Genomic DNA, 56194 nt, shown 5'->3' on the forward strand with positions numbered 1-56194 from the left:
CTGCTGCAGGTACAGCGACACGATGGTGGCACCGCCCAGGCTGGCGCGGTGCCGCGCCAGAAACAGGCAACCGGACCCCAGCAGCAGCCCGCCCAGCACCGCAGCGTAGGCCGGATGCAGCCGCTCAATGGCGAACAGGCGTGGGGACCACTCCGCCATGGCCGACAAAAAGCTGATGGCCACGAAGGTCTTGAGCGTGAACTCGCGCCCCATGCGCTTCCAGGCAAACCAGTAGAACGGAATATTGATGAGAAAGAACAGCTTGCCCAGGCTGACACCCGTGGCGTAGTGCAGCACAAACGCGGCGCCCGCCGTGCCGCCGGTCAGCAGGCCCACCTGGGCAAACAGGATCAGCGCCAGGCTGACAAACAGCGTGCCGGTGAAGATGGCCTGCGCGTCTTCAAACAGCGTGTGCGTGTGTACCGGGGTGGTGAGGGTGTTCATGTCAGGCATGGAGCAAGCATTGTGCCGCGCGCCATGCCCGCGTGCTTACCAGGCGGCGGGGTCGACCTTGAAATAGCCGCGCAGCTCGGCATACAGCGCCGGGTATTCGGCGGCCAGGGCGCGGCCCTGCTCAAAAAACACCTCGGTCACCACGGCAAAGAACTCGGCCGGGTCTTGCGCGCCATAGTGGTTCAGCAGGCCCTGCTCGTGCATGAAGGCCTGGCCCCGCAAGTGCTCATAGGCCTCGGAGAACACCTGCTTCCAGCGCCTCGCGTTGTGCTGGGCATCGCCCCAGGCGGGCAGTGGTGCACCAATGGCCTGGCCGTTTTCCTGGTCCAGCTGGTGGGCGAATTCGTGGATCACCACGTTGCGGCCATCGTCCGAGGTGGCCGCGCCTTCCAGCGTGTCCTGCCACGACAAAATCACTTGCCCCTGCGACCACGATTCACCGGCCAGTGCCTGGCGTTGCTCCTGCTGCACACCGGCCGCATCGGTGTGGCTGCGGTTCACCACAAAGGGGCCGGGGTACATAAGAATCTGTCGCACTTTAGGAAAGTAGCTGGCCGCGCCGGGGCGGTTGAGCAGTAGCAGGCAGGCCTGGGCGGCCACCACCACGCGCATGTCTTCGGTCACCTGCAGACCGGCGCAGCCAATGAAGGTCTTCTCGGCCACAAACACCTGCATGTGCTTTTTCAGCTGCAGCTGCAGGTCTGCCGGCAGGCGCGCCACCAGCGGCACGCGCCGGCGCAGCACCTTGCGCCAGTGCGGGGGAAATGGCTGCTGCTGCAGGCGGTAGCGGCGCCAGCGCTGCCAACGCGGGTAGCCCAGCAGGCCCGCCACCAACAAGAGTGCGGCAAGGCAAGTCACAAAAAAGGCCACAGGGCTCCGATCACAGGCGTTGGTCGAACACTGTAACTGGAGGCCCCCCCGGCCTTTTTCAAGCGCAGGCGGTTAGCGCGCCACCAGCACGGGCACCGGGCTTTGCGCCACCACCTTGGTGGCCACGCTGCCCAGCAGCAGGCGCGCCACGCCCGAGCGGCCGTGGGAGCCAATCACGATAAGGTCCGCCCCCTCAGTCTGGGCGGTTTCCACAATGCCATTCACGGCCGTGGCGTCTTCCACCAGGCGGGCATGCAGCGCCACCGGTGTGCCGCCGGTCTGGCACAGGGCATCCACCTGCGCGTGGGCTTGGGCGGCCAGTTGCTGGCCCGCCGCCGCGTACGCCTGCAGGCCCATGGGGTTGATCTCCCCCACACCCATATACGGGTAGGGGTCGGCCACATACAGCGCGGTCAGCCGGGCGCCATGGGTGCGGGCCAGGCCCACCGCCAGCGCAGCGGCATGGGCCGACGACGCCGATCCGTCCGTCGCCAAAAGAATGTGTTTGAACATAAGGGTCTCGCATGCTAGGGGTTGAAACAAGCCTCCATGCTGCAACCCGCCTGCGATACAGTCTTTGATCTGGGTCAGCGAAGCACGAGACACGTTGACCCTATCGACCCACTACTATTTGTATAGCGGCTAGCGCACATAGCGCGCGGGCCACAGCCCTTTTTTGTTACCAATCGTCCCATGAAAACCTCCACCCTGCGCGGCCTGCTGGCTGCTGGCCTGTTGGCCCACAGCGCATTGGCCCTAGCCGTGCAAGACTGCGAATTCAACGGCAAATCCGTCAACCCCAACAACGGCAACGAGACCAAGGGACTGAACGGCATGCTGCGCTGCAAGGACCGCGACACCGGCGAGATGGAGCGCGAGTACGAGCTGCGCAACGGCGACTCCGTAGGGCTGTCGCGCTACTACCGCAAGGGCCAGCTCTACAAGGAATTCACCATCACCGCCAACGGCCCGCACGAAGGGCTGGAGCGCGAATGGGCGCCCAACGGCCGGCTGGTGCTGGAGTTCACCAATGTGAACGGCAACGTGCGCGGCCTGCGCCGCGCCTGGTACGACGACGGCACGCCCAAGCGCGTGGAGTGGGTGGCCGAGAACGAACGCGAAGGCGCCTCGGTGCAGTACACGCCCAGCAAGCAGCTGGCCGCGCTGCGCTGCGGCCCCAAGCCGCTGCTGGCACCCCAGGTGGATGACGCCGCGCTGTGCGGCTTTGGCGGCAAGCCCAGCACCGTCTCCACCTACAGCACCGAGGGCGTGGTGCGCAGCACCCAGACCCTGCTGGCCGGCGTAGTGCAAAAGGCCACCAACTTCTATAGCAACGGCAAGCCGCAAGACGAAGAAGAACGCCAGGGCACGAACCGGCTGGAACGCTTTTACGACAACGACGGCAGCAAGCGCCGCGAGAAGCTGTGGACCGAGGCCGAAAAGCCCGCCGCACTGCTGCGCGAATCGGAGTACCACGCGAGCGGCACCCTGGTGCGCGAGCGCCTGTACACGCTGGTGGACGCAGGCGGGCGCAAGCGCAGCCGCCTGGCCAGCGAGGCACGCTTCTACCTGAACGGCCAGCCCCAGAGCAAAGACGTCTACACGCAGGACGGAACCACCGAGCTGCGCGACACCCAACGCTTCTCCGACAAAGGCATGCTGCGCGCCCAGGGCCGCTATGCGCTGGACGGCCGCTACGGTGAACGCGCCGTGGGCGTGCACAAGTCGTTCTTTGACAGCGGCAAGCTCGAACTGGAAGAGCACTACGACGACAAGGGCAACGTGAAACGCCAGCGCTTGTGGGACGAGGCCGGCAAGCAAGTGAGCGACGACGAGTTGTTTGAGGACGGGTCACGCAAGGCGTATTCCCGCTAGCACAGCCGCGTACTTTGGCGATTGCTGGCCTTTGGCTCTGATAAATTGCCACAAGAGACGATACTGGGCAGACCGGTCACGCGTCACACGAACGCCTACACGTCGTAACAGGAGGACACATGAAGTTCCTACATATGAAGATTTCCACCCTGCTGATGGCGGGATTTTCAGTGTTGATTTTGCTTATGGCTTTGATGGCAGTCTTTGGACTCACCCAGGTCAGAGCCATCAACCAATCCCTGAACAGCATGTATTACGGTCGTGTCGTACCACTGCGCCAACTCAACGACATTGCCGACGTTTATGCCATCAATGTTCTGGATGCTGCCAACAAAGTGTCCGTTGGCAATCAGGATGCAAAACAGGCGCTGGACGCGCTGGACCGCGGTCTAGCGCAAGTGGACGTGACGTGGAAGGAGTACACCGCAACCCAACTCACTGCGGAGGAACAGGCAGTCACGGCGCGCGTGCAAGCATTGATAGAGAAGTCAAAACCCGAATTGGCCAAACTCCGTGATGCACTGGGCAATAACCGCAATGACACGATCATGGAAAACATGAACACGCTGGACGCGGCCATCAGCCCCATTCGCCTGCAACTTCGTTCGCTAGTAGAGATGCAGCTCAAGGAGTCCAGGGCGGTCCACGAACAAGCGGCTGGCGATTACCAGCAAATGATCAGCTTGTTTGTGACGGCGGTGGTGTTGGCTGTTGCAGCAGGTGGCACGCTGGCGTGGTGGATTGTGCGTGGCATCACCAGTCCGCTCAGCCAAGCGGTAGCCATCGCGCGCAGAGTCGCCGCAGGGGACCTGACCCAAGAGATTGAACCACAAGGGCCAGAAGACACGGTGCGACTGCTGGAAGCTCTCAAAGAGATGCAATTGGGACTGGCTGGCGTGGTGTCAACCGTGCGCAGCGGAGCCGAGGGTGTGGCCAGCGCAAGTGGCGAAATTGCCCAGGGCAACCACGATCTTTCCGTGCGCACGGAGCAACAAGCCAATGTCCTGGAGGGCGCGACTGGCTCAATGGCGCAGCTGAGTGCCACCGTTACACAAAACGCCGAACGTGCGCACAACGCAAACCGGTTGGCCCAGAACGCATCCACAGTCGCTGCGCAGGGGGGTGATGTCGTTGGACGGGTGGTGCAAACCATGCGCGGCATCAATGATGCGTCACGCAAGATATCGGACATCATCGGCGTCATCGACGGCATCGCATTTCAGACCAATATTCTGGCGCTGAATGCTGCCGTGGAAGCTGCGCGGGCCGGAGAGCAGGGTCGTGGCTTTGCAGTGGTGGCCAGCGAGGTACGTAGTCTGGCAGGCCGTTCAGCCGCAGCGGCGAAAGAAATCAAGGAACTTATCGGAACCAGCGTGGACAGGGTGGAACAGGGCACGGCATTGGTAGATCGCGCAGGTGAAACCATGACCGCCGTGGTGGCCAGCATCGGTCAGGTAACGGCCATCATGGGGGAAATCAGTTCCGCCAGCACTGAGCAGTCTGTCGGGGTAGAGGAAATCAACAAAGTAGTCACGCAAATGGATTACACGACCCAGCAGAATGCCGCCCTGGTGGAACAAATGGCGGCAGCCGCATCCGGGCTCAAGGGCATGGCGGGCGAACAAGTGGAGGCGGTGTCCGTATTTAAGCTTCCCGCACAGGCGCTGGCTGGCGCACCCAGTTCGCGGTTCAGCACATTGCTGACAACCTAGGCAAGGGCTGCTCACTGCCGTTGAACAACCCGCAAACTAAGCAGACGAAGCCCCCATGGTGCCGTCGTTGAGACAACTTCTAGTCACGCTCATACTGGTCTGGCCTCTTTGTGGGCAAGCGCAGCCCATGCGCTATGTGTACCCGCCCCCCGAGAGCGGCGCCGATGTGCGCATGAACTACTACTGGGAACTGCTGCAGGCCGCACTCGATGAAACGGCGCGCAAGTGGGGCCCCTACACGCTGGTAGCGTCCAGCCGGCAAATGAATGCAGCGCGCGCGGAGATCCTGCTCAGCGGTGGCGGCGACATCACGGTGATGGCGCGCACCACCAGCGTGGCACGTGAGCAGGTGCTAAACCCCATCCGCATTCCGCTGGACAAAGGGCTCACCGGCTACCGCGTGTTCCTGATCAAGGCCAGCACCCAGCCCCGGCTGGACGCGGTGCGCACACAGGCGCAGCTGCAGACCTTCAGCATTGGCCAGGGCGCGGTGTGGGTGGACACTGACATCCTGCGCGCCCAGGGTTTCACGGTGGTCACCAGCCCCACCTACGAGCAGTTGCTGCCCATGCTGGATTCGAACCGGTTTGACCTGTTCTCGCGTGGCGTGAACGAAGTCGGCCCCGAGTTCAGCGCCGGCAGCAAGGCCTACCCGGGCCTGGCCATCGAGAACAAGATGCTGCTGTACTACCCGCTGCCGCGCTATTACTTCTTTGCCCGCAACCCCGAGGGCGACAAGCTGGCACGGCGTGTGGACGAAGGCCTGCACCTGCTGATGAAAAACGGCAAGTTCGAGCGACGCTACCAGGCCTTCAAAAAATCACTGCTGAGTGACCTGAACCTGGCCGGCCGGCGCGTGTTCAACATCACCAACCCCTACCTGCCCCCGGAGACGCCGCTGACCGAGCGCGAGCTGTGGGACACCCTGGATGCGGAGCTGAAACCCCGGCCCTGAGCCGCTCCCTAAGCCGCTATATGATCCCCCTGGAAAACAGAGGGCCACCACAGGCCCCATTCACATCCAAGGAGGACTCCCCATGACCCACGACAGCCTGGACGCGCCCAACGCCATCGACGCATCGGACGCCCAAGACACCCTGGTGGCCGCACCACCCTCCACCAACCTGCTGCGCCTGCGCTTCACCGGATCGGGCAGCGAATACTTCCGCATCTGGATCGTCAACCTGCTGCTCACCATCGTCACGCTCACGCTGTACCTGCCCTGGGCGCGTGCGCGCAAGCTGCGCTACTTCATGGGCAACACGCTGGTGGACGACCAGCCGCTGGGCTTTCACGGCAAACCGCTGAAGATGTTCAAGGGCTATCTGCTGGTGTGCGTGCTGTTTGCCGTGTATTCGGTGGCGGGCAAGTTCTCGGCTATGGCCGGTTTTGTCGCGCTGATCGTGATTGCCTTGCTATGGCCAGCGCTGTTCAAGTCGTCTATGCAGTTTCGCCTGGCCAACACCAGCTGGCGCGGGCTGCGTTTCAGCTTCCGTGGCTCGCTGGCGGGGGCCTACCGGGCCATGTTGCCCATCTTCGTGCCCGGCCTGGTGCTGGTGGGTGCACGCGTCTTTGGCGTGGACGAAATCAACAGCCCCCAGCGCTACCTGCTGGTGGCGGGCATTGTGGGCCTGAGCGCCCTGCTGGTCGCGCCCTGGCTGTTCTGGAACATCAAACAGTACCAGCACAACCATTACGCGCTGGGCAATCTGCAGACCACCTTCAAAGCCAGCGTGGGTTCGTTTTACGTGTTGGCGCTCAAAGTAGTGGGCGTTTTTCTGTTGGTCGTCGTGCTGCCCGCCACCGTCGTGGGCGTGGTGGGCTTTGGCTTGTCCTTCGCCGCCAAGGAGGCGGGAGTGGGCATGATGATCCTGGGCTTTGTATTGGGTTGGCTGCTTATGGTCGCAGCCATGGTCTGCATCCAGCCCTACGCTATCTCGCGCCTGCAAAACCTGGTGTGGACCCGCACCGGCAATGTGCAGCTGCGCTTTGTCAGCGCACTCGGCTTCAAGTCCCTGCTGTGGCTCACGCTGAAGAACACCTGCCTGATCGTGATCACGCTGGGCCTGTACTGGCCCTTCGCCATGGTGGCGTTGACCCGCCTGCGGCTGGAGGCGGTGACCGTCAAAACCCGCATCGACCCCGCGCTGCTGGTGGCCGATGCCCAGGCATCCAACGTGGAAGCCGTGGGCGATGCGGCCGGTGACTTCTTTGGCCTGGACGTAGGCCTGTAAAGCATGGAGCTGGAGGCCACCTACTTTGATGGCCACAGTGGCCGCGCCCACCCGGTGCGCATTCGCGTGGTGGCGGGCCAGCTGCACATCGACGGCCCGGGCATTGCGCTGAATGTGCCCGCGCAGTCGGTGGACTGGCCCGAGCGCACACGCCACGGGATGCGCGTAGCGCACCTGGCCAGCGGCGGCCTCGTGCAAACCGAAGACAGCGTCGCTTGGGACGCCTGGGCCCAAGCCCAGGGCCTGCACGAATCCCTGGTCGTGAAGATGCAGCAAAACTGGCGCTGGGTGGCGGGCAGTGTGGCGGTGTTGATGGTGCTGGTGGTGGGGCTGCAGCAATGGGGCTTGCCACTGGTGGCGCAGGCCGTGGTGGCGGTCACGCCGCAGAGCGTGGACGCGGCCATTGGCGATTCCACCCTGCAGGCACTGGACGGACTCATGTCACCTGCCAAGCTGCCACCGGCCGACCAGCAGCGCATACGCGAGGCCTTTACCCAAGCCGCGGCACGCCAACCTGCGGACAGCGTACCGGCCTGGAAGCTCGAGTTCCGCCATGGCGAACGCATTGGCGCCAACGCCCTGGCCCTGCCCGGCGGCACGATTTTGCTGACCGACGAGATGGTGACCCTGGTGGACGGCGATGCGGCCGTGCTGACCGCGGTGCTGGCGCACGAACTGGGCCATGTGCAGCACCGCCATGGCATGCGCATGGTGGTGCAGGCCGGGGTGCTGGGCAGCCTGGGTGCGCTGGTGTGGGGTGACTTCAGCTCGCTGCTGGCAGCCGTGCCCGTACTCATGGGCCAGGCCGCCTACTCGCGCCAGGCCGAACACGAGGCCGATGTGCACGCCGTACGCTTCCTGAAGGCAGCCCAGATGTCACCCGCGCTCATGGTCACGCTGTTTGACAAGCTGGAAGCCCAACGCCACCCCGATAAAGACGGTGACAAAGACAGCGAGAAAGACGCCGGCAAGCGCAGCACCGACGATTCGTGGTTGGGCATTGCGTTCTCCTCGCACCCCTCTGACGCCGCGCGTGTGGCATTCTTTCGGGCTGCAGCCCTGTAGGAATATGCGCAAGCAGCTCCTGTTTTAATAGCAAAGACACCCTCGCATGGCACACAGCACGCTCCAGGTTCACGGCACCGAGGTATGGGTAGAGGGCACGGGCACGCACACCATCGTGATGGTCCACGGCTGGCCCGACACCCGCCGCCTGTGGGACGGCATGGTGACCGCCCTGGCACCCCACTACCGCTGCGTGCGCTTCACGCTGCCCGGCTTTGAGACCCCGCAAACCGGCCCCACGCGCACGCTGGCGCAGATGACGGCACAGCTGCTGGCCATTGTGGATGCGGTGAGCCCAGGCCAGCCGGTGACGCTGATGCTGCACGACTGGGGCTGCATCTTTGGCTACGAGCTGGCGGCCAAGCACCCGCAGCGCGTGGCGCGCATCGTGGGCATCGACATTGGTGACCACAACAGCAAGGCCTTCCTGCGCTCGCTCACGGGTGGGCAGAAGTTTCAGATCCTCGGCTACCAGCTCTGGCTGGCCGGCGCCTGGGGCCTGGGCACGCTGGGCGCCACCGGCCTGGCCAATCGCATGACCCGCTGGATGGCCCGCGCCATGCGCTGCCCCACGCCGCAGGGCGACATTGGCTGGCAGATGAACACGCCCTACGCCATGGCCTGGCTGGGTGTTGCCGGCGGGCTGCGCCACACCGCGCCGGTGCGCCCGCAGTGCCCCGTGCTGTATGTGTATGGCACGCGCAAACCCTTCATGTTCCATTCCCCACAATGGCTACACACCCTGAACACCACGCCGGGCAGTGCGGTGCAGGAATACGCCTGCGGCCACTGGATCATGGTGGACCGCGCCCCCGCACTGCAGGCCCAGGTGTTGGCCTGGCTGGTGACCTCGCCGCCAGCAGCCCGCTAAGCCGGGGCGAAAGGCTTATTGCAGCGGAGCGATGTAACCTTGCACCGCCAAGGGCACCCTGCGCAGCAGCGCGCTGCGCGTGCGGTGCCAGAACGCAGACAGCAAGAGCAAGGCCGCGCCCAAGGCCAGCGCGGTGATGGCAAAGCCCAGACCCACATTGCCATACTGCTTGAGCAAGGCGCTGAAGGTGTAGAGCACATAGCCCAGGGCCGACACCATCAGCGCGCGCCGGTCGATCACCAGCGACACCACGGCAATGACCCCATAGGCCAGCAACACGACCAGGGCCTGCCACAGCGCAATGCTGTCCCCTGTCATGGACAGCATGGCAAACAGGGGATGGACCAACAGCGGCGCGGCCAGCAGATGCAGCCAAAACGCCACGTCCGCCCGGCGGGTCCTGCGCTGGGTGTCGCTGGCATCCCAGCGCAATGCCACGATAAACACCACAACACCGCCCAGCAAAATTACCAGTGTCACCCAGGATTTGAGAGCCGGAATGAAGTCAAAAAGTAGCACCCACGCTGCGCCCACCAGCGCTGCAGCACCCGCTGCTACCGTGATGGGCACATGAAACCTACGCCAATGAAACCAGGCACCCGTCGCTGCCAACAAGGCACCAAATACGGCCGCAAAACCTTCCCCCTGATTGCTATCGTTCAAGACCGAGACAAACAAGCTCCCCACAAACGCCACCAGCAACACGATGGCTGGCAAGGCCATGTGACGTTTGCGCACGAAGAATTCGGCCAGTCCCCAAGCGCAAGCGGACACCGCCAGACTGCCCACCCAATGGGCGACGGCATTGCCGATCCAGGCTACCGAGACCAGCATCAGCACACAGGCAATCACGACAAAAATGTCGTTGAACCCGGTCACCAGCCGAAAGTGTTCCTCGTCCACCACGGGGGTGGCGCGTCGGCTGGCGGCATGATTGCGCAAGGCATCGGCCGCGTCGGCAGTGAGTGCGCCCGCTTGCACGGCCGACAGCAAATCGTCTTCGGTATACATGGGCTAAACCGCGCCGCGGCCTTGTTGGCTGACGAAGTACACGGCCTTGCGCGCGCGCATCACATCGCCCAGCGGGCGGTGGGCGGCCATAGCCTGCCAGGGGTCGAACACCGCGGCCTCGGCCTCTTTGGCAAAGGCCTGGGCCTCGGCACTGCCCGTGTCCTGCGCAGGCAGCGTGAGCCGGGCCACCGTGGTGTAGGGCGTGGGCCAGTTGACCGAGGCGTCTTCAATCGGCGTCAGAGTCTCGTTCACATAGGGCTGCAGTTGCAGGTCCCACTGCAAGACGTGCTTCTTCAGGCGACCCGAGAACTCGCCACCCCAATCGTCTTGCGTGCCCTGCACGCCCTCACCGTTGGCCGCTGCGGGCACCAGGCGCACGCGCACCGCATAGGGCCCGCTGGCGATGGGTGCGGCGCTGAACATGGTCTGCGCCGCAAAGCCGCCAAACGGCTTGGCAAAGGTCTTGATGGTTTGCACCAGGCGCGCAGGCCCGCCCAGCAGGCCATAGCGGGCAAACAGGTGTTTGAGCAAAGCACCGCCGCCCTTGGAGGCCGCCACCACAAAGTCCACAAACTCGCCGCTTTTGGGGAAGGCAAACACCTCCTGGTTGATCAGCGCGAAGTCCTGGCTCTTGCAGGGGCCGCCCAAGGCGGAGTCGCCCTGCACGCCGAGCACGCGAAACGAGAAGCCGCGGATGTCGGGCTTGCGGTCGCTGGTGTGGTCCATGCCGCCGTTGGACAGGCGCACCCACAAGGGGTAGCTGGCGGCCTTGGCAAACAGGCCCTGCTGCGCAAATGCGGGCAGGCCGTCCAGCACCTCCAGCTGGCCCTGGGCCGCGGTGAGCTGCTTGCGGTGCAGCGCGCGCCCGTTACCGTACTTCTTTGACTTGCGCGCCTGCAGCTCGGCAAACTGCTGGCCGTACCCCGCATAGAGCTGGTCCTCATCGGGTGCGATCTGTTCTTTCCAATCGGTGCTGGGCGTGAGGGACTGGGACATGGAAGGCCTTTCCTAAAAAAGCGGCAGGGTTTGCGGTGGGGCGGGGTTGTCGGGGTTCAGCGGCGCGGGCGCAGCCGTTAGGTCGCTGGCAGGGGCCGCAAGCATCATCTCCAAGGCCTGCGCCGGGCTGGCATTCAGCCAGTCAGCGTAACGTTCGGGCGGCACGATCACGGGCATGCGTTTCTCTTCGTCGGGGCGGTGCATGCGGCCGGTGACCGCGTGGCCATCGGCGTTGACGGTGAGTACCGTGAAGCTGCCAGCCTGTGCGCCCGAGGCGGGGTCGGTCCAGCGGTCCCACAGGCCGGCCACGGCAAAGGGCTGGCCGTCGGCACTGCCTATGCGCCAGCGCGTGGGGCGGCCGCCGTTGGCGGGCGCGTCTTCCCAGCAGGGTTCAAAAAAACATTCCATGGGCACCAGCACCCACTGGCCCGCCGCCCAGGCGCTGCGAAAGCTGGGCTTGCTGGCGGCTGTCTCGCTGCGGGCGTTGTAGGTCTTGCGGCTGATGTCGCGCGCCTGTGCGGCGTCGGCACACCAGTGCGGCACCAGGCCAAACTGGGCCAGGCGCAGCGCGGCCGCACTGGCGCCCTGGTTGCGGCGGCGCACCGCCACGGGCGCCACGTAGCCGGGGTAAATGTCCTGCGGCCACTGCCCCACGGGCGGCTCCAGCGGGCCCAGGCGCTCGGCCATAAAGGCCGGGTTGGCCGCGGGCTGGAAGTTGATGCACATGGGCTTGCTACAAATTCAGGAGCTATTCGCGCATATTCTACGGGGGCTAGAGGCCTATTTAGCCTTCATCCTCGTCTGGAACATCGGGCGCACGCGGTGGCCGGGGAATCTTCTTGAAGCGGATCTGGCGGTCCAGTTCGATCGCGTCTTTCTTCAGCTGGCGCTCGGCGTCCAGCTTCTGGCCCGCGGCCAGCCATTGGGCGAATTCGTCGGGCGTTTCCAGGCTGATGCGGCCCAGCACCGCGGCACGGAAGTCGTGGATGACGATCTCGGCGGCCTTTTGCAGGTTGATCTTGCCGCCGCTTTGCAGGGCGCCACGCTTGCGGCCCACGGCCTCCAGCAGTTCCTCATCGGCAAGCTCGGCCACCCCTGTGATCTTGTAGCGCGCCTCCACCTCTTTGGCGTAGTGCTGGCGCAGGTAATCCAGCAATTCGAGGGCCACCTCTTCTTCGTCAAACGCGTTTTTGCCGATGGCGCCGCTGGCCGCCAGGTTGTAGCCGCTTTTGGCCACGATGATGCGCGGCCACAGCACACCGGGGGTGTCGTAGAGGTAGAAATCATCCGCAATGGTGATGCGCTGCTCCAGCTTGGTCACGCCGGCCTCGTCGCCGGTCTTGGCGGCGCGCTTGCCCTTCAGGGTGTTGATCAGGGTGGACTTGCCCACGTTGGGAATGCCGCAGATCAGCACGCGCATGGGTTTGACCATGCCGCCGCGGTTGGGCGCCAGTTCGTGGCAGGCGGCCACCAGCGCACGTGCGGGCGTGCTCATGCTCGCGTCCAAGGGGAGCGCGCGCACGCCGGGCATGGCGTTGTAGTGGGCCAGCCACAGGGTAGTGCAAGCCGGGTCGGCCAGGTCCTGCTTGTTGAGCACCTTGAGCGAGGGCTTGCCGGCCGTCATCTCCGCCAGCATGGGGTTGGCGCTGGAACCGGGCAGGCGGGCGTCCAGCAGCTCGATCACCACATCAATCGCCTTGATGCGCTCTTGGATCGCCTTGCGGGTCAGGTGCATATGCCCCGGGAACCACTGAATGGCCATGCGCTCGTTCTTTCTGTAGGTGAATAGTCAGGGCAGGATTGTCGGGCAGATTGGGGGCAAGCCCGCATTCCCGCGCCCGGGGGAGCAGGCTACACTTTGTCGAACAAGAAGAATCTGGGGCAGCCAGCGCGTCGCCAACGCTTTTTTTGACAGGGACTCTCGCACGTGAATTCACTTTTAAGCGCCAGCCTGCTGCTGGTGGAAGACATGGAAGAGATGCGCAACATCGTGCGCCGCTTGCTCGGCGCCATGGGGTTCACCAACATCACGCTGGCGCGCAATGGCGAAGAGGCCTGGCGGCTCATCCAGGCCCAGTCGTTTGACCTGGTGCTGTGCGACTGGAACATGCCCAAGATGTCGGGGCGCGAACTGCTGGAGCTGGTGCGCCAGGAACCCGCCTACGCCCTGCTGCCCTTCATCATGATCACTGGCGAGAACGCGCAGAGCTTTGTCAAAAGCGCGATCGACGGTGGCGTGACCGACTTCATCCTCAAGCCCTTTACCGCAGCGCTGCTGGAGCAGCGTGTGCACCATGCGCTGGGCCTGCCACCGGTACCCAACCCATGAGCCTGTCTGACACCCCCGATGGCGGCGCACCGCTGAACCCCGAGGCCCTGAGCGAAACCCTGCGCCAGGTGCAGGCGCGTGAGAGCCACCTGCAGGGCCTGCTGGGCTCGGCGCCTGATTCGATCTTGGGCATGGACACCGAGGGCTTTGTCACCGACTGGAACCCCGGGGCCGAGCGCGTGCTGGGCTGGACACGCGCAGAGGCTTTGGGCAAGCGCATGTCCGAGCTGATCATTCCGCACCGCTTTCGCGAGGCGCACGAAAACGGCATGCGCCGGTTCCTGAAGACCGGCCACGCCCAGGTGCTCAACCGCATCATCGAGATCGAGGCCCTGCACAAGGACGGCCACCTGTTTCCCATCGAGCTGTCGATCTGGAACATCAACAACGAGCGCGGCCAGGGCTTTGGTGCCTCCATCCGCGATGTGACCGAGCGCCACAAAGCCCAGGAGTCGCTGCGCAACTCCGAGGAGCGCTACCGCTCGGTGGTGGAGCACTTGGGCGAAGGCATGTTTGTGGCGCAGTACAACCGCATCGTGTTTGCCAACCAGCAGGCCAGCCAGATCCTGCGTGTGCCCAACGAGGAGATCATTGGCTCCGACCCCGTAGAGTGGATCCACCCCGATGACCGTGCCGACGTGCTGGCCCTGCGCGCACGCCTGGCCAGCGGCCAGGAGATTGCCAGCCACTACGAAGCACGGCATATCGGCCGCGATGGCGTGGTGCGCTGGCTCAACATCCGCCCCACGCCCGTGGCCTGGGAAGGGGGCATAGCCACGCTGACCTTCTTCTCCGAGATCACCGAGCGCAAGCAGATTGCCGAGGCCTTGCAACGCTCGGAAGAGCGTTACCGCGCTGTCATCGAGCACGTGGACTCGGGCATGGTGGTGCTGCAGGGCGACAAGCTGGTGTTTGCCAACCGCCGCGCGGCCGAGATCACGCGCATGGACCCGACGGAAATTCTCAACGTGGGCTTTTTGCACCGTGTGCACCCGGACGACCACACGCTGATCCAGGAACGCCGCCGCCGCCGTCTGGCCGGCGAAAACGTGCCCAGCAGCTACGAGATCCGGCTGCGGTTTGACGATGGCAGCGTGTGCTGGTTGGAGCTGGGCGTGTCCGTCGTGCCCTGGGGTGGCGAGCCCGCCACGATTACCTTCTTCTCGGATGTGACCGCGCGCAAGAACATGACGCTGGCGCTGCACCGGTCTGAGGAACGCTACCGCGCAGTGATCGAGCATTCGGGTGAAGGCATGCTGGTGGTGCAGGATGGCCGCTTTGTGTTTGCCAACTACCGCGCCGCAGAGCTGGTGCAAATGACGCGTGAGGACATGCTGCGCGAAGGCTATCTGCACCGCATCCACCCCGATGACCGCGCCATGGTGGACGACCGCCGCAAGCGCCGCCTGGCAGGCGAGGATGTGCCCAACCGCTACGAGATTCGTCTGCTGCTGCCCGACAACGTGGTGCGCTGGATCGACATTGGTGTGACCGTGGTGCCCTGGGATGGCGCGCCGGGCACGCTGACCTTTTTCTCCGACATCACCGAGCGCAAGCAGGCTGAGGAAGACCTGCAACGCACATCGTCCGAACGCGAAGCCATCCTGCACAGCGCGCTGGTGGGCATCGTGCTGTCGGTGGACCGCAAGCACCAGTGGGTGAACGACAAATACGCCGAGATGGTGGGCTACACGCGCGAGGAGCTGCTGGGCCAGTCCACCGCCATGGTGCACACCGATGTGGAGGCCTGGGCCCGCTGGGGCGAGGAGCAGCGCGTGGCCCTGCAGGCCACCGGCAGCTTCTCAAACGAACGCCAGCTGAAGCGGCGCAACGGCGAGGTGTTTTGGGTCCAGATGGCGGGCAGCCGCGTGCGTGCGGCCGACCCCGACTCAGGCGTCATCTGGACGCTGCTGGACATCACCGAGCGCATCAAGGCCGAACAAAGCACGCGCTTTGCGCTGGAACAGCAAAAGGAACTCAACGAACTGCGCAGCCGCTTCGTGGCCATGACCAGCCATGAGTTCCGCACACCGCTGGCCACCATTTTGTCGTCGGCCGAGCTGCTGAAGTACTACGGTGACCGCATGCCGGCGTCCGACAAGATCGACGTGATACAGACAATCGAGAACGGCGTGCAGCGCATGACGCGCATGCTGGACCGCGTGCTGCTGCTGGGCAAGGCCGAGGCCCAGATGCTGGAGTTCAAACCCACGCTGCTGGACTTGGTGGCCCTGGGCCACACCCTGGTGGAAGACGCAAAGACCCAGCAGCCCGACTGCCGCTGCACCCTGGTCACCGACTTTGAGGTGCAACCCGCCACCGGCCTGTACGACGAGAAGCTCTTGGGCCACATCTTTGGCAACCTGCTGTCCAACGCCATGAAGTATTCGCCCCAGGGCGGCGAGGTGCGCTTCAGCATGCGGCGTGAGGCAGACCAGGTGGTGCTGCAGGTGTCCGACCAAGGCATTGGCATTCCCACCGAGGAAATCCCGCACCTGTTCGAGTCCTTCCACCGGGCCAGCAATGTGGGCGAGATCCAGGGCACCGGCCTGGGCCTGGCCATCGTCAAAAACTCGGTGGACCTGCATGGTGGCAGCATCCACGTGGCCAGCGCAGCGGGCCAAGGCACCAGCTTTACCGTGCGCCTGGCCTATGCCAGCGGCACTGAAGGGGCATCGGCATGAGCGTGAGGATTGTGATTGCGGAAGACGAGACCGACATCCGCAACAACCTGAGCCTGCTGCTGCGGCTGGAGGGCTTTACCGTATTCGCTGCGCCCAATGGGCGCGAGGCGCTGGAGCTGATCCGGACCCACCAGCCCGACATGGTGCTCAGCGATGTGATGATGCCCGAGATGACGGGCCACGAGCTGGTGCGCGCCCTGCGTGCTGATGCGGCCGTGGCGCACACACCCATCGTGCTGCTGACCGCCAAGGCCGACCGCGGCGATGTGCGCCAGGGCATGAACCTGGGCGCTGATGACTACCTGACCAAGCCTTTCCAGCGCGATGAGTTGCTGACCTGCATCCAGGCGCAGCTGGGCAAGGCTGCGGCCCAACAGATGGCCAGCCAGCGACGGGTGGAGCAAGCCCACCACCTGCTGCACTACGACCCAACCACCGACTTGCCGAACCGCGCGCACTTTTTGCTGCTGCTCAACGATGCGCTGAGCGCCCCGCCGGAGCCGCAGGAAGCACTGGTGCTGCTGGTGGTGGGACTGGACAACCTGGCGCAGATGGCGCAGGTGCTGGGCGCCGGCCCGCTGGACGCCTGTGTGGGCGCGCTGGCGCGGCGCCTGACGGCGCTAACCCAAAGCGCCCCCATGGCCCAGGCCGGGCGCTGCGTGCTGGCGCGCCTGGGTGACGACCGGCTGGCCGTGCTGGTCCCACGCTGGCCCGAGAGCCTGTCGCACCCCGCCATCGCCACCCACCTGCTGGGCGCCATGGCACAGCCTGTATCCGTGGACCGTGACGAACACTTCCCCACCATCTCGGTGGCCGTATGCACCCAGATTGCCACCGACGACCGGCCCGAGGTGGTGCTGGCGCGGCTGGACCTGGCGCTGGCCGCTGCGCGTGCGCAACCGGGTCAGCACATCGCCGTGCACGATGCCAGCGCGGCGCCCGACTTGAGCTCGGCCTTTCGCCTGCACAACGACCTGCACCGCGCGGTGGACCGCCAAGAACTGGCCGCCTTCTTCCAGCCCCAGGTGCTGGCCCAAGGCGGCGCGGTCAAGGGCTTTGAGGCGTTGATGCGCTGGCAGCACCCCACGCTGGGCTTGGTGTCCCCCGCCAAGTTCATCCCGATTGCCGAGGAGAACGGCCAGATCGTCGGCATGGGCGCCTGGATGCTGCAGCAGGCCTGCCAGCAAGCGGTAGCCTGGCAGGCGCTGCGCCCCGCGGGCGCGCCACCGCTGCGCGTGGCCGTGAACCTGTCGCTGCGCCAGTTTGGCGACCCCCAGCTGTTCCGCCACGTGGAGGCGGCGCTGGAAAACTCGGGCCTGCCCGCGGAGCAGCTGGAGCTGGAGATCACCGAGGGCACGGCCATGCTGGACCTGCACCACACGCTGGAGCTGCTGCGCCGCTTCAAGGCCATGGGCCTGAAACTGGCGATTGACGACTTCGGCACCGGCTACTCCAGCCTGGCCTACCTCAAGCGCTTTCCGCTCGATGTGCTGAAGATCGACCAGTCGTTTGTGCGCCAGATTTGTACCGACCGCGACGACCAGGTGATTGCGCAGGCCATCATCTCGCTGGCGCACAGCCTGGGCCTTTCCGTCATTGCCGAGGGCGTGGAAACCCAGGCCCAGCACACACTGCTGCAGGACATGGGCTGCGAAGAGATTCAGGGCTATTTGCACGGCAAACCCATGCCGGACGCAGAGGTTGCTGGCTGGCTGAGTGGCCGCGCGGCAGGCTGAGGGGCTGCGCAACTTAGGCAGCTGGCTCTAGGATAGACGCGGGATTTAAGGTGCCTTCACTAGGCGGCCTTTGGAGAATGCAAGGCAGTGTTTCCTATTCAACCTACCTTGCAGGAGTTTTCAATGGCCAACAAAAAGCTGTCCACCGTGACCAACGAACTGATCGAGTCCTACGGCAACACCGCCAAGAACGTGATCAACGCCTACCGGGTGGGCAATGCCCGCGCCGTGGGCTATGTGGACCAGTCCTGGGCTGCCGCCGTCAAAAAGGCCGGCAACCGCATTAGCGCCGAAGTGCGCACCAATGCCGTGGCTGCCCAGAAGAAAATCACCTCGCTGTACACCCAAGGCGTGACCCTGACCACCGACAGCGCCGACACCGCGGTGAACAAGGCCGTGGAACTGGCCGGCAAGGGCTTGGAACAAGTGGCCGCCAACGCCAGCCGCTTCGAAAAATCCACCGGCTTCACCACACTGAACACCATCGCCGTGGCCGCTGTGCCCGCTGCTGTGGCCGTGACCAACGTGGCCTCCAAGATCGAAGCCAAGAGTGGCGCGCTGGTGAGCAAGATTGCCGGATCCAAGACCAAGGCCAAAGTGGCTGCAGTCAAGCGCACCGTGGCCAAGACAGCCACACGCGCCCGCAAAGCCGCTTAATTCAGCGACTGCGATAGTCGATCAGGCCAGCGCGGCCTTGATCGGCTGGGCCTGCAACCTGCGGGGAGCCAAATACTCCTGCAGGTAGATGCCAAAGGGCATGGTGTCGGCGGCCTCAATGGCGCGCTGCGCGTCCCACGATTTCTGCGACTCTTCGGCAAAACCAGCCGCTGCTTCGGCCGCCACGGGCGCTTGCAGCATGGTTGCGCGCGTCTGCTCCGACTGGGCGCGCACAAAGGACACGAATGAGCCCTCATGGCGCTCAGTGATCTCGCGCAGCACGCGGGCTGAGGGCAAGGTGTCGGGGTGTTGCAGGCCGTGCTCTGCAGCGCGCAAGGCGTCCTGGTACTGGCTGCCACCATGGGTGGCGTCCAGCGCCTGCGCATAGGGCAGCATGCCGCGCAGCAGTTCATCTCCCCAGGTCTTCAACTCCACCATCGCATCCCCGCGCTGCAGCTGCAAACCAGGCTCGCGGCCGCGCTCGGCCACCGCATGCTGGTTGCGCGCCACGGCGGCAATTTCCTGCGGCGTATCGGGCGCGCTGGCAGTTGATAGGCAGTGCAGCAAAAACACGTCGAGGAAGCGCATGGTCTGGCTGTTGATGCCCACCACCTCGAACGGGTCCAGGTCCATCAGGCGCACTTCCACATACTCCACACCACGCTCGCGCAACGCGTGCAGCGGGCGCTCGCCCGCAAAGGTGACGCGCTTGGGGCGGATGGTGCCGTAGAACTCGTTCTCGATCTGCAACAAAGTGGTGGCCAGCTGGTTGTAGCTGCCATCCGCGGCCTTCACACCAATGGCTTCGTAGGGCGCGTAGGGCTGGGTCAGCGCGCCGTGCAGCGAGTGGGCATAGCCTTCCAGGCTGTTGTAGCTCACGGCGAGGGACGATTGCGCATCGCTCTGGTAGCCCAGGCGCCCCATGCGCAGCGAGGTGGCATAGGGCAGGTACATGGTGCCGCTACTCAAGGGCTGCAGCTGGTGCTGGCGCCCGGCCACAAAGGACGAGCACACGGCGGGCGAAGCGCCGAACAGGTACAGCAGCAAAAAGGCGTGGCGGCGGAAGTTGCGGATCAGCCCAAAGTACTGCTCGCTGCTCACATCGGGCAGCGACCAGTTGTAATGGATGCCAGAGATGGTTTGCATGCGCCGGCCATAACGGTGGCCCAGGCCCATGCGGTACACGCTCTTGGACTGCCCCACGTTGGAGCTGCCGTACTGGCCAATCGGGATCGCATCGTCTTCGGGCAAACAACAGGGCATGCTGGAGACCCACAGCCGCTCGTCGCCCATGGCACGCAGCGTGAACTGCTGGATCTGGGTGAGCTCCTCCACGCAGACATCGGGGTCGGCCTGGACGCTGGTAATGAGTTCCACCTGGGATTCGCTGAAATCGGTGGTGATGTGCGGGTGCGTGAGCGCCGAGCCCAAGGCCTGGGGGTGCGATGTCATGGCCAGCAGGCCGCTAGGCAGCGCGCGCAGGCTCTCTTTCTCCACGCCCCGGCGGATACCGCGCAAACGCTGTGCTGTCAGGGCGCTCAAGGCCGCTTGATTACTGTCCATGCCTACGGGCCCTTCCTCTTCTGTGGGGCGCAAAGGTACCACAGGCCGCCATTTATTGCTCGCCGGTGGAATAATGCCGCCGATGGATACCTCGGAACTCATTGTCTGGTCCTGCATGCTGGGGGGATTTCTCACCCTGTCCATCGTGGCCGTGTCCGACTTGGTGATCAATCCCACCGTGGGGGCTTGGCGCGCGCTGGTCTTTGTATTGCTGACCGGCTGGAGCTGCGTGATCATGTCGGGCTTGGCGGCGCAACTGTTTCCTGAAATTCCTGAACAGACCATGGGGATCATGAAAGTCAGCATGGCGCCGCTGAGCGGTGCGCTGGCGCTGACCTACCTGGGCCTGTGGCTGGGGGTAAAGCGCGACGACCGCGCGGTCTACCGCAGCATGGTCTTTGTCTCCCTGGGCCTCATTGCGACCGCGGTGGTGGCTACGGCGTATATCTTGTATGGGGACGATCCCCACAGCACGTCGCCCCTGCTGGTCACCGGCATGTTGAGCACGCTGGGTGCCCTGGTGGGGCTGGTGATCACTATCCGCGCCGCCTTGCTGGGTGACGATCTGGCGCGTTGGATGGTGCTGGCCTGCCTGTTCCTGGTGGCTATGGTGGTGGGCATGTTTGGGCAGGCACTGTCGCCCGGTGCGCTGAGCTGGCCCCTGATGGCATTGATCGCGTTTTGCACGCTGTGCCACTTCTTGCTCATCACGGGCCTCACCGTGCAGCGCAACCGCGTCAACAAGCAGCTGATTCGCCTGACCAAAAAGGCGTCCGGTACCGACCTGGCCACGGGCCTGCACACTGGCTCGGTGCTCGTCTCCAAGGTGGACGATGCCTTTTGGCGCAGCGTCCGCCTGAAGCGGGAGTGCGCGGTGGTGTGCCTGCATCTGGGCAATTTGTACGAACTGGGTGAGTCCGCAGGGCACGGCGTGGAGCAACAAATCCTGCAGGCCATGACGGCGCGTATCCGGCGCGCGGTGGGCTTTCGCTACGTGGTGGGGCTGTACCACCCGCGCTGCTTTGTGGTGGTGATCTCTGCCGTGAAGAACGCGCAGGAAGTGGAGCGCATGGTGCTGCGGCTGCGCACCGTGCTGACCCGGCCGCTGAAGATTTTGGGCATCAAAGATGCCAACCACACCTTCCAGCCGCGCTTCGGCATTGGCATTGCCCACAAAAGTGCCTCGGAAACCGACCCCACGGCCGTGATGGATGTGGCCGAGCGGCGCGCGCTGGCGCAGTCAGGCGCCACCCGCGTGCCGGAAGATGCGGCGCCCACCGCAGCAGGCGCGCTGTAGGCGGAATCAGCCCCCGAGTCGCGCAGAGGCCCGGCTCACCTCTTGGGCGCCCTGGGCCGCACCGCTTTGCGGTACGCCTTCGCCGTTGCGGTCCAGCGCCTCTGCCAGCTGCGCGGCCAGGCGCTCGGGGCTTTGCGCATCAAGCCCAATCCAGGTGCCCTGGGTCAGCGTGATGTGGGCCGCCTCCACACTGCCCGCGCCGGCGCACAGCGTGGTGCGCGTGGGTGCATCCTCACTCACCAGCACCAACATGGCGGGCACCACGGCCTCGGGCTTCAGCGCTTCCAGCACGGCGGGCGGCATCAGGTCTTCGGTCATGCGGGTGGCGGCCGTGGGGGCCAGGCTGTTCACCCGAATGTTGTTTTTGGCGCCTTCAATCGACAGCGTCTGCATCAGCCCCACCAGCGCGAGCTTGGCCGCACCGTAGTTGCTCTGGCCAAAGTTGCCATACAGGCCCGAGCTGGACGTGGTCATCAGAATGCGGCCGTACTTTTGCTCGTTCATATGGGGCCATACGGCCTTGCAGCAGTGCACTGCGCCCATCAGGTGCACGTCCACCACCAGGCGGAAGTCGGCCAGCTCCATCTTGGCAAAACTCTTGTCGCGCAAGATGCCCGCGTTGTTCACAAGGATGTCCACGCGGCCCCAGGCGTCCACCGCCTGCTTCACCATGGCCTGCACCGCGTCAAAGTCGGTCACCGATGCGCCATTGGCCATGGCCTCGCCACCGGTGGCGCGGATCTCGGCCACCACGGATTCGGCCGCCGACAGCGAACCGCCCGAGCCATCGCGCGCACCGCCCAAATCATTCACCAGCACCTTGGCGCCGCGTGCGGCCAGCGCCAGCGCATGTTGGCGACCCAAACCGCCGCCCGCACCGGTCACGATGGCCACACGGCCCTTGAAATCTACACCCATGTTTGTCTCCTGCGTGAAGCCGGGCTGCGCCGGCTCTGTTAGTCTGTGCTCCGCCTGTTCAGGCGCTTTGCAACTTTACCGGAACACCCCTGTGCTGCACGCCACATCTGACCCGATGAGTAACCCCCGCGACTCGGCCACCGTCGTCCTGCTACGCGATGGCGCTGCGGGCCTGGAGGTGTTTTTGCTCAAGCGCAGCGGCCTGTCGGACACCTTTGGCGAAGCCTATGTGTTTCCCGGCGGCAAGCTGGACGACCATGACAGCTCGCCCACCGCCGTGGGTGCCCTGGATCTGCCCGCCGCCGCCCTGGCCCAGCAATTGAATGAGCCCGTGCTTGAGGCGCCCGTGGCGGCCGGTCTGTTTGTGGCGGCGCTGCGCGAGCTCTTTGAAGAAGCCGGTGTGCTGCTGGCCGCTGGCAGCACGCGCCCCGCCAGTTTGAAACCCGAGGACTGGCAGGCCTGGGTAGCCGTATCCGGCGCCGCGCTGCAGGCCAGCGCGCTGGTGCCCTGGAGCCGCTGGATCACGCCACGCATGGCCGCCCTGAGCAAAAAGCGCTTTGACACGCGCTTCTTTCTGGCGCTGGCGCCTGCCGACCAGGAGGCCAGCCACGACAACTTCGAGACCACGGCCAGCATCTGGCTCGCGCCCCAGGAAGCTCTGCAGCGCTACCACCGCGGCGAGATTGAAATGGCACCGCCGCAGATCATGAGCCTGGCCCATCTGGCGCGCTATGGCAGCACCGCCGAAGCACTGCACGCTGCGCGACAACAACCGCCACCCTGCATTTGCCCGGAGAATTTCACGCAAGACGGCGAGGTCATCCTCTGCTACCCCGGCGACCCACAGCACTCGGTGCCCACGCCCGCCCTGCCCGGCCCCACGCGCTTGGTCATCCGCAACAAACGCTTTGTACCCATAGACGGGTTGGAGAGTTTGTGGGCCTAAGGCCCAGCGCAGATTGCTATGAATTCAGGAGCTGCTCGCGCAATATCGACGGGGGCTAGAGGCCTATTTGGCATGTAAACAGCTGCTCTGTCACCTCTTTGCCCCACTGCGTGCCCTGCTGGCTTTGCGTGAGCGTGAAGCCATGCTTTTCGTACAGATGCCGTGCCGCATGCAGGCCGTCAAACGTCCACAGGTGCACCTGGCGGTAGCCGCGTGCCCGGCAAAAATCCATGGCCGCCGTCAGCAGTTGCGAGCCTAGGCCGTGGCCGCGTGAAGCATCAGACGTGATGAACCAGCGCAGGTGCGCGCCCGCTGTTTCATGGTGCGATCCATCAATGGCAATGGAGCCGTGGATCACCCCATCGTGTTCTGCCAACCAGAGGCCGTCCCGGTCCACCTGGTAGTCCAGGCAAAACGCAGCCAGGCCGGACGCTACCTTGGCTTCAAACGGTGCGCCAAAGCCTGCGGTGCGCGCGTAGTAGCTGGCGTGCAGCTCGACGATGCGGCCGATGCAGCCGGGGCGGTAACCGAGGTGAATATTCATGGCTGAGGAATTCCCGTGCGCATCCAATCCTCCACATCGCTGGGTTTGACCAAGGTACGCATCTCGTCAAACGCCGTCTGCGCCTCCGGGTAGTGGCGACGCAGCAAGTTGAGCCATTGTTTCACGCGGCCGGCCTGCTGCTTTTTCTCCAGCTGCGTGCTGGTCACTTGCCAGAAGGCATGCATCAGCGGGCCCATTTGCTCCCAGCTCCAGTCATCGCCGGGCTGGGCGATGCTGCCAGGCACCGTGCCCATGGCCGCCAGCACACTGCGCGCCAAGGCCGGGCGCGCCACAATGCCGCGCCCCAGCATGAGGATGTCGCAGCCGCTTTGCGCCACGGCGGCCTGGGCGTCTTCCACGCTCCAGATTTCGCCATTTACCACGACGGGCACCCGCACCGCCTCGCGCACATCGGCCACGCGGCCCCAGTAGGCGGGCGGGCGGTAACCCTGCGCCTTGGTACGCGCATGCACCACAATCTCGGCCGCGCCACCGGCCTCCAACGCCAGCGCGCAATCCAGCGCCAGCCTGTCATCGTTGAAGCCCAAACGCATCTTGGCGGTAACGGGAATGTGGGCCGGCACTGCCGCGCGCACCGCGGCCACAATGGTGCGCAGGACCTCGGGGTCTTGCAACAGCGCGGCGCCGCCGCCATGCCGGTTCACCACCTTGGCTGGGCAACCAAAGTTCAGGTCAATGCCCGGTGCGCCCATCTCCGCCAGACGCGCCGCGTTCTCGGCCAAACACACGGCGTCCGACCCCAGCAGCTGCGGCCACACCGGCACGCCTGCAAAGGTGCGTGCACCATGGGCCAGCTCGGGTACCGTGCGCAGCAAGGCCTTCTCTGACATCAGCGAGTGCGTGATCCGAATGAACTCCGACACGCACTTCTCCACCCCGCCCACGCGGGTCAGGATGTCACGCAGGACAAAGTCGAGGAGCCCCTCCATGGGGGCGAGGTAGATTCGGACGGGCATAGTGTGAGTGACAGAAAACGGGGCGATCCAGTTGCAAATCCCCCCTATTGATTTGGTCTATCAGAGATAGACATATCAAGCAACGCTTAAGCATCTGACATATGTCCCCACCATGCGAGCAGGACTTCACGAACGACATAGTGAAAGGTATGAAGGCTAATTGGAACATCCTTGGCGAGCCAAACTCCGCCGTGTGTGCTCGCAGCTAGGCCAACCGTACCGCGCTCAGCATATCCGTCTGAGGGACTGATCCTAAATGCACCGTCACACATTGGCGCAGGAAATGGAGTCCCTCCGTGTAGCGCCTTAGATCGATATCCATATACAAGGCTTAAAACCTTTTTCATGGAGACGGGATCCCAAGGGATCTGAAAACCCTCGGGAGGCCGAACCGGAGGTGGTGGGGGCAGAAACTGCAAAGTGAACTCTACAAACTTCTTTGTTGCGCCAAGTGACTGTTCTATTTGTTCCGCAACGCTTTCGACCAAAACACTTCCGCCTGATATTTGCAATAGAGCAACCAATTCCGGCTTGGAGTACATCAATCTATCAACTGCCGAACCTTTTTCCGTTTGCCATTGATCTGCAGCAGTTTCGAGGGCCGAGACAAACATCAACCAAGCCAATGCTGGATCTGCTTCCACGATCCATAGTGCGTCCTGGTACAGCCGAGCCGCCCGAACTAACGCAATTGTTTTTGTTCCAGAAAGATTTAGTATCTTTTCAAGTCGGATCAAATGGTCAATGGAATGCGTGTTTACGATTTCCGGAAGTATCAATCGATTTTTGTTTAAATTTAGAGGTGGAATAGGCCTACTATCCCAGGCAACCGGCCGCCCAAGTGGATCAGCATTAATTCGATCAAACCGACGTGATTGCCCGCCCGCTTTCACTCGCACCCCAATACAAAGCGACGTAAGAGAAGCAATTTCATCGGTCAGAAGTCCACCGTGATATTGCGAAACGTCTGTCTTTGAAAAGTTGGGCCTTTGAGACTGGACGGCGTGAATATCAACTCGAAGTATGAGTGGCGCCTGAACATAGCCTGGCTCGTCATACGCTGGCACAGCGTTCAGAAACGCATACGGCCAATCAGATCGCTGAATTTCACCAGTGATACGAGCATCAGAATACAGAGGGAATTCGTATATCCCGAGCTTCTCCAGACCAGCTTTTCGCGCATTCCAGTTTTGAAGTATTGGCAAAGTATCGTCAGTTTCAAGCTGAGGGTTAGATTGCATAAGAACTCTGAATAGTCAAACTGACATTTGAGCTCATTTGTCTTCATTCCGGAAAAAATCGGTTCTCTGCAGAAAAGAACAAAAGGGGGTTGCAGCCCCCTTTGTTATCGAAATCGAACGCAGTGCCTTTGCAGCACGCCATCCGCTTAGTTGCGGATCAAGTGGTCAAACGCGCTCAGCGCAGCCTTCGACCCATCACCCGCCGCGATCACGATCTGCTTGAACGGCACCGTAGTGCAGTCGCCGGCCGCAAACACGCCGTTGGCGTTGGTGTGGCCCTTGGCGTCCACGATGATTTCGCCGAACTTGCTCAGCTCGATGGTGCCCTTGAGCCATTCGGTGTTGGGCACCAGGCCGATCTGCACGAACACGCCTTCCAGCTCGACCAGATGCTCAACACCAGTGGCACGGTCCTTGTACTTCAAGCCATTCACCTTGCCGTCGGCACCGGTAATTTCGGTGGTTTGGGCGTTGGTGTGCACGGTCACATTGGGCAGGCTGTTGAGCTTCTTGATCAGCACGGCATCGGCCTTGAGCTGCTCGGCAAACTCGATGACGGTGACGTGGGCCACGATGCCAGCCAAATCAATAGCGGCTTCGATGCCCGAATTGCCGCCGCCAATGACCGCGGTGCGCTTGCCCTTGAACAAGGGGCCATCGCAGTGCGGGCAGTAGGCCACGCCTTTGTTTTTGTACTCTTGCTCGCCAGGCACGTTCACATTGCGCCAGCGTGCGCCGGTGGACAGGATGACGGTCTTGGCCTTGAGCGTGCCCCCGTTGGCCAGCACCACTTCGACCAAGCCACCCGGCTGGGCCGCGGGCACGATCTTGTCCGCGCGCTGCAGGTTCATGATGTCCACGCCATACGAGCGGGTCTGCGCCTCCAGTGCCGCGGCAAATTTGGGGCCATCGGTTTCCTGCACCGAGATGTAGTTCTCGATAGCCATGGTGTCGTTCACCTGACCGCCAAAGCGCTCGGCCGCCACACCCACGCGGATGCCTTTGCGGGCGGCGTACACCGCTGCGGCTGCGCCAGCAGGGCCACCGCCGACGATGAGCACGTCATACGGGTCTTTGGCGGACAGTTTGGCAGCGTCTTTGTCGGCGGCGCCGGTGTCCAGCTTGGCCACAATTTCTTCCACCAGCATGCGGCCATTGCCAAACAGCGCACCATTCAGGTAGACGCTAGGCACGGCCATGATTTCGCGGGCGTTGATTTCTTCCTGGAAGGCACCGCCCTCGATGACGGTCGTCTTCACCTTGGGGTTCAGGATGGCCATGAGGCTCAGGGCCTGCACCACGTCCGGGCAGTTGTGGCAGGTCAGGGACATGTAGACCTCGAAGTTGAAGTCACCGTCCAGGCCTTTGATCTGGTCGATCACGTCCTGCTCCACCTTGGGCGGGTGGCCACCGGTCCACAGCAGGGCCAGCACCAACGAAGTGAACTCGTGGCCCAAGGGCAGGCCGGCAAAGCTCAGGCTGGTGGCAGTGCCAGCGCGCTGTAGCGTGAACGAGGGCTTGCGTGCGTCCGCACCATCGGTGCGCAGGCTGATCTTGTCGGTGCGCAGGCCCTGGATGGTTTGCAGCAAATCCAGCATTTCGGCCGAGTTGCTGTCGTCGCCCAGGGAAGCCACCAACTCAATCGGCAGCGTTACGCGCTCCAGGTAGGCCGCGAGTTGGGCTTTGAGTGTGTCGTCGAGCATGGTGGTGTCCTTTCAATTCTTTCGGGAATAAAAAAGCCGGACGGCCTGCTGCACACGCACCAGGACGCTGTCCGGCTAGTGAGCGCTCAGGGCGCTCTGCCGTCTTGCCGGGGAGGCTTAGATCTTGCCGACCAGATCCAGCGAGGGCGTGATGGTCTTGGCGCCTTCGTTCCACTTGGCGGGGCACACTTGGCCAGGGTGGGCGGCGGTGTACTGGGCAGCCTTCAGCTTGCGCACAGTTTCCTTGACGTCACGGGCGATTTCGTTGGAATGCACTTCCATGGTCTTGATCGTGCCTTGTGGGTCGATGATGAAAGTGCCACGCAGGGACATGCCGTCTTCGTCGATGTGCACACCAAACCCGCGGCTCAACACGTGGGTCGGGTCACCGATCAAGGGGAACTTGGCCTTGCCCACCGCGGGGGAAGTCTCGTGCCAAACTTTGTGTGCGAAATGGGAGTCTGTGGTCACGATGTAGACCTCGGCACCGGCTTTTTGGAATTCCGCGTAGTGTTCAGCCGCGTCTTCCACTTCGGTGGGGCAGTTGAAGGTGAACGCGGCGGGCATGAAAATGAACACGTTCCACTTGCCCTTGAGGGTCTCGTTGGTCACCGTGATGAACTTGCCGTTGTGGAAGGCTTCGTTCTTGAATGGGATGACTTCTGTGTTGATCAATGACATGGTATTTTTCCTCTTGAAGTTGCTGTTCTGAACATGAACAGCCTGAATCTTAGGCCCTGCACACCATGTTTTGGTTTGATTGATCCAATGAAGCGGATTGACTTTGCCTATGACGCCCGAAACACCCGGTGGTGCATGCGCCGCAAAGACCACCAAACACTGAGTGCTACCACCGGAATGGTCACTGCAGCGGTGATTTCAGGGCTCCAGGGCCAGCCCCAGTGCTGCGCACCCTTGGCCAGGTAGGTGGCCAGGCCCACGATGTAGTAGGTGATGGCCGCCACCGACAGGCCTTCCACCGTGGACTGCAGCTTGAGCTGCATGTCCTGGCGGCTGTTCATGGTGGCCAGCAGGGCCTGGCTGCTCTGCTGTTGCTCAATCTCGACCCGCGTGCGCAGCAGGTTGCTGATGCGCGACACGCGCTGCGACAGGGCGTCCTGGCGCCGGCTGGACCAGGCGCAGGTGCTGCGCGCGGGGGTAAGGCGGCGCTCCATGAACTCGCCAATGGTCTGCATACCGGCCAAGCGCGACTCGGCAATGTCTTCAATGCGTTTGTCTACCAGCTCAAAGTAGGCCGCACTGGCCGAAAAACGGGAATGAGTGGCCGCATGCTGACTCTCCACCTGCCCTGCCAAACGGGTCAGGCGGTCCAGCAGCATGGGTTCGTCATCGCGCGTGGCGCTGCGGATGGCCTCGGCCAGCTCCGCCAATTCGCGCTCGGCAGACGCCAGCACCACGGAGGCTTCGCGCGCCGCGGGCAAGCCCAGCAGCGCCGCCATGCGGTAGGTTTCGATCTCCAACAGGCACTGCACCAAACGGCCCAGGCGGCGTGGCGTCACCCCGCCCGCCAGCAGCACCATGCGCGAAAAGCCATCGGCGTGCACCGCAAAGTCGGTGTACACCTCGCCAAAACCATCGGCCACCGTGGAGGCCACCAGCGTGTCCTCGTGTAGCAATTGGCGTATCCACGGCCCCGTATCCACCTCGCTGGTGGACAGCACCCACAGGTGCAAGCTGGCCAGGCATCCCCCTGGCAGGTTGGCCAGCCACTGCTGGGGCACGGCATTCAGCGCCAGCTCGGGCTCTCGGTCCGTGCCGACCTGGTTGCTGATCGGGCGCATGAAGGTCCAGGTCACAAACTCGGTGTGCAGCTCCCAGCGCAGCCGGTACAGGCCCAGGTCCATCCGGATGTGGATGGAATCCGCATCCGGCGCGGCCAGATGGTGGTCGCGTGCCAACGCGGCAATGTGCGCGCGGCTGGCCTCTCTCTGCTCGGCATCGCAGACCATGACCACGTGCGAGAGCGCCATGGGGGAAGCCATGGACTCGGGCGGACGGGCGTGAACTTCGTTGTGAAGCGAGAGGCGTTGGGGGTGCTGCGCGGTTTGGATATTCAAGGGGAGGACGGACTCAAAAATTAATCTTCAACAAACGCCTCTTCGCGCTTGGCCTTGATGGAAGGCATGAGCACCACGACAAGCAGCAGCACAGCCGCAGCCAGCAGGCCGGCGGACAGTGGACGGGTCAGGAACACGCTCCAGTCCCCGCGCGACAGCAGCAGCGCACGGCGCAAATATTCTTCCATCATCGGGCCCAAGATAAAGCCCAGCAGCAGCGGAGCAGGTTCTGTGCCCAGCTTGATGAACAGGTAACCAATCACGCCAAACAGGCCCACCATCCAGATGTCGAAGGTGTTGTTGTTGGTGGAGTACACGCCAATCGCGCAGAACAGCACGATGGACGGAAACAGCCAGCGGTAAGGCACGGTCAGCAGCTTGATCCAGATGCCAATCAGCGGCAGGTTCAGGATGATGAGCATCAGGTTGCCGATCCACATGGAGGCGATCAGGCCCCAGAACAGCTCGGGGTTGCTGGTCATGACCTGCGGGCCGGGCTGGATGTTGTGGATGGTCATGGCCCCCACCATCAGCGCCATCACGGCGTTGGGCGGAATACCCAGGGTCAGCAAGGGAATGAAAGACGTTTGCGAGCCAGCGTTGTTGGCCGACTCAGGCGCTGCCACACCGCGGATATTGCCTTTGCCGAATGGCACTTCACCGGGACGCAGCTTGGTTTTCTTCTCCAGGGTGTAAGCCGCAAACGACGCCATCACCGCGCCGCCACCGGGCAGGATACCCAAAATGGCGCCCAGTGCGGTACCCCGCAAGACCGCAGGAACCATGTTGCGGAAATCTTCCTTGGTGGGCCACAGGCCGGTGACGTTGGCAACGAACACCTCCCGCTCGCTCTCGTGCTTCGAGAGGTTGCTGATGATTTCACCGTAGCCGAACACACCCATGGCAATGACAATGAAGCCAATGCCGTCGGTGAGCTCAGGGATGTCGAAGCTGAAGCGGGCCACACCGGAGTTCACGTCGGTGCCCACCATGCCCAGCAGCAGGCCCAGCACGATCATCGCAATCGCCTTGAGGATGGAGCCGGACGCCAACACCACCGCACCCACCAGGCCCAGAATCATGAGCGAGAAATACTCTGCAGGGCCAAACTTGAAGGCCAGCTCGGTCAGGGGGCCGGCGAAGGCCGCCAGGATCAGCGTGCCCACGCAGCCCGCAAAGAAAGAACCCAGACCAGCCGCCGCGAGCGCGGGACCTGCCCTGCCATTGCGCGCCATCTGGTAGCCGTCAATGACGGTCACCACCGAGGACGATTCGCCAGGCAGATTCACCAAAATGGCGGTGGTGGAGCCGCCGTACTGGGCGCCATAGTAAATACCGGCCAGCATGATCAGCGCAGCCACAGGGGGCAAGGCGTAGGTGGCAGGCAGCAGCATGGCGATGGTGGCCAGAGGGCCAATGCCGGGCAGCACACCGATCAGCGTACCCAGCAGGCAGCCGATGAAAGCGTAAATCAGGTTTTGGACCGTGAAGGCGACACCAAAACCGAGCGCGAGGTTGTTAAAGAGTTCCATGGTCAAGTTCCTCGGTGGGGGTTCAGGCGGCCAGGAAAGCAGGCCAGACGGGGAACTGCAACTTGAGCAGGACGATGAAAGCCAGGTAGCTCAAGAGCGCAAGGATGGTGGCCAGCACAATGACCTCCTTGAAGTTGAACTCGTCACCGGCATTGCTGGCAATGAAGGTCAGCAAGTAGATGCCCACAATCAGCCCCAGTGGCGGCAAGCCGATGACGGGCAAACCGCCGATAGATGCGCCAAACACCAGGTTGGCCAGGATGATGAAGACCAGCGGCTTCCAGGCAAACTTGCCGATCTTGTCACCGTCCTGGGTTTCTACCACCAGCGATTTGAAGGTGATGACACCCCCCAAGACACCAAGCAGAATGCCCAGCACCAAGGGGAAGTAGCCTGGGCCCATGCGGGCCCCATTGCCAATGTTGTAGCCGCTGGCGCCCCATGCAAAGGCCACGCCAACGCCCATGAACATCAGGCCCGAGAAAAAGTCTTTTTGGCTTTTTATATTCATTGTCTGTCTCCTGGTTTTTTAACCGGTTTCGCATTCTGCCTGTAAATGCAGGCACTACCTTCACTCCATCATTCACCCGTTCAGCGGCGGCGTGGACGACAACACTTCTTCGATGACGGTAAGCCCTTCGGCCACCCGCAAGGCACCCGCCAGCCGCAACGGCCGCATGCCATCGGTCACGGCCTGGCGGCGCAGCGCGTCAATGCCGGGCTCTCCACTGACCCGGGCCTTGAAGCCTTCGGACACCACCAGCAACTCATACAAGCCCATGCGCCCCATGAAGCCTGTCATGCGGCAGTCCACGCAGCCCACGGCCTTGTAGGGTTTGTAGCCACCATTGATCTGCCAGGGCTTGACCATCTCGCTCAGCGCATCGCGGCTGGCTTCGTCATCGCGCACCTTGCACTGTTTGCACAGCGTGCGCACCAGGCGCTGCGCCAGCACGCCTAACAGCGTGGCGTTGATCAGATAAGCGGGAATGCCCAGCTCCATCAGACGCGTCACGGCTGAGGGTGCGTCATTGGTGTGCAGCGTGGAGAACACCAGATGGCCCGTCAGCGCGGCCTGCACGGCCATCTCGGCGGTTTCCAGGTCGCGGATTTCTCCGACCATGATGATGTCCGGGTCCTGCCGCATCAGGGCCCGCAGGCCCTGCGGAAAACCAAAGTCCAGCTGCGGCTGCACCTGGGTCTGGTTGAAGGACGGTTCGATCATTTCGATCGGGTCTTCCACGGTGCTCACGTTCACCTCTTCGGTGGCAACGCGCTTGAGGGTGGAATACAGCGTGGTGGTCTTGCCCGAACCGGTGGGGCCGGTCACCAAAATAATGCCGTGCGGCCGCTTGACCAGTTGTTCCCAGCGCGTCGCGTCGTGGGCAGAAAAGCCCAACGCGTCCAGGTCTTTGACCGCGTTGTCGGGGTCAAAAATCCGCATCACCATCTTCTCGCCAAACGCTGTGGGCAAGGTGGAAATCCGCATTTCAATTTCGTCGCCACGCGGGTTGCGCGTCTTGATGCGGCCGTCCTGCGGGCGGCGCTTCTCGATCACGTCCATGCGGCCCAGCAACTTGATGCGCGCCGTCATGGCGTTGAGCACACCCATGGGCATTTGGTACACCGGGTGCAGCACGCCGTCGATGCGGAAGCGGATCACGCCCTGCTCGCGGCGTGGCTCCAGGTGGATGTCACTGGCACGCTGGTCGAAGGCGTATTGCCACAACCAGTCCACCACCTGCACCACACCCTGGTCGTTGGCGTCCAGCTGCTTGTTGCTCTTGCCCAGCTCCACCAACTGTTCAAAGCTGGCGCCGTTGTTGACACCGGATTTGCTGGCAGCGCGCACAGACTTGGCCAGCGCATAAAACTCGGCTGTGTAGCGGGTAATCTCCTGCGGGCTGGCCACCACGCGCTTGACGCTGCGGCGGCTCTGGCGCTCTACCTCGGCCACCCAGTCGGTGATGAAGGGCTCGGCAGTGGCCACGGTGATCTCGCTGGGCGTGACCACCACAGGCAGGATGCGGTGGCGCTCGGCGTAGGCCGCACCCATGGCATCTGCTACCTTGCCCACGTCCACCTTGAGAGGGTCAATGCGCAAATACTCCAGCCCGGCGCGCTGCGCCAGCCACTGGGTCAGCATTTCCATGTCCAGCGGTTTCTGGTCCGACGCGCGGCGCATGGACACACTGGCCAGGCGCACCAGCGGGTGCTGCGAGCTCTCGGCCTGCGCGCAGCGGCTGATGGTGCGCTGGGCTTCTTCCTCGGCTATCACTTTGTCGTGCTGCAACCACTCCACCAGGCGGCGCCAATCCACCGGGCCGATGTGTGGCGCTACGGAATGCGAGGGTTTCTTGGACGTCGTGCTCATGCTTGCACCGGTTTGAAAACGCGCACCCATTTGTCGGCAGGCAAGCCCCACTGCGACTGGATGAATTCGGCACGCTCCATCATCACGGAACGCTTGGGGCGGCTGGGTGTGCGCTGGGCCAGCACCACGGTGTTGCCTTCACGCGTGGCCTTGAAAGCCCAGATGGCATCGTCGCCAAAGGCCTGGGCGATCTTGTCCACACTCTTTTGGAAGCTGGAGCTACGACCAAACAGGTTCACGGTCATACAGCCCTCGTCGGTCAGCGTGGCGCGGCAGTCGGCATAAAACTCGGCGCTGTCGAGCACTGGCGCGGCAGCCTCTTCGTCGTACAGGTCTACTTGCAGCGCATCCACGGCACCCAGCCAGTGGGATTGTCTGATCTCTTGCGAGGCGTCAGCCAGCACCACCTGGATGCGGCTGTTGTCCGCCGGCAACTTGAACCAGCCGCGACAGGCGTGCAGTACCTGGGGGTTGAGCTCAATGGCGGTGGTTTTCATCCGCAGCTCTTTGTGGCAAAACTTGGTGAGGGACCCGGCCCCCAGGCCCAGCTGCAGCGCCTGGCGCTTGGGCACGGTGATGGGGTCGACAAACAGCAGCCAGGCCATCATGCGTTGGATGTACTCATGCACCAGCGCCGTGGGTGCGTCCACCTGCATGGAGCCCTGGATCCACTGGCTGCCCAGGTGCAAATGGCGGATATCGCCTTCTTCAGAAAAGTTGACTTCGGGGAGTGAGAGGGATGCTTTTCGTGCCATGGGGATTTATACCAGCAGCGCGGCCAGCTTCGGCAGAGCTTTACCGGCGTTGTGGGTAGTGGCCTCGGCCAGTTCGGCCAGCGGCATGCCACGCAGCCCTGCAATGCTTTGGGCAATGCGTGGCAGCTCTGCGGGCGTGTTGCGGCCCTGGGGCAGGCCTGCTTCGCGCTCGGCCGCCGTGGTGTACAACCAGTGCGGGGGAATATCGGGCGCATCGGTCTCCAGCACCAGTGCGTCCAGCGGCAGGGTCTGCGCCAGTCGGCGCAGCTGGTGGGCACGCTCAAACGTCACTGCACCTCCAAAACCCAGCTTGAAGCCCAGCTTGATGAATTCTTGCGCCTGCACCTCACTGCCGTTGAAGGCATGGGCAATGCCCCGCCAGCGCCCGCCGGGGCCGGCCACCTCGCGCAGGTGTTTGAGCAGACGGTCGGCGGAACGCCGCACATGCAGCACCACGGGCAGGTCGAACTGGCGGGCCAGCTTGAGCTGGGCGCGGTACACGGCCTCCTGCTTCTCGCGCCAGGGGCTTTGGGTGAGCTGGGGCACAAAGTAGTCCAACCCGATCTCGCCCACGGCCACCAGGCGCGGGTCCGCATGGTGGTTTTGCAGCTGCTGCGCCAGCACCGCCAGCGCATCGTCTTGTGCCGTGGGCACGTACAGCGGGTGGATGCCCAGGCCATAGCTATGGTCACCTGCGTGTGCCAGTTGGCGCACCGTGTCCAGATTGGCCACCTCCACCGCTGGAATGACGCAGTGCACCACCTCGGCCTGCCGCGCGCGCTGCTGCACGGCGTCCAGCTCCTGGCCCGCCACAAAGGCGTCGAGGTGACAGTGGGTATCTATCCAGCGCATGCAGCCATTGTCGGGCCTCTGTGGGGCCTAGCGTTTGCGCTGCACAAACAGGTTGCGCGTGCGGTCTTCGGGGTAGGCAAAGGTCACCAAGCCATTCTTCACCATGCCCATGACCAGCATATTGCTGGTGATGGCGTCTTTGTCCTCTTTGCTGAAGGGGCGCTCGTGCGTGGCAGTGACCCCGTAGTAGACGCGCGGCATGGTCTCCAGCGCGGCCTTGACCGACGGGCCGGAAAGATTGCCGTCGCGGATGGACAGGATGGCGTAGGTCAGGAGGTACACCGTGTCGTAGGCCTGCGCCGCAGCCATGGGCACGGTGATCTTCTTGGTGTTGAACTTGCGCGCGTAGGCGCTCAGGAAGGAGATGCGCCGCTCGTTGCTGGGCTCGGCAATGAAGGTCTGCGCCATCAGCGCGCCCTCGGCCGCATCCTTGGCGCCGTCAATGAAAAAGGGGAAGGACAGCGGCCAGGCGCCCACCTGGGGCACGGCCCATTTCAGGGCTTGGCGGCCCTTGGCGATGACGGCGTTCTCGGGCCCCACGGTGTAGCTGAACACCACGTTGGCGCCGGCGGCCTGCGCGGCCTTGAGCTCGGTCTGCAAATCCTTCACACCCAGGTCAAAGCGCGCGACAAAGACGGGCTGCAGGTTTTTGGCGGCCAGGGCCTTCACCACGTCGTTCATGCCGCCTTCGCCATAGGGCGTCTTGTCAGCAAAGATGGCGACCTTGGTCCACCCGCGCGAGACGATGTCGTCCACCACGAACGGCGCCTGGATACCATCGCGCGCCGAAGTGCGGAAGATGTAGCTCTCGGGCGCTGGGTACTTGGCCGTGATGGGGGTGCCGGTGGCGCAGGGAACAATGAGCGGGGCCTTGGCAGCCTGGAAGGTTTCCAGCGACTTCATGGCCACCCCGGTGTTGCAAAACCCGATGGTGCCGACCACGCCTTCTTTCAACACCTCTTGGGATTGCTGCAAGCCCACGTCAGCATTGGCGGTGTCATCCCTGATCACCAGCTCCAGCGGCCGGCCCAGGTAGCCGCCCGCCGCGTTGATTTCATCCACCGCGAGCTTGGCGCCATTGAGCATGGGCAGGCCAAAGTCGGCCGAAGGGCCAGTGAACGGACCAATGAGCCCGATGCGCAGCGGCTTCACCTCTTGGGCGGCCACGCCGCACGACAGGGCTACGCCCAGCAACAAGCCCACCCAGCAAGACCAACGACGGTTCATAGTGACTCTCAGAGAATTGGATGCGCCCAGCTTAGGACGCGCCCTTCCCTTGCACCATCCGCGGGAACCCTTGAACGGCGGGCATGGAACCGGCACCGTCAGCAAACCGCAAGCCACGCACCCACCGCGCAAGCGCGGTGGAGCGCACTAGGGCGCGAAGCGCCCCGACACCAGCTGCAACTGGCGGCTGCAGCGTGCAGCCAGCGTGGCGTCGTGGGTCACCAGCACAAAGGCCGTGCCCTGGTCGCGTGCCAGTGCCAGCATCAGGTCGAACACGCCGTCTGCCGTGCTGCGGTCCAGGTTGCCCGTGGGCTCGTCGGCCAGCACGCAGTCGGGGTTGGTCACCAGCGCACGGGCAATGGCCACGCGCTGTCGCTCGCCACCCGAGAGCTCGGCCGGGCGGTGGTGCAGGCGGTGCTCCAGCCCCACCATCGCTAGCATTTTTGTAGCTGCTGCCGCACATTCCACGGGGGCTACACGCCGAATGGTTAATGGCATGGCGACGTTGTCGAGCGCACTGAACTCGGGCAACAAGTGGTGAAACTGGTAGACAAAGCCCAGGTGCTTGTTGCGCAAACGGCCTTGGGCTGCGGCATCCAAGCCCGCCAGCGGCTGGCCGCACAACGTTACGCTGCCGGCGCTGGGCGCATCCAGCCCACCCAGCAGATGCAGCAAGGTGCTCTTGCCAGAGCCCGAGGCCCCCACGATGGCCAGCGTCTCGCCGCGGCGCACTTGCAGATCCACCCCATGCAACACGGTGACATCGAGGCGGCCTTCCTGGAAGCGCTTGGTCAGGCCCGTGGCTTGTAACAACACATCACTCATAACGCAGGGCCTCGGCAGGGTTCACCTGGCTGGCACGCCAGCTGGGGTACAGGGTGGCGACGAAGGCCATGATGAGGGCGATCACCGCGATCGGCACGATGTCGCTTTGCTGCGGCTCACTGGGCATGCGGCTGATCAGGTAAATGTCCTTGGGCAAAAAGCTGGCGCCCAGCGCGTGTTCCAGCGCGGGCACGATGACATCAATATTGAACGCCACACCCAGCCCCAGCAATAGCCCGGCCAGCGTGCCGATGACGCCCACCATGGCGCCCTGCACCACAAAGATGCCCATGATGCTGCGCGGGCTGGCACCTAACGTGCGCAGGATGGCAATGTCAGCACGCTTGTCGGTCACCGTCATCACCAACGTGCTGACCAGGTTGAACGCCGCCACCGCCACGATGAGCGTGAGGATGATGAACATCATGCGTTTTTCCACCTGCACCGCGGCAAACCAGGTGCGGTTTTGGCGCGTCCAGTCGCGCAGCAGCAGGTCACCGGTCATGGTGTGGCTGAGTTCCTCGGCCACCTCACGCGCCTGGTGCAGGTCTTTGAGCTTGAGGCGCACGCCCGTGGGGCCTTCCAGGCGAAAGATCTTGGCAGCGTCTTCCCAGTGCACAAACACCAGGGCTGAGTCATATTCATAGTGCCCCGAATCAAACGTGCCCACCACTGTCATCTGCTTGAGGCGTGGCACCACGCCCGCCGGAGTGACCTGGCCGCTGGGCGCCACCAGCGTGATCTTGTCGCCCTTGATGACGCCCATGCTGCGCGCCAACTCGCCGCCCAGCACCACACCAAACTCGCCCGGCACCAGTTGGGCCAGCACGGCGCCCTGCGCGCCGGTGGCTACGTCGGACACCTGGGGCTCCAGCGCGGGGTCGATGCCACGCACCAAGGCGCCCTTCATTTCTTCACCACGCGCCACCAGGGCTTGCGCGGCGATGAAAGGCGCAGCGCCAATCACTTGGGGGTTGGCCTTGGCCTGGGCCAACGTCTGGTTCACATCGGGCAGGGCCACGCCGCCTGCAGCATAGACCTCGATGTGCGACACCACGCCCAGCATGCGGTCGCGCACTTCTTTCTGAAACCCGTTCATCACGCTCAGTACGATGATCAGGGCCGCCACGCCCAGTGCAATGCCCAGCATGGACACGCCCGAGATGAAGGAAATGAAACCATTGCGCCGGGTGGCACGGCCGGCACGCGTGTAGCGCCAGCCAATGGTGAGCTCGTAGGGCAGTTGCATTAATCAGTGTCAAAGTGCAGGGGTGGCCGGATTGTGGCATCCATGCGGGACAATCCTGCCATGCACACCGTTATTCCCCATGCGGCCCCGGCTGGCCCCCAGTGCCAGGCCGCCATAGCGCAACTGAACCTTCCCAACCTGGGCGAGCTCATCAGCCTGCTGGACCCCACACCGCCCCTGCTGGGTTCGGTGGAGTCGCTCACGCCGCTGCACGAGCGCGTGCGCGCCAAGAGCATGGGCCTGCAGGGTGCGGACGGCTTGGTGCCCTGGGCAGCGCTGGATGCCGAGCATCTGGGCCTGACCAAAGCGCATGGCACCATGGGCTGGGCCTGGATCACGCCCTGCCATTGGCAGATCAACGCCGACCACGTGGCCATGGACCACCCCGACACGCTGGCGCTGGGCGCCCATGCGTCGGACGCGCTGCGCGCCACCATGCAGCCCTACTTTGCCGAAGACGGCATCAGCCTGCACGCGCTGTCCAGCAGCACCTGGTTGGCGCAAGGCGCGGTGTTCACCGACCTGCCGACCGCGTCGCTGGCACGCGCCTGCGGCACCCAGGTGGACAACTGGATGCCACGCCAACCCGAGGCCCAGGGCCTGCGCCGCCTGCAAAACGAGATGCAGATGCTGCTCTACACCCACCCGGTGAACGACGCCCGCAGCGCCCAGGGCCAGCCCACGGTCAACTCCTTCTGGATCAGCGGGACCGGCCGCCTGCCCGCCCACACGCCCCTGGCGCCCGAAGTGCGCATGGACATGGTGCAGGCGCTGGAAGCCGCTGCGCTGCGCGACGATGCCTACCAATGGCTCAAAGCCTGGCACACGCTGGACAGCACGCTCATTGCAACACTGCTGCAGCGTGCCAAGGCTGGCCAGCCCCTGCAGCTCACGCTGTGTGGCGAGCGCCTGGCGCCCACGTTTGAACTCAAAAACACGGCCTGGTGGAACCGCCTGCAGCGCCGTTTCACCGCGCCCCCACCGCAAGAATTACTGCTCACGCTATGAACATCGTCCCCCGCGACATCCCCCCCCGCTCGGTCTGGGCACTAGAGCAAGCCGGCGTGCACCCGCTGCTGGCCCGCCTGTACGCCGCCCGCGGCGTGCACAGCCCCGATGAACTGGACGACGCACTGGCCAAGCTGCTGCCCCCCGCCACCCTGCTGGGTGTGGACCGCGCGGCGGTGCTGCTGGCCGATGCCATCGCGCAGAACCTGAAGCTCTGCATCGTGGCCGACTACGACTGCGATGGCGCCACCGCCTGCGCCGTGGCTGTACGCGGGCTGCGCTTGCTGGGCGCCCACCACGTGGACTACCTGGTACCCGACCGCGTGGTAGACGGCTACGGCTTGACCGCACCGATCAGCGAGCGCGTGAAGAAGTCCGGCGCCGATGTGCTCATCACCGTGGACAACGGCATCGCCAGCGTGGACGGCGTGGCGCGCGCCAAGGCCCTGGGCCTGCAGGTGCTGGTCACTGATCACCACTTGCCCGCCGCCGAGTTGCCCAACGCCGACGTGATCGTCAACCCCAACCAACCCGGCTGCACGTTTGAGAGCAAGTCCATCGCTGGCGTGGGCGTGATGTTTTACACGCTGCTGGCGCTGCGCGGCGAGCTGCGCAAGCGCGGCGTGTTCGACGCCGCCACCCAGCCCAAGCTGGATGCCCTGCTGCCCCTGGTGGCGCTGGGCACCGTGGCTGATGTGGTGAAGCTGGACGCGAACAACCGCCGCCTCGTCGCTCAAGGGTTAAAACGGGTGCGAGCCCTTGCCATGCCTGCGGGACTAGCTAGCCTTTTTATAGCAGCCGGACGCAAGGCCGAAGTCGCCACCACGTTTGACTTTGGCTTTGCCCTGGGCCCGCGCATCAACGCCGCGGGCCGCCTATCGGATATGACGCTCGGCATCGAATGCCTACTGACCGACGACCCGGGCCGTGCCGACGAGCTGGCCAAAGCGCTAGATGGCATCAACCGCGAGCGCCGCGAGATTGAAGGGGACATGCGCGAGCAGGCCATGATGATTGCCGAGAGCCTGTTTGATGAAGGCGACGAGCCGCCGCCTGCCATCTGCGTGTTCGACCCCGACTTCCACGAAGGCGTGGTCGGCATCGTGGCCAGCCGCATCAAGGACAAGCTGCACCGCCCCACCTTTGTGTTTGCCGCCAGCGCGGCCGAAGGCAAGGAGCACGAACTCAAGGGCTCGGGCCGCAGCATTCCCGGCTTTCACCTGCGTGACGCGCTGGACCTGGTGGCCAAGCGCTACCCCGGCGTCATCCTGCGCTTTGGCGGTCACGCCATGGCGGCAGGCTGCACGGTCGCTGAAGAGTTTTTTGACGACTTCGAGAACGGCCTCAACGAAGTGGCCCAGGAATGGCTGGACGCCGCTACGCTAACCCGCCGTCTGGAAACCGACGGCCCCCTGGCCCCCGAGTACCGCCGCGTGGACCTGGTGGACACGCTGCACAAAGAGGTCTGGGGCCAGGGTTTTGCCGCACCCACCTTCAGCGAAGAGGTGGAAGTGGTGTCCCAGCGCCTAGTGGGAGAAAAACACCTGGCACTCAAACTCAAGCACCAGGGCCAGCCCGTGGACGGCATCTGGTTCGGCCACACGGACCCGTTACCCGCCAAAGTCACGCTGGCCTTCCGGCTGAATGCGGACGAATGGAACGGCGTGCGGCGTGTGCGGTTCTTGGTGGAGGGAGCGGAGATTTAAGCTGCCTGTCACAGGCCTTGGGTACCATGGTCGTCCCTCTCCACCACGGCGGCTGACCCTGACTACCACCTCTCCCCTGCCCTCCGGGTCCGCTGCATTTCTGGCGCAACTCAGTGTGGCCGAGCGTGACGTTTTGACGCAGCAGCTCTGCGAACACACGCCGCCCGCTGGCTGGACCGCGTGGCGTACCCCGTCCCGGCACCTGGGCTGGCTGCACGCAGCACGGGCACACCAGATATCAGCACAACTGGCGGGCTGCCGCTGGGGACACGAGCACCTGGTCTGGGACTGCGATTCCTGGAGCAGCGACCAGCGCAGCACCGCACTGCAAGGTCTGCTGGAGCGCGACCATGCGCAAGGCCTGCTGCCTGGCTGGCGCGGCGAAGCATTTGCGTTTTGGCATAACGGCTGCAGCGCCCCCTCGCTGGACCATGCGCCTTTCTTCAGCGCAGAGCGCGCCGGATTTCGCTACCTGGGGCTGATGAGCCATGCGGTGCACATCAATGGCTTTAACCCAGATGGACAGCTGTGGTGCGGCCGCCGCGCTGCCAACAAGGCCACTGACCCGGGCCTGCTGGACAACGTGACCGCAGGCGGCCTGCCTGCTGGGGAAACCGTGCTGGGCTGCGCCCTGCGGGAATTGCAGGAGGAAGCTGGCCTGCACCTGGGCACCACCGCGCTAGTGAATGCGGGCGCGCGCCGCACCGCACGCCCTGAAAAAGAAGGCTGGCACGACGAAACTCTGTTGGTTTTCAACCTCACATTGTCAGCGGACGTGGTACCACGCAACCAGGACGGTGAGGTGCAAGAATTTTTGTGCCTGACACCGAGTGAGGTGCTGCACAGGGTACAACGGGGAGAATTTACTGCTGACGCCATCGCCTCGCTCGCGCAAGGCTTGGGACTTCTATAGCCAACGCACCGAGCGACACACCATGAGCACACTCTCTCCTTCTACGTACGGCGCAGATTCTTCCGGACTGATTTACGGCTTCCAGTTCGGTGCCCAGGGCCAAGGCATTCCCGTAGACACCGAGCAGGCCCTGCAGTGGCTGAATGCCCACGAAGGTACGGGCCCTCAGGAGGGCTTTGTCTGGCTGCATTTCAATCTGTCGCAGGCCGCCACTGCGCAGTGGATGCAAAGCCATTTGCAGCTGTCAGATCTGTTTTACGAATCGCTCAAAGACGGGTCTCGCTCTACCCGCGTGGAGCTGGACGACGAAATGCTGGTCGCAGTGGTGAACGACGTGCACTATGACTTTGCATTTGAGCCCGCCGACATCTCCACCCTCTGGCTGTCTGTCGGGCCCAGGTTGGTGGTGAGCGCACGCCTACAGCCCCTGCGCTCCATCGACCGGCTACGCGATGCCGTGCGGCGCGGCACACAGCTCGCATCCTCGGTGGCCCTGCTAGTGCATCTGATGCATGACCAAGGCGACGTGCTGGTGTCCATCGTGCGCAACACCACGACCCGCGTGGATACCATTGAAGACCAGCTGCTGGCCGGGCGACTGAACACCAAGCGCGCCGGCCTGGGCAGCTTGCGCCGCCTGCTGGTGCGTCTGCAGCGTCTGCTGGCGCCTGAGCCCGCCGCCTTGTTTCGCCTGCTGCACAAACCGCCCGCCTGGATTGGCGAGGAAGATCTGCAGGACCTGCGACAGTCCACCGAAGAATTCACCGTGGCGCTGAGCGACATGGCGGCCCTGCAGGAGCGCATCAAGTCTTTGCAGGAAGAAGTGGCCGGCCAGGTGGCCGAGGCGAATAACCGCAGCCTGTTCGTGCTGACCATCGTGACCGTGCTGGCCTTGCCCATCAACATCATTGCGGGCTTGCTGGGCATGAATGTGGGCGGCATTCCCTGGGCCGACCACCCGCACGGCTTCTGGATCGTGGTGGCCATCATCGTCAGCTTCACCGCGGTCGCCGGCTGGTTTGCGCTGCGCAAGCAGCGGGACTAGGCGCACTACTTGCGCAGCTTGCGCTCCAACACCTCAATGCGTTTGGTGCGCTGCAGCTCACGGTAGCCCGCGTCAAAGGCGTCCATCAGTTCCTGCGCATTGGGGATTTTTTTGGACACCACGAAGTGGATTGGAACGGTCCAGAACGACTTCTCCTGCACCACCAGCTGCGGCGCCTCGCCAGCGTCCAGCTTGGTGGCAATCAGGTAGCGCGCCACCGACTCTTCCAGCGGGAACAGGTCCACGCGCTTACGCAACAGCTTCTTCAGGTTGCCAATGTCGTCACTCGCCTCGTCCACCGCCAGCGCACCCTGGGCCACCAGGTCGGCAAAGGGCTGCGAATAAAAGTTGCCTCGCGTCACGCCAATGCGCAGCTTGCCCAAATCGGCCAGCGAAGCCCAGTCCAACCGCTCACCCACACGCTGCACAAACACCATGCGGTAGGTGTAGATGGGTTTGCTGGAGAACAGCAGCGCCTCATCGCGCTCAGCGCTATGGGCCCAACCGAAGCTGCCGTCGTAATGCCCCGCCATCACGCCCGCAATAGCGCGGTTGTTGGGCACCCAGTCCACAGAGGCGTTGATGTTTTTGGCCTTGAAGGACTCCAGCACGATCTCGGTGAGGGGACCACCGCCCAACTCGGACTCCACTTTGAACGGCGGGTACTCGCCAATGCCGATGCGCACCGTACTGGTGGCGGCCAGCGCCCAGGGCATCACGCAGGCGGCCACCAAGGTGACCAACAGGGCATACAGGCATCGGCGCGCGGAAATGTACATGAGGCCCATATTACGCTGGTCACGCTAAAGTGCACCTCTCAATCCGCTTGATTTACGCCGCCCATGCAACACCACCTCACCATCCTGACCGGCGCCTCCCGTGGCATGGGTCTGGCCATGGCCCAACAGCTGCTGGCACCCGATGCCTTGCTGCTTTGCATCTCCCGCCACACCAGCACTGCCCTGACCGAACAGGCCCTGCGCGTTGGCGCCACACTGCTGCAGTGGCCAGTGGACCTGAACGATGGCGCCCCAGTGGCGACGCAACTGGGGACCTGGCTGGCGCAGCAAGACCCCGCCGCGCTGGCCAGCGCCACGCTAATCAACAACGCAGGCGTCATCCCCGCGCTGGTGCCGCTGCGCGACGCCGATGCGGCGGACTTGGCGCAGGCGCTGCGGGTGGGGCTGGAGGCGCCCATGCAGCTCACTGCGGCCTTTCTGGATGCCACGCGCAATTGGCAACTGCCCCGCAAGGTGCTGAATATTTCGTCGGGGCTAGGCCGGCGCGCCATGGCCTCGCAGGCTGCCTACTGCGCGGCCAAGGCTGGCATGGACCACTTCACGCGCTGCCTGGCGCTGGACGAAGCGCTACAGGCCAACGGCGCCAAGGTGTGCTCGCTTGCGCCCGGTGTGATTGACACCGACATGCAGCGGCAACTGCGCAGCGCCGATGCCACGCAGTTTCCCGACCGCAGCAGCTTTGACGGCCTGCACAACCAGGGACAACTGACCAGCCCTACTAAAGCCGCACAGCGCGTGTTGGCCTACCTGGCGCGCAGTGACTTTGGCAGCCAGCCGGTGGCGGACGTGCGTGGCTAGTAAATCTCGGGGACGAGGATGTTCTGCGGTACCGGTTGGCGCTCGTAGTCGTCATGGCGCACACGCGGGGGCAGCACCACAGGTGGGTGCTCGGTTTCCTCGTACGGCATTTGCTGCAGCAGATGGTGGATGCAGTTGAGGCGTGCCTTTTTCTTGTCCACGGCTTGCACCACCCACCACGGCGCTTCGGGGATGTGGGTGCGCGCCAGCATCACCTCTTTGGCCCGCGTGTAGTCTTCCCAGCGGGCGCGTGACTCCAGGTCCATGGGGCTGAGCTTCCACTGCTTCAATGGGTCGTGGATACGGCCCAGAAAGCGCGTGTGCTGTTCTTCGTCCGAAATCGAAAACCAGTATTTGATGACCTGAATGCCCGAGCGCGCCAGCATCTTCTCGAATTCGGGCACGGTGCGAAAGAACTCCTCGTACTGTTCGTCATTGCAAAAGCCCATGACGCGCTCCACACCCGCGCGGTTGTACCAACTGCGGTCAAACAGCACGATCTCACCCGCTGCTGGCAGGTGTGACACATAGCGCTGGAAGTACCACTGCGTGCGTTCGCGGTCGTTGGGCGCGGGCAGTGCTGCCACACGGCAGACGCGGGGGTTCAGCCGCTGGGTGATGCGCTTGATGGCGCCACCCTTGCCGGCCGCGTCGCGCCCCTCAAAAATCACCACCACCTTGTGGCCGGTCTTCACCACCCAGTCCTGCAGCTTGACGAGCTCACCCTGCATGCGGAACAGCTCTTTGAAGTAGGTACGGCGCGCCACGCGGGCGTCGGCACTCAGGTCGCGCGGAGAACCGTCGTCCAGCTCCATCTCCAGCTCTTCGTCGTAGCTGTCCAGCATGTCGCTCTGGATACGGCGGATCAATTCGTCTTCACTGGAACTCACGGCTACTCCTGAATGGGCGGGTGTTTACCCTCCAAGACTAGGCACATCGTGTGTCAGCTGTGTGAAAAAAGTATGACATCCCGGCCGCGGCGGGCAGGCGCGGGACTAGAACAGGTCTACGTCCATGTTCTCGGCGGCTTGTTCCACGATCAGGCCTGAGGCCACCAGCTCCTGGTAGTTGCAGACCTGGTTGCGGCCATGCTCTTTGGCGTGGTAGACCGCCTTGTCGGCGCGGCCAAACGCGCCACTGGGCGTGTCGTTGGGCAGCAGCACCGAGCAGCCAATGCTGACCGTGATGGTGCCCACTTGCGGGAACGCATATTCCTGCACGCGCAGGCGCAGGCGCTCCAGCGCGGCATGGGCATGCTCCACGCTATCGCAGCGCATGAGGATCACAAACTCTTCGCCACCAAAGCGGTACAGCTGGTCGTGAAAGCGGAAACTTGCCCGCATCAGCCGCGCCAACAGCAGTAACACTTCGTCACCAATGAGGTGGCCAAAGTTGTCGTTCACACGCTTGAAGTGGTCGATGTCCAGCACGGCCAGCCACACGCCCTCGTCAGGCGACGAGGCGCGGCGGTCCGGGCCCTGGTTGTTGTCTTCGGTTCGGTGGTCCGCCGTGGCCTTGAAAAATGCGCCGTCAAAGGTCTTGCGGTTCAGCAGCTCGGTCAGCGCGTCTTTTTCGCCGTAGTCCAGAAGGCCCAAGAGATTGTTGTAGGTTTGCAACACGCCCTGCACCAAATCCAGTGTGTGGGCGCTCAAGGGCTCGGCCGACGTGATCTCCAGCAGTGCCGCGGCACCTGGCACGCCTGGTAGCGGCAACACGCCAGTAAACGGCGCACCCTTGGAGTGCACGGCCCGCACACGCTCCAGCGCCTGCTGGCGCATGGGGTAGTCGGTCACATGGGGGAGCAGAGTCCAGTCGGTCCAGACCACGTCCCGCACGGGCTCGTGCTGGCCAATCTCCAGCCGCGCCAGAGTCAGGCAACGGCGGTCATCACCCTCGCCCACCACGCGGACCATGCAGGCCGATTGCACCGCGCCCTGGCTGCATTCCAGCACCAGTTGCACCAAGGCGAAGTCGAGCGCATCGCGGTCACGCAGACCGCTCATCTTCGCCAGACTTTGCACAAGTGCATTCATTCTTAATGTCTACCTATTTCTATTTTTTTGTACTGAACGGAGCCCAACCCCCGATTGTTGGCCAACTTGACGCATCTCAAAGCACTGTGTGCGGTCGCGCCCTAAGCTGTGTGACCCGCTAACAACACCGCCATCTTAGAGCACCCCATGATCCACGCAAGTAACGAATTCCCGTATTTACCCTCCGATTCCAGCAGTTGGCTGCGCCAAAGCGGCCTGCAATCGCTGCGCTTGGCGGGGCGCACGCTGCTGCCCATCGTGCAGGGCGGCATGGGAATTGGGATCTCGGGCAACCGGCTGGCGGGCAGTGTGGCGGCGCTGGGCGGGGTGGGCACGCTCTCCAGCGTGGACCTGCGGCGGCACCACCCTGACCTGATGGACCAGACCCGCGAACTGGCGCCGGGGGATGCGGCCAAGGCGGGTATCAACCAGGCCAACCTGGAGGCCATAGGCCGCGAAATCGCAGCGGCGCGGGCGCGCACGGGCGGACGAGGCCTGCTGGCCATTAACGTGATGCGGGCTGTGAGCGAGTACGCCGCCAACGTGCGGCGAGCGCTGGAGTGCGGTATTGACGCCGTGGTGGTGGGTGCAGGCCTGCCACTGGACCTGCCAGACCTGGCCCAGGACCACCCCAAAGCGGCGCTCATCCCTATCCTGTCTGACGCGCGCGGCGTGCAGCTGTTGGTGAAAAAATGGGAGCGGAAAAAGCGCCTGCCGGACGCCATCGTCATCGAACACCCGCGCCTGGCCGGTGGCCATCTGGGCGCAGCCAAAATTGCAGACTTGCAGGACCCGCGGTTTGACTTTGAGAACGTCGTGCCGCAGGTGCGCCAGTTCTTCAAGGAAGCGGGTTACGAACAGCATATTCCACTTATCGTGGCCGGCGGCATTCGCAGTTTTGAAGACATTGCGCGCCTGCAGGCACTAGGGGCCGACGCCGTGCAACTGGGCACCGCGTTTGCGGTGACCGAAGAGAGCGACGCCCATGCTGAGTTCAAACGCGTGCTGGCCGAGGCGCGCCCCGAGGACATGGTGGAATTCACCAGCGTGGCCGGGCTGCCTGCACGGGCTGTGGCCACGCCCTGGCTGCGCGCGTACCTGAAAATCGAATCCAAGCTACAGGCCGTGGCCCATGTGAAAACACGTTGCACCAAAAGCTTTGACTGCCTGGCCCAGTGCGGCTTGCGCGATGGCTTGCCGGGTTGGGGCCAGTTTTGCATTGACAACCAGCTGGCCGCAGCGCTGCGCGGCGACACCAAAAAAGGCTTGTTTTTCCGCGGCGCAGGTGAACTGCCCTTTGGCAACCAGATCAAGACCGTGCGTGAGCTGGTGCAGCGGCTGCTGACCCCCGGCGCGGCCCTGGCAACAGCCTGCTAAGCGCCCATCGACACCTGGTTACGACCGGCCCGCTTGGCCAGGTACAGGGCTTCGTCGGCGCGCTTGAGCAGCACCTCGGAGTCCAGATCGGCATTCCACTGCGCAATGCCGCCTGAGAATGTGCAGGAAAACCAGCCGTCCTCCACCGGTTGGCGGATGTGGGAGAAGTCCACGCGGATGCGGTCCAGCACCGCATGCGCCTGCTCGGCGTTCGAGCCCGGTAGCAACACCACAAACTCTTCGCCCCCGTAACGCCCCACCGAATCGGTCTTGCGCACGCGCTGCTTGAGCAACCAGGCCACATTGCGAATCACCTGGTCGCCCATGGGGTGGCCATACGTGTCGTTCACGGCCTTGAAGTGGTCGATGTCGATCATCGCCACGCACAGCTGGCTGCCCTGCTGGCGCGCGGCGTTGATGGCGGTTTGCAGATGCTGCTTGGAGGTGGTGTGGTTGAACAACCCGGTCAGGCTGTCGTGCAGCATGGTGCGGCGCAGCGTGCGGTAGCGGTCGATTTTGCTTTTCACCACCGCATTCAGGATCACGGGGTTGAAGGGTTTGGTGAGGAAGTGGTCACCGCCTAGGCGCAAGGCATCGACCTGCAGCGCCACATTGCTGTCGCCCGACAGGTAGACCACGGGCGTGGACAAGAACTCGGCATGCTGGCGGATCACACGTGTCACCTCTACGCCGGTGCAACCGGGCATGTACATGTCCATCAGCACCAAGTCCGGCTGGAACTGGGCCAGCGCGGTCAGCACCTCTTGCGGACGCGTGATGGCCAGCGACTCCATGCCGCTCTCCGACAGGGTGCGTCGGATCAGGGCGCCCGCAGTTTTGGAATCTTCCACCACCAGCACGCGGTAGGGCGGCTCTTCCTCGTTGCCGCAGAGTTTGATGATGCGCGCGATGATGGCCGCGTGCTGCGTGCCTTCGGCAAAGCAGGCGTCGCAACCGGCGCCCAGCGCATGCTGCAAGCTCTCGAAATCGCTGCCCAGATTCAGGCCCATGATGGTGCTGGCCGAGAACTGGCCGCGCAAGGTCTGCACCCGGGCCACGAAATCGGCCAGCGCCAGCCCCACGGCATCCACCAGCACGATGGAGGGCTCGGGCGTGGCCGGCAGCGCCTGCACTGCTGCGAAGACCTCGACCTGCACATTGAAGTAGCACACCTGGGCGACCAGGTCTTTCCAGGGGGCAGGCTGGGTGGTGACAAACGCCACCTTGTGCACGGGCACCAAAGCAGCGGTCTGCGGCGACTCGGGCTGGTTGCGCCGCTCTTCCGCGGGCGCGGTCTGGCCGCGTGCAAAAGCGTGGGCCCGGTCCAGGAACTCCTGCACCTGCTGGCTCAGAGCCTGCAGGGCCTCGGTGCCCAGGGTGGTGCCCGAGGTTTGGTCAAACTGCGAGAGCACTTTTTGCTCCAGCGCGTGGGCGCTCTGGTGCAAGCCTGACAGGCCGCGCGCCTCCAAAAACTCGGTCAGGCTGGAGACGGTGACGGCAAACTCCACCAGCCCGTCAAACCCAGGCTGGGCCTGGCAGGTTTGCCACTTGGCCAGCAGCTCCTGGCTTTTCTTCTGCAGCTCTTCGGGGGAACAGGACATCATGGGCTTAGCGCTCCGCGTCGCCCTGGAAACCGCCGCTGCGCAAGGTCACCACCAGCGTGTCGCGGTGGCCGCCTGCAGCCTCTGGCTGGATGGGCGTGGACTCGTGGATCACGCGCGCATCGTCCAGCAATAACAAGGACCAGGGCTGCGTCAGCGTGAAACGTTGGCCGTTGGGGCCCGCTGCGTCGAACACGCGGGTCTCACCGCCCTTGATGCCTTCGCGGTCCACCAAAAACACAGCCACCAGGTCCACACCGTCGCGGTGCGCGCCTTCGGGCGTGGGGCGGCCAATGCCGTCGGTGGTGTCAATGCGGAACTGGTGTGCCTCGACATACCAGGTGTGCGGCCCCTTCAGCGCAGACGCGACCTGGCCCAGCCAGGCCAGCAACTGTTGCCAGTCGGGCTGGCCCACCAGGGCGGGCTGCATGGGCTCAAAGTGGCGCTGCATGCCGCCGTGCAAGGCGTTGTAGGCCACGGGCTGCCAATGCGGGCGGTGGGGGGCCAGGGTCACGGCGGCACCGTCCACCACAAAGCAGGCATGGCGCCGGCGCCGATAGCGGCCGCCGTCGCGCAGGTAGGCATCAGGGGGTAGATCGGCCCACAGGGGGCGCCAGGCCAGCAGGGCCGGCAAGCCCAGCCCGGCCAACGTACCCACCTGCTCCGCGGCCAGCACTGCGTAGCCTTGGCTTAGCAGCGTGGCATCCAGCGCATGGAGATCGGCAATGGCGGGTGGCGAAAAGGAAATGGTCATGGTGGCAACAAGCGCAGCACACGCTGCGGGATTCAGCTGCGAGGCATTATCAACCCAGAAGAGTGCACGCGGCCTGATGTGGGTCAAGGCTGCAAGGCCAATGGCGGGCTACTCTGGAACACCCTTTCTGAGAGTGCCCCATGACCGCCACCCTGACCCCCACCCCGTTCGCCCCCGCCCCCCTGCAGTGGAGCGATGCCCTGTCGTTGGACATGCCGCTGATGGACGCCACCCACCAGGCGTTTGTGGCGCTGCTGGCCGAGGTCGTACAAGCGCCCAACGCGCTGTTGCTGGCCCGTTGGGTCGCACTGATTGCGCACACACAGGACCACTTTGACCGCGAAGACCAGTGGATGCGAGACACCGGCTTTGCCCCCAACAACTGCCACGCCACGCAGCACAAGGTCGTCTTGCAGGTCATGCGCGAGGGAGAGGTCCGTGGCCATGCGGGCGACCTGGATGTGGTGCGCCAGATGGCGCATGAGCTGGGCGCCTGGTTCCCCCAGCATGCGCAGAGCATGGACGCTTCACTGGCGCTGCACCTGCGCTGCGCAGGGTATGACCTGACCACAGGCGCGATCGACGCATAGGAAGAGCACACTGCAGCCTTCCCCCTGCTTTGGAAGCCCTGCATGACCGCCCCCTCTTCAACCCCCACTATTCCGCCTGCACACGTCCTTGCCCTGGAAGAGCAACGCCAGCTGCACGCTCTGCGCGCACACCGCCGGGCCCACCGGCACAAGCAGACCGCGCCACTGAGCCCGGTTGCCGAGCACTTTGAGGCGCCAGCACCCACCCGGGGCCAGCGACTGGCCGACGGCGTAGCGTCCACCATTGGCTCTTGGCGCTTCATCATGATCCAGAGCACGGCCATCGTGGTCTGGATGACAGGCAACGTGCTGACCGGCCATGGCGCGTGGGACCCCTACCCCTTCATCCTGTTGAACCTGCTGCTGTCGTTTCAGGCGGCGTATACCGCGCCAGCCATCATGATGAGCCAGAACCGCCAAAGCGAGCTGGACCGCCGCCACGCCGAGACCGACTACGAGATCAACGTGAAGGCGGAGCTGGAAATCGAGCTGCTGCACGAAAAAATGGACCTGCTCAAGGACCAGGAGCTGCTGGCCCTGACCCAGGCGGTACGGGATTTGACCGCCCAGGTGCAGGCCCTGACCGCGCGCGCGCCCTGAGTACCGGCAGCCACGGGTTTGTCACGTTGGCTACCCGCCCAAGCCCCGCCCGGGGCTACCATGCGCAGCTCGGTTGGCAGCTCCCAGGTTGCCGCCCCCTACTTCGGCCTTTTTTACGGAGCATCCCATGTCCCTCGCCCACCTAGTGAACCACCAAATCCGCCTGGCTGCCCGCCCCGTGGGCATGCCCAATGCCACCAACTGGAGCCACACCACCGAACCCGTGGCCGAACCCGCTGAGGGAGGCGTGACCTTGAAGACGCTGGCGCTGAGCTTGGACCCGGCCATGCGTGGCTGGATGAACGAAGGCAAGAGCTACATCCCGCCCGTGGGCATTGGCGAAGTGATGCGCGCCGGCGGCGTGGGCGTGGTGGTGGCCAGCAAGAACGACAAGTACGCCGTGGGCGACCATGTGAGCGCCACCTTTGGCGTGCAGGAGTACATCACCATCGCAGCGGATGAGATGAAGCGCAACGGCCTGTTCAAGATTGACCTGCGCGTGGGCACACCCACGCAGTGGCTCAATGTGCTGGGCATGCCGGGCATGACCGGCTACTTTGGCCTGATGGATGTGGGCCTGCCCAAGGCGGGCGAGACCGTCGTGGTGTCCGGCGCGGCGGGCGCCGTGGGCCAGACCGTGGGCCAAATGGCCAAGATCAAGGGCTGCCGCGTGGTGGGTATTGCCGGCGGCGCCGCCAAGTGCGACTGGGTGGTCAAGGAGCTGGGTTTTGACGCCTGCATCGACTACAAGGCCGGCCCCGGCGCCGTGCGCGCCGGCCTGAAGGAACATTGCCCCAAGGGCGTGGATATTTACTTTGACAACGTGGGCGGCGAGATTCTGGACGACGTGCTGGCCAAGATCACGCGCGGCGCGCGCATCATCATCTGCGGTGCGATCAGCCAATACAACAACACAACCGCCGTGCAGGGCCCGAAGAACTATCTCAGCCTGCTGGTCAACCGTGCTCGTATGGAAGGCATCGTGGTGTTTGACTACGCCGACCGCTATCACCTGGCAGTGGCTGAGATGGCCGGTTACTTGAAGGATGGCCGCATGAAGAGCAAGGAAGACGTGGTGGTGGGCCTGAACACCTTCCCCGACACGCTGCTGAAGCTGTTCAACGGCGAGAACTTCGGCAAGCTGGTGCTGGAAGTGGCCAAGGGCTAAGACTCAGGGTCGCGCGGGTTGCTGCGATTTTAGTAGCTGTTCGCGCATATTCCACGGGGGCTAGAGGCCAAAAACCCTCTAAACCCCGCCGTGTGGATGGGTTGGATCGACCCACAGCACGCTCTCCGGTTTCTCTACCGGCTCAATATCCAGATTCACCGCCACCGCCTGGCCATCGCTGCGGCACAGCACGCACTCCAGCACCTCGGTCACACTGGCATTGATTTCCTGGTGCGGCACATAGGGCGGTACATAGATGAAGTCACCGGGGCCAGCCTCGGCGGTGAACTCCAGCTGCGCGCCCCAGCGCATCCGGGCGCGGCCCTTGACCACATAGATCACGCTTTCCAGCGGCCCGTGGTGGTGGGCGCCGGTCTTGGCATTGGCGTGGATGGTGACCGTGCCGGCCCACAGCTTTTGCGCGCCCACGCGGGCAAAGTTGATCGCGGCCTTGCGGTCCATGCCGGGGGTGGATGGCACATTGCCATCGAGCTGGTTGCCGGGCACCACGCGCACGCCATCGTGCTTCCAGTCGGTCGGGGGATGGTCGTGGGGGTGATCGTGGCCCATGGCGGTGTTCCTGTTCAGTCCAGCAGCGCAGCGTAAACCAGATTGCGAAACAGCGGCCGGTAGTAGTCGCGCTGGTTGGGCGCCTGGACCATCATGATGGCGAAGAAGTCCTTGGCAGGGTCTACAAAGAAGGTGGTGCCTGCAATACCGCCCCAGTAGTACAAGCCTTTGCTACCCGCCATGGAGGCCAGCCCTTCGTGGGTGCGCACGGCAAAGCCCAGGCCAAAGCCATGGCCGGGCGGCAGCAACTCGCCGGAGCGGCCTGCGCGGTAGGGTTCGATGGCGCCCAGGTGGTCCGCCGTCATGGTGCGCACTGTGGACGGACTCAGGAGGCGCTGGCCATCCGGCGTTGCGCCACCCGACAACAAACACTGCAGAAAGCGCGCGTAGTCTGCGGCAGTAGAGGCCAGTCCGGCACCGCCGGCCTCCATGGGTGCGGCCTTGCGAATGTCCATCAGGCGCAGCGGCACGCCACCGTCCGGGTCTTCCGCAAACGGCTCGGCAATGCGGTGGTGCTGCGCGGGCGGCACCACAAAGGCGGTGTCCACCATGCCCAGCGGGCCCAGAATGTGTTGCTGCAAATAGGCACCCAAGGTTTGGCCAGTGACACGCTCCACCAGCGCGCCGAGCAGGTCAGTGGCGCGGCTGTACTCCCACACGGTGCCGGGCTCAAAGCGGTAGGAAATCTGGGCCAGCGCCTGGGCAAACTGGGTGTTGGTGTGCTCACGCGAACCCAGGCGCGCCTGGGCGTACTGCACCTGGATCGGGTCGTTGCCCAAAATCTCGTACGTCAGGCCCGAGGTGTGGCGGAGCAGGTCTTGCACCGTGGGCTGGGTCTTGGGCGGCTGCAGCACCGTCTCTGCATTCACCTGCGTGGCCACCGGCACATGCGCAAACTCGGGCAGATGCTGCGCCACCGGGTCGCTCAGCAGCAACTGCCCGCGCTCCATCAGCTGCATCACCGCCACGGACACCAGCGGCTTGGTCATGGAATAGATACGGAAGATGCTATCCAGCGCCATTGGCGCGCCGTCCGCCGGGTTTTGCTGGCCCACCGCACGGTGCAGCACCAACTGGCCGTGGCGGGCGATCAGCGCTACTGCGCCGGGCAGGCGCGCCTTGGCCACCTCGCGCTCCAGCACCTGCACAAGATACTCGGTGCGTTCTGATGAAAAACCGACGCTCTCCGCCGCAGCCACGGCCAGGGGCACGCTGGCGTTCATGCACCCGCCCCGTAGCGCTGGCGAGCGAGCGCAGCGCCTTGTGCCAGGGCTTCGAGCTTCTTCACCGCCACCTCACGGCTCATGGGGGCCAGACCGCAGTTGGTGCAGGGAAAAATGCGGTGGCGTGGCACGTGCTGCAGCGCGATGCCAATCGTGTCTGCCACCTGCTCGGGGGTCTCGATCACGTCGCTGGCCACATCGATCACGCCCACCATCACATCCTTGTCCTTCAGCAACGCCATCAGGTCCGGCGGCACGTGGGAGTGGTAGCACTCCAGGCTCACCTGCTGGATGCTACTGGCGGCCAGCGCGGGGAACACCTGCGCGTACTGGCGCCATTCACCGCCCAGCGTCTCTTTCCAATCCGTGTTGGCCTTGATGCCATAGCCGTAGCAAATGTGCACGGCCGTGGTGCAGGTCAGGCCACGTGCCGCAATTTCCAGCGCCTGCACACCCCAGTCCGCCGCGTCCTGCATGTAGACGTTGAAAGCCGGCTCATCGAACTGGATAATGTCCACGCCATCGGCCTGCAGTGCCAGCGCTTCCTGGTTCAACAGCTCAGCAAAGGCGAAGGCCATGGTCTTGCGGTCGCCATAAAAACGATCCGCCACGGTGTCCACAATCGTCAGCGGACCGGGCAAGGTGAATTTGAGTTTCTTCTTGGTGTGGGCGCGCGCCAGCTGTGCTTCAAAGGCATGCACGCGGCCCTTCAGGCGCAGCGCGGCAATCACCTGGGGCACCTGGGCGTCGTAGCGGTTGTTGCGGATGCCCATGGTGACCTTGTTCTCAAAGTCGATGCCCTCCACCTGCTCCAGAAAGCCGTGCACAAAGTGCTGACGGCTTTGCTCGCCGTCACCCACTACGTCCAGCCCCGCGTCCTCTTGCGCCTTGATCCACAGTAGCGTGGCATCGGCCTTGGCTTGCTGCAGCTCGGGGCCGGCCAGCTTCCATTGCGGCCAGAGCTTTTCGGTCTCCGAGAGCCAAGAGGGTTTGGGCAGGCTGCCGGCGATGGCGGTTTCAAACATGGGGGCTCCTTGCAGGGTCAGGGGTTGCGGCGTTCATTGTCTTGCAGCAGGCGCCACATGACCTTGCCCGCGCCGCTCTTGGGTAGGGCATCGACAAACTGCACCACGCGCGGCACTTTGTAGACCGCCATGGTGTCGCGGCACCAGGCAATGATGTCTTCCTCGGTCGTGCTGGCGTGGCTGGCGCGGCGCACCACCACAGCCTTGACGGATTCGCCGCGGTAGCTGTCCTGCGTGGAAATGATGCAGGCCTCTTGCACCGCAGGGTGGCGGTACATCAGCGCTTCCACCTCGGCTGGCCAGACCTTGAAGCCCGAGGCATTGATCATGCGTTTGAGCCGGTCGGTGATGAAATAGTAGCCATCGGCGTCCACATGGCCCAGGTCACCGGTGCGGAAGAAGCGTTTGC

The 56194-nt window shown here is 63.9% G+C and carries 52 protein-coding genes and 1 pseudogene (2 of these 53 cut by a window edge); 21 read left to right on the forward strand and 32 right to left on the reverse strand.

The window, feature by feature from the left end:
- The 3 genes from AC097R_RS16110 to AC097R_RS16120 all read right to left on the reverse strand — a co-directional run.
- Window positions 1-453, reverse strand: the 5' portion of a protein-coding gene (locus AC097R_RS16110) for a YitT family protein (protein WP_479599183.1). The gene continues 171 nt to the left of window position 1, outside the view; only the first 453 of its 624 coding nucleotides appear in the window; it begins with the start codon at window positions 451-453; its stop codon lies off the left edge, out of view.
- A 36-nt stretch (window positions 454-489) separates the two neighbouring features.
- Complete coding sequence (locus AC097R_RS16115; protein WP_479599185.1) at window positions 490-1323, reverse strand: M90 family metallopeptidase; 834 nt, start codon at window positions 1321-1323, stop codon at window positions 490-492.
- A 72-nt stretch (window positions 1324-1395) separates the two neighbouring features.
- Window positions 1396-1836 (reverse strand): universal stress protein, encoded by a 441-nt coding sequence (locus tag AC097R_RS16120; protein ID WP_479599187.1) that lies wholly within the window; start codon window positions 1834-1836, stop codon window positions 1396-1398.
- 180 nt (window positions 1837-2016) lie between these two features.
- Here AC097R_RS16120 and AC097R_RS16125 point away from each other — a divergent pair, with 180 nt between their 5' ends.
- The 6 genes from AC097R_RS16125 to AC097R_RS16150 all read left to right on the forward strand — a co-directional run bounded on the left by AC097R_RS16125 (window position 2017) and on the right by AC097R_RS16150 (window position 9080).
- The gene (locus AC097R_RS16125) at window positions 2017-3198 is read left to right on the forward strand and encodes a toxin-antitoxin system YwqK family antitoxin (RefSeq protein WP_479599189.1); all 1182 of its coding nucleotides are present in this window, start codon (window positions 2017-2019) and stop codon (window positions 3196-3198) included.
- Window positions 3199-3332: 134 nt separating this feature from the next.
- The gene (locus tag AC097R_RS16130; protein ID WP_479599192.1) at window positions 3333-4910 is read left to right on the forward strand and encodes a methyl-accepting chemotaxis protein; all 1578 of its coding nucleotides are present in this window, start codon (window positions 3333-3335) and stop codon (window positions 4908-4910) included.
- A 127-nt stretch (window positions 4911-5037) separates the two neighbouring features.
- On the forward strand, window positions 5038-5865 hold the full coding sequence (locus AC097R_RS16135) for a hypothetical protein (protein WP_479599194.1): 828 nt from the start codon (window positions 5038-5040) through the stop codon (window positions 5863-5865).
- A gap of 82 nt (window positions 5866-5947) precedes the next feature.
- Window positions 5948-7144, forward strand: coding sequence for a YjgN family protein (locus tag AC097R_RS16140; protein WP_479599196.1), 1197 nt, complete (start codon window positions 5948-5950; stop codon window positions 7142-7144).
- Window positions 7145-7147: 3 nt separating this feature from the next.
- A complete protein-coding gene (locus AC097R_RS16145; protein ID WP_479599198.1) occupies window positions 7148-8209 on the forward strand; it encodes a M48 family metallopeptidase in 1062 nt (353 codons plus the stop codon).
- 46 nt (window positions 8210-8255) lie between these two features.
- Window positions 8256-9080 (forward strand): alpha/beta fold hydrolase, encoded by an 825-nt coding sequence (locus AC097R_RS16150; RefSeq protein ID WP_479599200.1) that lies wholly within the window; start codon window positions 8256-8258, stop codon window positions 9078-9080.
- A 15-nt stretch (window positions 9081-9095) separates the two neighbouring features.
- Here the strand turns inward: AC097R_RS16150 and AC097R_RS16155 are convergent, their stop codons facing one another.
- Genes AC097R_RS16155 through ylqF form a run of 4 tightly spaced genes read right to left on the reverse strand, consistent with a single transcriptional unit; the run spans window position 9096 to window position 12849 of the window.
- The gene (locus AC097R_RS16155; protein WP_479599203.1) at window positions 9096-10091 is read right to left on the reverse strand and encodes a hypothetical protein; all 996 of its coding nucleotides are present in this window, start codon (window positions 10089-10091) and stop codon (window positions 9096-9098) included.
- Between the two features lie 3 nt (window positions 10092-10094).
- Entirely contained in the window at window positions 10095-11087 is a 993-nt protein-coding gene (locus AC097R_RS16160; protein ID WP_479599205.1) for a catalase family protein, read from the reverse strand.
- A gap of 12 nt (window positions 11088-11099) precedes the next feature.
- Window positions 11100-11813 carry an SOS response-associated peptidase gene (locus tag AC097R_RS16165; protein WP_479599207.1) on the reverse strand — a complete coding sequence of 238 codons (714 nt, stop codon included), beginning with the start codon at window positions 11811-11813 and terminating at the stop codon, window positions 11100-11102.
- A gap of 58 nt (window positions 11814-11871) precedes the next feature.
- Window positions 11872-12849 (reverse strand): ribosome biogenesis GTPase YlqF, encoded by a 978-nt coding sequence (gene ylqF, locus AC097R_RS16170; RefSeq protein ID WP_479599209.1) that lies wholly within the window; start codon window positions 12847-12849, stop codon window positions 11872-11874.
- 165 nt (window positions 12850-13014) lie between these two features.
- Here ylqF and AC097R_RS16175 point away from each other — a divergent pair, with 165 nt between their 5' ends.
- From AC097R_RS16175 to AC097R_RS16190, 4 genes are all read left to right on the forward strand, one after another.
- Window positions 13015-13416: a response regulator gene (locus tag AC097R_RS16175; protein WP_479599211.1), complete on the forward strand. Its 402-nt coding sequence runs from the start codon at window positions 13015-13017 to the stop codon at window positions 13414-13416.
- Window positions 13413-16100 carry a PAS domain S-box protein gene (locus AC097R_RS16180; RefSeq protein WP_479599213.1) on the forward strand — a complete coding sequence of 896 codons (2688 nt, stop codon included), beginning with the start codon at window positions 13413-13415 and terminating at the stop codon, window positions 16098-16100. The genes AC097R_RS16175 and AC097R_RS16180 overlap by 4 nt, the downstream gene beginning before the upstream one ends.
- A complete protein-coding gene (locus AC097R_RS16185) occupies window positions 16097-17836 on the forward strand; it encodes a putative bifunctional diguanylate cyclase/phosphodiesterase (protein ID WP_479599216.1) in 1740 nt (579 codons plus the stop codon). The genes AC097R_RS16180 and AC097R_RS16185 overlap by 4 nt, the downstream gene beginning before the upstream one ends.
- Before the next feature lie 123 nt (window positions 17837-17959).
- Window positions 17960-18493 carry a hypothetical protein gene (locus AC097R_RS16190; protein ID WP_479599218.1) on the forward strand — a complete coding sequence of 178 codons (534 nt, stop codon included), beginning with the start codon at window positions 17960-17962 and terminating at the stop codon, window positions 18491-18493.
- Between the two features lie 21 nt (window positions 18494-18514).
- On the opposite strand, the gene gshA is transcribed toward AC097R_RS16190, so the two are convergent.
- Window positions 18515-20056 carry a glutamate--cysteine ligase gene (gene gshA, locus AC097R_RS16195; RefSeq protein WP_479599220.1) on the reverse strand — a complete coding sequence of 514 codons (1542 nt, stop codon included), beginning with the start codon at window positions 20054-20056 and terminating at the stop codon, window positions 18515-18517.
- 82 nt (window positions 20057-20138) lie between these two features.
- Between gshA and AC097R_RS16200 the strand changes: the two genes are divergently transcribed.
- A complete protein-coding gene (locus AC097R_RS16200) occupies window positions 20139-21353 on the forward strand; it encodes a GGDEF domain-containing protein (RefSeq protein WP_479599221.1) in 1215 nt (404 codons plus the stop codon).
- Between the two features lie 6 nt (window positions 21354-21359).
- Here the strand turns inward: AC097R_RS16200 and AC097R_RS16205 are convergent, their stop codons facing one another.
- On the reverse strand, window positions 21360-22271 hold the full coding sequence (locus AC097R_RS16205; protein ID WP_479599222.1) for an SDR family NAD(P)-dependent oxidoreductase: 912 nt from the start codon (window positions 22269-22271) through the stop codon (window positions 21360-21362).
- A gap of 115 nt (window positions 22272-22386) precedes the next feature.
- Between AC097R_RS16205 and AC097R_RS16210 the strand changes: the two genes are divergently transcribed.
- Window positions 22387-23217 carry an NUDIX hydrolase gene (locus tag AC097R_RS16210; RefSeq protein ID WP_479599223.1) on the forward strand — a complete coding sequence of 277 codons (831 nt, stop codon included), beginning with the start codon at window positions 22387-22389 and terminating at the stop codon, window positions 23215-23217.
- Window positions 23218-23272: 55 nt separating this feature from the next.
- On the opposite strand, the gene AC097R_RS16215 is transcribed toward AC097R_RS16210, so the two are convergent.
- The 14 genes from AC097R_RS16215 to AC097R_RS16280 form a co-directional block, all read right to left on the reverse strand.
- Entirely contained in the window at window positions 23273-23761 is a 489-nt protein-coding gene (locus AC097R_RS16215; RefSeq protein ID WP_479599224.1) for a GNAT family N-acetyltransferase, read from the reverse strand.
- Window positions 23758-24738 (reverse strand): tRNA dihydrouridine synthase, encoded by a 981-nt coding sequence (locus AC097R_RS16220; protein WP_479599225.1) that lies wholly within the window; start codon window positions 24736-24738, stop codon window positions 23758-23760. The genes AC097R_RS16215 and AC097R_RS16220 overlap by 4 nt, the downstream gene beginning before the upstream one ends.
- A gap of 86 nt (window positions 24739-24824) precedes the next feature.
- A complete protein-coding gene (locus AC097R_RS16225; RefSeq protein WP_479599226.1) occupies window positions 24825-25979 on the reverse strand; it encodes a hypothetical protein in 1155 nt (384 codons plus the stop codon).
- Between the two features lie 146 nt (window positions 25980-26125).
- On the reverse strand, window positions 26126-27682 hold the full coding sequence (ahpF, locus tag AC097R_RS16230) for an alkyl hydroperoxide reductase subunit F (protein ID WP_479599227.1): 1557 nt from the start codon (window positions 27680-27682) through the stop codon (window positions 26126-26128).
- Between the two features lie 117 nt (window positions 27683-27799).
- Window positions 27800-28363, reverse strand: coding sequence for an alkyl hydroperoxide reductase subunit C (ahpC, locus tag AC097R_RS16235; RefSeq protein WP_479599228.1), 564 nt, complete (start codon window positions 28361-28363; stop codon window positions 27800-27802).
- Between the two features lie 107 nt (window positions 28364-28470).
- Window positions 28471-29760: a DUF3422 family protein gene (locus tag AC097R_RS16240; protein WP_479599229.1), complete on the reverse strand. Its 1290-nt coding sequence runs from the start codon at window positions 29758-29760 to the stop codon at window positions 28471-28473.
- Window positions 29761-29780: 20 nt separating this feature from the next.
- Window positions 29781-31292, reverse strand: a complete 1512-nt coding sequence (locus tag AC097R_RS16245) for a tripartite tricarboxylate transporter permease (RefSeq protein ID WP_479599230.1) — start codon at window positions 31290-31292, stop codon at window positions 29781-29783.
- A 22-nt stretch (window positions 31293-31314) separates the two neighbouring features.
- Complete coding sequence (locus AC097R_RS16250) at window positions 31315-31803, reverse strand: tripartite tricarboxylate transporter TctB family protein (RefSeq protein ID WP_479599231.1); 489 nt, start codon at window positions 31801-31803, stop codon at window positions 31315-31317.
- 72 nt (window positions 31804-31875) lie between these two features.
- Complete coding sequence (gene tfpB, locus AC097R_RS16255; RefSeq protein WP_479599232.1) at window positions 31876-33666, reverse strand: type IV pilus assembly ATPase TfpB; 1791 nt, start codon at window positions 33664-33666, stop codon at window positions 31876-31878.
- Window positions 33663-34421: a class I SAM-dependent methyltransferase gene (locus AC097R_RS16260; protein WP_479599233.1), complete on the reverse strand. Its 759-nt coding sequence runs from the start codon at window positions 34419-34421 to the stop codon at window positions 33663-33665. The genes tfpB and AC097R_RS16260 overlap by 4 nt, the downstream gene beginning before the upstream one ends.
- A gap of 6 nt (window positions 34422-34427) precedes the next feature.
- Entirely contained in the window at window positions 34428-35273 is an 846-nt protein-coding gene (locus AC097R_RS16265) for a TatD family hydrolase (protein WP_479599234.1), read from the reverse strand.
- Between the two features lie 27 nt (window positions 35274-35300).
- Window positions 35301-36500, reverse strand: coding sequence for an ABC transporter substrate-binding protein (locus tag AC097R_RS16270; RefSeq protein WP_479599235.1), 1200 nt, complete (start codon window positions 36498-36500; stop codon window positions 35301-35303).
- A gap of 147 nt (window positions 36501-36647) precedes the next feature.
- On the reverse strand, window positions 36648-37325 hold the full coding sequence (gene lolD, locus AC097R_RS16275) for a lipoprotein-releasing ABC transporter ATP-binding protein LolD (protein ID WP_479599236.1): 678 nt from the start codon (window positions 37323-37325) through the stop codon (window positions 36648-36650).
- A complete protein-coding gene (locus AC097R_RS16280; protein ID WP_479599237.1) occupies window positions 37318-38574 on the reverse strand; it encodes a lipoprotein-releasing ABC transporter permease subunit in 1257 nt (418 codons plus the stop codon). Before AC097R_RS16280 ends, lolD begins: the two co-directional genes overlap by 8 nt.
- 60 nt (window positions 38575-38634) lie before the next feature.
- Here AC097R_RS16280 and AC097R_RS16285 point away from each other — a divergent pair, with 60 nt between their 5' ends.
- The 4 genes from AC097R_RS16285 (at window position 38635) to AC097R_RS16300 (ending at window position 43246) form a co-directional block, all read left to right on the forward strand.
- Window positions 38635-39582 carry a phosphoglycerate mutase gene (locus tag AC097R_RS16285; protein WP_479599238.1) on the forward strand — a complete coding sequence of 316 codons (948 nt, stop codon included), beginning with the start codon at window positions 38635-38637 and terminating at the stop codon, window positions 39580-39582.
- Window positions 39579-41288, forward strand: a complete 1710-nt coding sequence (recJ, locus tag AC097R_RS16290; protein ID WP_479599239.1) for a single-stranded-DNA-specific exonuclease RecJ — start codon at window positions 39579-39581, stop codon at window positions 41286-41288. The genes AC097R_RS16285 and recJ overlap by 4 nt, the downstream gene beginning before the upstream one ends.
- A 115-nt stretch (window positions 41289-41403) precedes the next feature.
- Window positions 41404-42201 carry an NUDIX hydrolase gene (locus tag AC097R_RS16295; RefSeq protein WP_479599240.1) on the forward strand — a complete coding sequence of 266 codons (798 nt, stop codon included), beginning with the start codon at window positions 41404-41406 and terminating at the stop codon, window positions 42199-42201.
- Window positions 42202-42223: 22 nt separating this feature from the next.
- The gene (locus tag AC097R_RS16300) at window positions 42224-43246 is read left to right on the forward strand and encodes a transporter (RefSeq protein ID WP_479599241.1); all 1023 of its coding nucleotides are present in this window, start codon (window positions 42224-42226) and stop codon (window positions 43244-43246) included.
- A gap of 5 nt (window positions 43247-43251) precedes the next feature.
- Here AC097R_RS16300 and AC097R_RS16305 read toward each other — a convergent pair whose 3' ends face one another.
- Window positions 43252-44025, reverse strand: a complete 774-nt coding sequence (locus AC097R_RS16305) for a substrate-binding periplasmic protein (protein ID WP_479599242.1) — start codon at window positions 44023-44025, stop codon at window positions 43252-43254.
- A gap of 63 nt (window positions 44026-44088) precedes the next feature.
- Between AC097R_RS16305 and AC097R_RS16310 the strand changes: the two genes are divergently transcribed.
- Entirely contained in the window at window positions 44089-44844 is a 756-nt protein-coding gene (locus tag AC097R_RS16310) for an SDR family NAD(P)-dependent oxidoreductase (protein ID WP_479599243.1), read from the forward strand.
- On the opposite strand, the gene ppk2 is transcribed toward AC097R_RS16310, so the two are convergent.
- Both ppk2 and AC097R_RS16320 read right to left on the reverse strand, forming a co-directional pair.
- Window positions 44841-45689: a polyphosphate kinase 2 gene (gene ppk2 / locus AC097R_RS16315; protein ID WP_479599563.1), complete on the reverse strand. Its 849-nt coding sequence runs from the start codon at window positions 45687-45689 to the stop codon at window positions 44841-44843. The genes AC097R_RS16310 and ppk2 overlap by 4 nt on opposite strands.
- A 150-nt stretch (window positions 45690-45839) precedes the next feature.
- Window positions 45840-46877 carry a GGDEF domain-containing protein gene (locus tag AC097R_RS16320; protein ID WP_479599244.1) on the reverse strand — a complete coding sequence of 346 codons (1038 nt, stop codon included), beginning with the start codon at window positions 46875-46877 and terminating at the stop codon, window positions 45840-45842.
- Window positions 46878-47024: 147 nt separating this feature from the next.
- On the opposite strand from AC097R_RS16320, the gene AC097R_RS16325 reads away from it, so the two are divergent.
- Window positions 47025-48254, forward strand: a complete 1230-nt coding sequence (locus AC097R_RS16325; protein ID WP_479599245.1) for an NAD(P)H-dependent flavin oxidoreductase — start codon at window positions 47025-47027, stop codon at window positions 48252-48254.
- Here AC097R_RS16325 and AC097R_RS16330 read toward each other — a convergent pair.
- Window positions 48251-49858 (reverse strand): GGDEF domain-containing protein, encoded by a 1608-nt coding sequence (locus AC097R_RS16330; RefSeq protein ID WP_479599246.1) that lies wholly within the window; start codon window positions 49856-49858, stop codon window positions 48251-48253. The two genes, AC097R_RS16325 and AC097R_RS16330, sit on opposite strands and share 4 nt — an antisense overlap.
- A gap of 4 nt (window positions 49859-49862) precedes the next feature.
- Window positions 49863-50609, reverse strand: a complete 747-nt coding sequence (locus AC097R_RS16335) for a 2OG-Fe dioxygenase family protein (RefSeq protein ID WP_479599247.1) — start codon at window positions 50607-50609, stop codon at window positions 49863-49865.
- 140 nt (window positions 50610-50749) lie between these two features.
- Here AC097R_RS16335 and AC097R_RS16340 point away from each other — a divergent pair.
- From AC097R_RS16340 to AC097R_RS16350, 3 genes and pseudogenes are all read left to right on the forward strand, one after another.
- A pseudogene (locus AC097R_RS16340) lies at window positions 50750-51190 on the forward strand (hemerythrin domain-containing protein); the annotation flags it as partial.
- Between the two features lie 51 nt (window positions 51191-51241).
- Entirely contained in the window at window positions 51242-51799 is a 558-nt protein-coding gene (locus tag AC097R_RS16345) for a DUF1003 domain-containing protein (RefSeq protein ID WP_479599248.1), read from the forward strand.
- Window positions 51800-51926: 127 nt separating this feature from the next.
- Window positions 51927-52967 carry an NADP-dependent oxidoreductase gene (locus AC097R_RS16350; protein WP_479599249.1) on the forward strand — a complete coding sequence of 347 codons (1041 nt, stop codon included), beginning with the start codon at window positions 51927-51929 and terminating at the stop codon, window positions 52965-52967.
- A 78-nt stretch (window positions 52968-53045) separates the two neighbouring features.
- Here AC097R_RS16350 and AC097R_RS16355 read toward each other — a convergent pair whose 3' ends face one another.
- The 4 genes in view from AC097R_RS16355 to AC097R_RS16370 are tightly spaced (at most 17 nt apart) and all read right to left on the reverse strand, a layout consistent with a single transcriptional unit that may run on beyond the window.
- Window positions 53046-53537 carry a cupin domain-containing protein gene (locus AC097R_RS16355; protein ID WP_479599250.1) on the reverse strand — a complete coding sequence of 164 codons (492 nt, stop codon included), beginning with the start codon at window positions 53535-53537 and terminating at the stop codon, window positions 53046-53048.
- 14 nt (window positions 53538-53551) lie between these two features.
- Window positions 53552-54760, reverse strand: coding sequence for a serine hydrolase domain-containing protein (locus tag AC097R_RS16360; protein ID WP_479599251.1), 1209 nt, complete (start codon window positions 54758-54760; stop codon window positions 53552-53554).
- Window positions 54757-55785: a methionine synthase gene (locus AC097R_RS16365; protein WP_479599252.1), complete on the reverse strand. Its 1029-nt coding sequence runs from the start codon at window positions 55783-55785 to the stop codon at window positions 54757-54759. Before AC097R_RS16365 ends, AC097R_RS16360 begins: the two co-directional genes overlap by 4 nt.
- A gap of 17 nt (window positions 55786-55802) precedes the next feature.
- Window positions 55803-56194, reverse strand: the final stretch of a protein-coding gene (locus AC097R_RS16370) for a long-chain fatty acid--CoA ligase (RefSeq protein ID WP_479599253.1). The gene runs 1300 nt beyond the window's last position; only the last 392 of its 1692 coding nucleotides appear in the window; the start codon falls outside the window, past its right edge; it ends in the stop codon at window positions 55803-55805.

The sequence above is a fragment of the Rhodoferax sp. ZS1R25 genome (assembly GCF_056521335.1).

Excerpts from the sequence above, each read along its gene's own strand:
- AC097R_RS16355 (WP_479599250.1), bottom strand. The coding sequence starts at position 53,537 with ATGGGCCACGATCACCCCCACGACCATCCCCCGACCGACTGGAAGCAC.
- AC097R_RS16245 (WP_479599230.1), bottom strand. The coding sequence starts at position 31,292 with ATGGAACTCTTTAACAACCTCGCGCTCGGTTTTGGTGTCGCCTTCACG.
- tfpB (WP_479599232.1), bottom strand. The coding sequence starts at position 33,666 with ATGAGCACGACGTCCAAGAAACCCTCGCATTCCGTAGCGCCACACATC.
- AC097R_RS16215 (WP_479599224.1), bottom strand. The coding sequence starts at position 23,761 with ATGAATATTCACCTCGGTTACCGCCCCGGCTGCATCGGCCGCATCGTC.
- AC097R_RS16120 (WP_479599187.1), bottom strand. The coding sequence starts at position 1,836 with ATGTTCAAACACATTCTTTTGGCGACGGACGGATCGGCGTCGTCGGCC.
- AC097R_RS16320 (WP_479599244.1), bottom strand. The coding sequence starts at position 46,877 with ATGAATGCACTTGTGCAAAGTCTGGCGAAGATGAGCGGTCTGCGTGAC.
- AC097R_RS16140 (WP_479599196.1), top strand. The coding sequence starts at position 5,948 with ATGACCCACGACAGCCTGGACGCGCCCAACGCCATCGACGCATCGGAC.
- AC097R_RS16125 (WP_479599189.1), top strand. The coding sequence starts at position 2,017 with ATGAAAACCTCCACCCTGCGCGGCCTGCTGGCTGCTGGCCTGTTGGCC.
- AC097R_RS16265 (WP_479599234.1), bottom strand. The coding sequence starts at position 35,273 with ATGCGCTGGATAGATACCCACTGTCACCTCGACGCCTTTGTGGCGGGC.
- ahpC (WP_479599228.1), bottom strand. The coding sequence starts at position 28,363 with ATGTCATTGATCAACACAGAAGTCATCCCATTCAAGAACGAAGCCTTC.
- AC097R_RS16270 (WP_479599235.1), bottom strand. The coding sequence starts at position 36,500 with ATGAACCGTCGTTGGTCTTGCTGGGTGGGCTTGTTGCTGGGCGTAGCC.
- AC097R_RS16365 (WP_479599252.1), bottom strand. The coding sequence starts at position 55,785 with ATGTTTGAAACCGCCATCGCCGGCAGCCTGCCCAAACCCTCTTGGCTC.
- AC097R_RS16160 (WP_479599205.1), bottom strand. The coding sequence starts at position 11,087 with ATGTCCCAGTCCCTCACGCCCAGCACCGATTGGAAAGAACAGATCGCA.
- AC097R_RS16305 (WP_479599242.1), bottom strand. The coding sequence starts at position 44,025 with ATGTACATTTCCGCGCGCCGATGCCTGTATGCCCTGTTGGTCACCTTG.
- AC097R_RS16350 (WP_479599249.1), top strand. The coding sequence starts at position 51,927 with ATGTCCCTCGCCCACCTAGTGAACCACCAAATCCGCCTGGCTGCCCGC.
- AC097R_RS16345 (WP_479599248.1), top strand. The coding sequence starts at position 51,242 with ATGACCGCCCCCTCTTCAACCCCCACTATTCCGCCTGCACACGTCCTT.
- AC097R_RS16360 (WP_479599251.1), bottom strand. The coding sequence starts at position 54,760 with ATGAACGCCAGCGTGCCCCTGGCCGTGGCTGCGGCGGAGAGCGTCGGT.
- AC097R_RS16335 (WP_479599247.1), bottom strand. The coding sequence starts at position 50,609 with ATGACCATTTCCTTTTCGCCACCCGCCATTGCCGATCTCCATGCGCTG.
- ppk2 (WP_479599563.1), bottom strand. The coding sequence starts at position 45,689 with ATGCTGGACAGCTACGACGAAGAGCTGGAGATGGAGCTGGACGACGGT.
- AC097R_RS16325 (WP_479599245.1), top strand. The coding sequence starts at position 47,025 with ATGATCCACGCAAGTAACGAATTCCCGTATTTACCCTCCGATTCCAGC.
- AC097R_RS16150 (WP_479599200.1), top strand. The coding sequence starts at position 8,256 with ATGGCACACAGCACGCTCCAGGTTCACGGCACCGAGGTATGGGTAGAG.
- AC097R_RS16185 (WP_479599216.1), top strand. The coding sequence starts at position 16,097 with ATGAGCGTGAGGATTGTGATTGCGGAAGACGAGACCGACATCCGCAAC.
- AC097R_RS16130 (WP_479599192.1), top strand. The coding sequence starts at position 3,333 with ATGAAGATTTCCACCCTGCTGATGGCGGGATTTTCAGTGTTGATTTTG.
- ylqF (WP_479599209.1), bottom strand. The coding sequence starts at position 12,849 with ATGGCCATTCAGTGGTTCCCGGGGCATATGCACCTGACCCGCAAGGCG.
- recJ (WP_479599239.1), top strand. The coding sequence starts at position 39,579 with ATGAACATCGTCCCCCGCGACATCCCCCCCCGCTCGGTCTGGGCACTA.
- AC097R_RS16180 (WP_479599213.1), top strand. The coding sequence starts at position 13,413 with ATGAGCCTGTCTGACACCCCCGATGGCGGCGCACCGCTGAACCCCGAG.
- AC097R_RS16260 (WP_479599233.1), bottom strand. The coding sequence starts at position 34,421 with ATGGCACGAAAAGCATCCCTCTCACTCCCCGAAGTCAACTTTTCTGAA.
- ahpF (WP_479599227.1), bottom strand. The coding sequence starts at position 27,682 with ATGCTCGACGACACACTCAAAGCCCAACTCGCGGCCTACCTGGAGCGC.
- gshA (WP_479599220.1), bottom strand. The coding sequence starts at position 20,056 with ATGGACAGTAATCAAGCGGCCTTGAGCGCCCTGACAGCACAGCGTTTG.
- AC097R_RS16310 (WP_479599243.1), top strand. The coding sequence starts at position 44,089 with ATGCAACACCACCTCACCATCCTGACCGGCGCCTCCCGTGGCATGGGT.
- AC097R_RS16165 (WP_479599207.1), bottom strand. The coding sequence starts at position 11,813 with ATGTGCATCAACTTCCAGCCCGCGGCCAACCCGGCCTTTATGGCCGAG.
- AC097R_RS16210 (WP_479599223.1), top strand. The coding sequence starts at position 22,387 with ATGAGTAACCCCCGCGACTCGGCCACCGTCGTCCTGCTACGCGATGGC.
- AC097R_RS16155 (WP_479599203.1), bottom strand. The coding sequence starts at position 10,091 with ATGTATACCGAAGACGATTTGCTGTCGGCCGTGCAAGCGGGCGCACTC.
- AC097R_RS16250 (WP_479599231.1), bottom strand. The coding sequence starts at position 31,803 with ATGAATATAAAAAGCCAAAAAGACTTTTTCTCGGGCCTGATGTTCATG.
- AC097R_RS16135 (WP_479599194.1), top strand. The coding sequence starts at position 5,038 with ATGCGCTATGTGTACCCGCCCCCCGAGAGCGGCGCCGATGTGCGCATG.
- AC097R_RS16225 (WP_479599226.1), bottom strand. The coding sequence starts at position 25,979 with ATGCAATCTAACCCTCAGCTTGAAACTGACGATACTTTGCCAATACTT.
- AC097R_RS16285 (WP_479599238.1), top strand. The coding sequence starts at position 38,635 with ATGCACACCGTTATTCCCCATGCGGCCCCGGCTGGCCCCCAGTGCCAG.
- lolD (WP_479599236.1), bottom strand. The coding sequence starts at position 37,325 with ATGAGTGATGTGTTGTTACAAGCCACGGGCCTGACCAAGCGCTTCCAG.
- AC097R_RS16200 (WP_479599221.1), top strand. The coding sequence starts at position 20,139 with ATGGATACCTCGGAACTCATTGTCTGGTCCTGCATGCTGGGGGGATTT.
- AC097R_RS16300 (WP_479599241.1), top strand. The coding sequence starts at position 42,224 with ATGAGCACACTCTCTCCTTCTACGTACGGCGCAGATTCTTCCGGACTG.
- AC097R_RS16205 (WP_479599222.1), bottom strand. The coding sequence starts at position 22,271 with ATGGGTGTAGATTTCAAGGGCCGTGTGGCCATCGTGACCGGTGCGGGC.
- AC097R_RS16280 (WP_479599237.1), bottom strand. The coding sequence starts at position 38,574 with ATGCAACTGCCCTACGAGCTCACCATTGGCTGGCGCTACACGCGTGCC.
- AC097R_RS16145 (WP_479599198.1), top strand. The coding sequence starts at position 7,148 with ATGGAGCTGGAGGCCACCTACTTTGATGGCCACAGTGGCCGCGCCCAC.
- AC097R_RS16220 (WP_479599225.1), bottom strand. The coding sequence starts at position 24,738 with ATGCCCGTCCGAATCTACCTCGCCCCCATGGAGGGGCTCCTCGACTTT.
- AC097R_RS16330 (WP_479599246.1), bottom strand. The coding sequence starts at position 49,858 with ATGATGTCCTGTTCCCCCGAAGAGCTGCAGAAGAAAAGCCAGGAGCTG.
- AC097R_RS16190 (WP_479599218.1), top strand. The coding sequence starts at position 17,960 with ATGGCCAACAAAAAGCTGTCCACCGTGACCAACGAACTGATCGAGTCC.